55 protein-coding genes, 1 tRNA gene and 3 pseudogenes (1 of these 59 only partly in view) are annotated in these 55,554 nt (G+C 64.8%); 33 read left to right on the forward strand and 26 right to left on the reverse strand.

Features of this window, described 5'->3' with window-relative positions:
• Positions 1 to 256, forward strand: a 256-nt coding sequence (locus AC07XB_RS29515; RefSeq protein ID WP_494752810.1) for a hypothetical protein, incomplete at its 5' end; no start/stop codon positions are given.
• A 458-nt stretch (positions 257 to 714) separates the two neighbouring features.
• On the opposite strand, the gene AC07XB_RS29520 is transcribed toward AC07XB_RS29515, so the two are convergent.
• The gene (locus AC07XB_RS29520) at positions 715 to 909 is read right to left on the reverse strand and encodes a hypothetical protein (protein WP_493688125.1); all 195 of its coding nucleotides are present in this window, start codon (positions 907 to 909) and stop codon (positions 715 to 717) included.
• Positions 910 to 1,177: 268 nt separating this feature from the next.
• On the opposite strand from AC07XB_RS29520, the gene AC07XB_RS29525 reads away from it, so the two are divergent.
• Positions 1,178 to 1,720, forward strand: coding sequence for a DUF6882 domain-containing protein (locus AC07XB_RS29525; protein ID WP_492812432.1), 543 nt, complete (start codon positions 1,178 to 1,180; stop codon positions 1,718 to 1,720).
• Between the two features lie 615 nt (positions 1,721 to 2,335).
• Here the strand turns inward: AC07XB_RS29525 and AC07XB_RS29530 are convergent.
• On the reverse strand, positions 2,336 to 3,115 hold the full coding sequence (locus AC07XB_RS29530) for a tetratricopeptide repeat protein (RefSeq protein WP_492830990.1): 780 nt from the start codon (positions 3,113 to 3,115) through the stop codon (positions 2,336 to 2,338).
• A 584-nt stretch (positions 3,116 to 3,699) separates the two neighbouring features.
• Positions 3,700 to 4,626 (reverse strand): LysR family transcriptional regulator, encoded by a 927-nt coding sequence (locus AC07XB_RS29535; protein WP_492812426.1) that lies wholly within the window; start codon positions 4,624 to 4,626, stop codon positions 3,700 to 3,702.
• 71 nt (positions 4,627 to 4,697) lie between these two features.
• Between AC07XB_RS29535 and AC07XB_RS29540 the strand changes: the two genes are divergently transcribed.
• From AC07XB_RS29540 to AC07XB_RS29560, 5 genes and pseudogenes are all read left to right on the forward strand, one after another.
• Positions 4,698 to 6,290, forward strand: coding sequence for a CoA-acylating methylmalonate-semialdehyde dehydrogenase (locus AC07XB_RS29540; RefSeq protein WP_492812424.1), 1,593 nt, complete (start codon positions 4,698 to 4,700; stop codon positions 6,288 to 6,290).
• 105 nt (positions 6,291 to 6,395) lie between these two features.
• Positions 6,396 to 7,250, forward strand: coding sequence for a fumarylacetoacetate hydrolase family protein (locus AC07XB_RS29545; protein ID WP_492812422.1), 855 nt, complete (start codon positions 6,396 to 6,398; stop codon positions 7,248 to 7,250).
• A gap of 49 nt (positions 7,251 to 7,299) precedes the next feature.
• Positions 7,300 to 8,247, forward strand: coding sequence for a VOC family protein (locus AC07XB_RS29550; RefSeq protein ID WP_492830989.1), 948 nt, complete (start codon positions 7,300 to 7,302; stop codon positions 8,245 to 8,247).
• Positions 8,248 to 8,357: 110 nt separating this feature from the next.
• A pseudogene (locus AC07XB_RS29555) lies at positions 8,358 to 8,996 on the forward strand (enoyl-CoA hydratase/isomerase family protein); the annotation flags it as partial.
• Between the two features lie 23 nt (positions 8,997 to 9,019).
• Positions 9,020 to 9,154: pseudogene (locus AC07XB_RS29560) on the forward strand (IS110 family transposase); the annotation flags it as partial.
• 444 nt (positions 9,155 to 9,598) lie between these two features.
• Here the strand turns inward: AC07XB_RS29560 and AC07XB_RS29565 are convergent.
• Positions 9,599 to 9,889, reverse strand: coding sequence for a flavin reductase family protein (locus AC07XB_RS29565; protein WP_492830988.1), 291 nt, complete (start codon positions 9,887 to 9,889; stop codon positions 9,599 to 9,601).
• Positions 9,886 to 10,569, reverse strand: coding sequence for a TetR/AcrR family transcriptional regulator (locus AC07XB_RS29570; RefSeq protein WP_492830987.1), 684 nt, complete (start codon positions 10,567 to 10,569; stop codon positions 9,886 to 9,888). Before AC07XB_RS29570 ends, AC07XB_RS29565 begins: the two co-directional genes overlap by 4 nt.
• Positions 10,570 to 10,975: 406 nt before the next feature.
• Here AC07XB_RS29570 and AC07XB_RS29575 point away from each other — a divergent pair, with 406 nt between their 5' ends.
• The 6 genes and pseudogenes from AC07XB_RS29575 to AC07XB_RS29600 all read left to right on the forward strand — a co-directional run.
• Positions 10,976 to 12,154 (forward strand): thiolase family protein, encoded by a 1,179-nt coding sequence (locus tag AC07XB_RS29575; RefSeq protein ID WP_492830986.1) that lies wholly within the window; start codon positions 10,976 to 10,978, stop codon positions 12,152 to 12,154.
• 42 nt (positions 12,155 to 12,196) lie between these two features.
• On the forward strand, positions 12,197 to 12,964 hold the full coding sequence (locus AC07XB_RS29580) for an SDR family NAD(P)-dependent oxidoreductase (protein ID WP_477133749.1): 768 nt from the start codon (positions 12,197 to 12,199) through the stop codon (positions 12,962 to 12,964).
• Between the two features lie 45 nt (positions 12,965 to 13,009).
• A complete protein-coding gene (locus AC07XB_RS29585; RefSeq protein WP_492830985.1) occupies positions 13,010 to 13,774 on the forward strand; it encodes a crotonase/enoyl-CoA hydratase family protein in 765 nt (254 codons plus the stop codon).
• Between the two features lie 141 nt (positions 13,775 to 13,915).
• Complete coding sequence (locus AC07XB_RS29590; RefSeq protein ID WP_492830984.1) at positions 13,916 to 15,664, forward strand: long-chain fatty acid--CoA ligase; 1,749 nt, start codon at positions 13,916 to 13,918, stop codon at positions 15,662 to 15,664.
• Positions 15,665 to 15,697: 33 nt separating this feature from the next.
• Positions 15,698 to 16,684, forward strand: coding sequence for a tripartite tricarboxylate transporter substrate binding protein (locus tag AC07XB_RS29595; RefSeq protein WP_492812406.1), 987 nt, complete (start codon positions 15,698 to 15,700; stop codon positions 16,682 to 16,684).
• Between the two features lie 112 nt (positions 16,685 to 16,796).
• Positions 16,797 to 16,904, forward strand: a pseudogene (locus AC07XB_RS29600) (IS6 family transposase); the annotation flags it as partial.
• A gap of 108 nt (positions 16,905 to 17,012) precedes the next feature.
• Here the strand turns inward: AC07XB_RS29600 and AC07XB_RS29605 are convergent.
• From AC07XB_RS29605 to AC07XB_RS29615, 3 genes are all read right to left on the reverse strand, one after another.
• On the reverse strand, positions 17,013 to 17,723 hold the full coding sequence (locus AC07XB_RS29605) for a TetR/AcrR family transcriptional regulator (protein ID WP_492830983.1): 711 nt from the start codon (positions 17,721 to 17,723) through the stop codon (positions 17,013 to 17,015).
• Positions 17,724 to 17,868: 145 nt separating this feature from the next.
• Positions 17,869 to 19,185, reverse strand: a complete 1,317-nt coding sequence (locus AC07XB_RS29610; RefSeq protein WP_492812402.1) for an MFS transporter — start codon at positions 19,183 to 19,185, stop codon at positions 17,869 to 17,871.
• A gap of 202 nt (positions 19,186 to 19,387) precedes the next feature.
• Positions 19,388 to 20,545, reverse strand: coding sequence for a porin (locus tag AC07XB_RS29615; RefSeq protein ID WP_492812400.1), 1,158 nt, complete (start codon positions 20,543 to 20,545; stop codon positions 19,388 to 19,390).
• Positions 20,546 to 20,900: 355 nt separating this feature from the next.
• Between AC07XB_RS29615 and AC07XB_RS29620 the strand changes: the two genes are divergently transcribed.
• The 3 genes from AC07XB_RS29620 to AC07XB_RS29630 all read left to right on the forward strand — a co-directional run bounded on the left by AC07XB_RS29620 (position 20,901) and on the right by AC07XB_RS29630 (position 25,607).
• Positions 20,901 to 23,246, forward strand: a complete 2,346-nt coding sequence (locus AC07XB_RS29620) for an arylsulfatase (RefSeq protein ID WP_492830982.1) — start codon at positions 20,901 to 20,903, stop codon at positions 23,244 to 23,246.
• 11 nt (positions 23,247 to 23,257) lie between these two features.
• A complete protein-coding gene (locus AC07XB_RS29625) occupies positions 23,258 to 24,511 on the forward strand; it encodes an alkyl sulfatase dimerization domain-containing protein (RefSeq protein WP_492830981.1) in 1,254 nt (417 codons plus the stop codon).
• 112 nt (positions 24,512 to 24,623) lie between these two features.
• Positions 24,624 to 25,607, forward strand: a complete 984-nt coding sequence (locus tag AC07XB_RS29630; protein WP_492812440.1) for a Bug family tripartite tricarboxylate transporter substrate binding protein — start codon at positions 24,624 to 24,626, stop codon at positions 25,605 to 25,607.
• Between the two features lie 305 nt (positions 25,608 to 25,912).
• On the opposite strand, the gene AC07XB_RS29635 is transcribed toward AC07XB_RS29630, so the two are convergent.
• The 9 genes from AC07XB_RS29635 to AC07XB_RS29675 form a co-directional block, all read right to left on the reverse strand.
• The gene (locus AC07XB_RS29635; protein WP_492830980.1) at positions 25,913 to 26,224 is read right to left on the reverse strand and encodes an SDR family NAD(P)-dependent oxidoreductase; all 312 of its coding nucleotides are present in this window, start codon (positions 26,222 to 26,224) and stop codon (positions 25,913 to 25,915) included.
• Between the two features lie 333 nt (positions 26,225 to 26,557).
• The gene (locus tag AC07XB_RS29640; RefSeq protein ID WP_492812392.1) at positions 26,558 to 27,124 is read right to left on the reverse strand and encodes a tripartite tricarboxylate transporter substrate binding protein; all 567 of its coding nucleotides are present in this window, start codon (positions 27,122 to 27,124) and stop codon (positions 26,558 to 26,560) included.
• A gap of 149 nt (positions 27,125 to 27,273) precedes the next feature.
• Positions 27,274 to 27,549 carry a muconolactone Delta-isomerase gene (catC, locus tag AC07XB_RS29645; protein ID WP_416051852.1) on the reverse strand — a complete coding sequence of 92 codons (276 nt, stop codon included), beginning with the start codon at positions 27,547 to 27,549 and terminating at the stop codon, positions 27,274 to 27,276.
• Positions 27,550 to 27,644: 95 nt separating this feature from the next.
• Positions 27,645 to 27,980 carry a 4-carboxymethyl-4-methylbutenolide mutase MmlI gene (gene mmlI / locus AC07XB_RS29650; RefSeq protein WP_492812390.1) on the reverse strand — a complete coding sequence of 112 codons (336 nt, stop codon included), beginning with the start codon at positions 27,978 to 27,980 and terminating at the stop codon, positions 27,645 to 27,647.
• A 58-nt stretch (positions 27,981 to 28,038) separates the two neighbouring features.
• A complete protein-coding gene (locus tag AC07XB_RS29655; RefSeq protein ID WP_492830979.1) occupies positions 28,039 to 29,337 on the reverse strand; it encodes an MFS transporter in 1,299 nt (432 codons plus the stop codon).
• Positions 29,338 to 29,410: 73 nt separating this feature from the next.
• Positions 29,411 to 30,073, reverse strand: a complete 663-nt coding sequence (locus AC07XB_RS29660) for a 3-oxoacid CoA-transferase subunit B (protein WP_492830978.1) — start codon at positions 30,071 to 30,073, stop codon at positions 29,411 to 29,413.
• A 5-nt stretch (positions 30,074 to 30,078) separates the two neighbouring features.
• Positions 30,079 to 30,825, reverse strand: coding sequence for a 3-oxoacid CoA-transferase subunit A (locus tag AC07XB_RS29665; protein WP_416051848.1), 747 nt, complete (start codon positions 30,823 to 30,825; stop codon positions 30,079 to 30,081).
• Between the two features lie 293 nt (positions 30,826 to 31,118).
• Positions 31,119 to 32,033, reverse strand: coding sequence for a LysR family transcriptional regulator (locus AC07XB_RS29670; RefSeq protein ID WP_492830977.1), 915 nt, complete (start codon positions 32,031 to 32,033; stop codon positions 31,119 to 31,121).
• A 106-nt stretch (positions 32,034 to 32,139) separates the two neighbouring features.
• Entirely contained in the window at positions 32,140 to 33,030 is an 891-nt protein-coding gene (locus AC07XB_RS29675; RefSeq protein WP_492830976.1) for an MBL fold metallo-hydrolase, read from the reverse strand.
• A gap of 340 nt (positions 33,031 to 33,370) precedes the next feature.
• Here AC07XB_RS29675 and AC07XB_RS29680 point away from each other — a divergent pair, with 340 nt between their 5' ends.
• From AC07XB_RS29680 to AC07XB_RS29740, 13 genes are all read left to right on the forward strand, one after another.
• Entirely contained in the window at positions 33,371 to 33,910 is a 540-nt protein-coding gene (locus tag AC07XB_RS29680; RefSeq protein ID WP_492830975.1) for an ATP-binding cassette domain-containing protein, read from the forward strand.
• Positions 33,856 to 34,410 (forward strand): ATP-binding cassette domain-containing protein, encoded by a 555-nt coding sequence (locus AC07XB_RS29685; RefSeq protein ID WP_494752811.1) that lies wholly within the window; start codon positions 33,856 to 33,858, stop codon positions 34,408 to 34,410. Before AC07XB_RS29680 ends, AC07XB_RS29685 begins: the two co-directional genes overlap by 55 nt.
• Before the next feature lie 169 nt (positions 34,411 to 34,579).
• Positions 34,580 to 35,197 (forward strand): GbsR/MarR family transcriptional regulator, encoded by a 618-nt coding sequence (locus AC07XB_RS29690; protein ID WP_492376826.1) that lies wholly within the window; start codon positions 34,580 to 34,582, stop codon positions 35,195 to 35,197.
• A 4-nt stretch (positions 35,198 to 35,201) separates the two neighbouring features.
• Positions 35,202 to 36,581, forward strand: a complete 1,380-nt coding sequence (locus AC07XB_RS29695) for a cytochrome ubiquinol oxidase subunit I (RefSeq protein WP_492830974.1) — start codon at positions 35,202 to 35,204, stop codon at positions 36,579 to 36,581.
• A complete protein-coding gene (locus AC07XB_RS29700) occupies positions 36,578 to 37,600 on the forward strand; it encodes a cytochrome d ubiquinol oxidase subunit II (RefSeq protein WP_150986716.1) in 1,023 nt (340 codons plus the stop codon). The genes AC07XB_RS29695 and AC07XB_RS29700 overlap by 4 nt, the downstream gene beginning before the upstream one ends.
• A gap of 67 nt (positions 37,601 to 37,667) precedes the next feature.
• The gene (locus AC07XB_RS29705) at positions 37,668 to 38,642 is read left to right on the forward strand and encodes an oxygenase MpaB family protein (RefSeq protein ID WP_492387154.1); all 975 of its coding nucleotides are present in this window, start codon (positions 37,668 to 37,670) and stop codon (positions 38,640 to 38,642) included.
• A gap of 55 nt (positions 38,643 to 38,697) precedes the next feature.
• Complete coding sequence (locus AC07XB_RS29710) at positions 38,698 to 39,318, forward strand: 3'-5' exonuclease (protein ID WP_492830973.1); 621 nt, start codon at positions 38,698 to 38,700, stop codon at positions 39,316 to 39,318.
• Between the two features lie 157 nt (positions 39,319 to 39,475).
• Positions 39,476 to 39,970, forward strand: coding sequence for a hypothetical protein (locus AC07XB_RS29715; protein WP_492830972.1), 495 nt, complete (start codon positions 39,476 to 39,478; stop codon positions 39,968 to 39,970).
• An 85-nt stretch (positions 39,971 to 40,055) separates the two neighbouring features.
• Positions 40,056 to 40,853 carry a YdcF family protein gene (locus AC07XB_RS29720; protein WP_492830971.1) on the forward strand — a complete coding sequence of 266 codons (798 nt, stop codon included), beginning with the start codon at positions 40,056 to 40,058 and terminating at the stop codon, positions 40,851 to 40,853.
• 162 nt (positions 40,854 to 41,015) lie between these two features.
• Positions 41,016 to 41,261 (forward strand): helix-turn-helix domain-containing protein, encoded by a 246-nt coding sequence (locus AC07XB_RS29725; protein ID WP_416051812.1) that lies wholly within the window; start codon positions 41,016 to 41,018, stop codon positions 41,259 to 41,261.
• A gap of 484 nt (positions 41,262 to 41,745) precedes the next feature.
• Positions 41,746 to 42,876, forward strand: a complete 1,131-nt coding sequence (locus AC07XB_RS29730; RefSeq protein WP_492376292.1) for an FAD-dependent monooxygenase — start codon at positions 41,746 to 41,748, stop codon at positions 42,874 to 42,876.
• 52 nt (positions 42,877 to 42,928) lie between these two features.
• Complete coding sequence (locus AC07XB_RS29735) at positions 42,929 to 43,792, forward strand: IclR family transcriptional regulator (RefSeq protein WP_492376291.1); 864 nt, start codon at positions 42,929 to 42,931, stop codon at positions 43,790 to 43,792.
• 25 nt (positions 43,793 to 43,817) lie between these two features.
• Positions 43,818 to 44,639, forward strand: a complete 822-nt coding sequence (locus tag AC07XB_RS29740) for a DODA-type extradiol aromatic ring-opening family dioxygenase (protein WP_492376290.1) — start codon at positions 43,818 to 43,820, stop codon at positions 44,637 to 44,639.
• Between the two features lie 132 nt (positions 44,640 to 44,771).
• Here the strand turns inward: AC07XB_RS29740 and AC07XB_RS29745 are convergent.
• Positions 44,772 to 44,846, reverse strand: a tRNA-Thr gene (locus AC07XB_RS29745).
• Positions 44,847 to 45,145: 299 nt separating this feature from the next.
• Between AC07XB_RS29745 and AC07XB_RS29750 the strand changes: the two genes are divergently transcribed.
• Genes AC07XB_RS29750 through AC07XB_RS29765 form a run of 4 tightly spaced genes read left to right on the forward strand, consistent with a single transcriptional unit; the run spans position 45,146 to position 50,245 of the window.
• The gene (locus AC07XB_RS29750; protein ID WP_492830970.1) at positions 45,146 to 45,889 is read left to right on the forward strand and encodes a DUF3348 domain-containing protein; all 744 of its coding nucleotides are present in this window, start codon (positions 45,146 to 45,148) and stop codon (positions 45,887 to 45,889) included.
• A gap of 9 nt (positions 45,890 to 45,898) precedes the next feature.
• Positions 45,899 to 48,886: a DUF802 domain-containing protein gene (locus AC07XB_RS29755; protein WP_492830969.1), complete on the forward strand. Its 2,988-nt coding sequence runs from the start codon at positions 45,899 to 45,901 to the stop codon at positions 48,884 to 48,886.
• The gene (locus AC07XB_RS29760; RefSeq protein WP_492830968.1) at positions 48,883 to 49,530 is read left to right on the forward strand and encodes an OmpA family protein; all 648 of its coding nucleotides are present in this window, start codon (positions 48,883 to 48,885) and stop codon (positions 49,528 to 49,530) included. Before AC07XB_RS29755 ends, AC07XB_RS29760 begins: the two co-directional genes overlap by 4 nt.
• Positions 49,523 to 50,245, forward strand: coding sequence for a DUF2894 domain-containing protein (locus AC07XB_RS29765; RefSeq protein WP_492830967.1), 723 nt, complete (start codon positions 49,523 to 49,525; stop codon positions 50,243 to 50,245). Before AC07XB_RS29760 ends, AC07XB_RS29765 begins: the two co-directional genes overlap by 8 nt.
• 21 nt (positions 50,246 to 50,266) lie before the next feature.
• Here the strand turns inward: AC07XB_RS29765 and AC07XB_RS29770 are convergent, their stop codons facing one another.
• The 8 genes from AC07XB_RS29770 to AC07XB_RS29805 all read right to left on the reverse strand — a co-directional run.
• Positions 50,267 to 50,662: a hypothetical protein gene (locus tag AC07XB_RS29770; RefSeq protein WP_492376287.1), complete on the reverse strand. Its 396-nt coding sequence runs from the start codon at positions 50,660 to 50,662 to the stop codon at positions 50,267 to 50,269.
• 28 nt (positions 50,663 to 50,690) lie between these two features.
• Positions 50,691 to 52,007: a hypothetical protein gene (locus tag AC07XB_RS29775; RefSeq protein ID WP_492830966.1), complete on the reverse strand. Its 1,317-nt coding sequence runs from the start codon at positions 52,005 to 52,007 to the stop codon at positions 50,691 to 50,693.
• Positions 51,988 to 52,701, reverse strand: coding sequence for a hypothetical protein (locus AC07XB_RS29780; protein ID WP_493688124.1), 714 nt, complete (start codon positions 52,699 to 52,701; stop codon positions 51,988 to 51,990). Before AC07XB_RS29780 ends, AC07XB_RS29775 begins: the two co-directional genes overlap by 20 nt.
• 95 nt (positions 52,702 to 52,796) lie before the next feature.
• Positions 52,797 to 52,997 carry a hypothetical protein gene (locus tag AC07XB_RS29785; protein ID WP_492830964.1) on the reverse strand — a complete coding sequence of 67 codons (201 nt, stop codon included), beginning with the start codon at positions 52,995 to 52,997 and terminating at the stop codon, positions 52,797 to 52,799.
• 220 nt (positions 52,998 to 53,217) lie between these two features.
• A complete protein-coding gene (locus tag AC07XB_RS29790; protein WP_492830963.1) occupies positions 53,218 to 54,105 on the reverse strand; it encodes a DUF4261 domain-containing protein in 888 nt (295 codons plus the stop codon).
• A gap of 138 nt (positions 54,106 to 54,243) precedes the next feature.
• Positions 54,244 to 54,855: an ATP-dependent Clp protease proteolytic subunit gene (locus AC07XB_RS29795; protein WP_492830962.1), complete on the reverse strand. Its 612-nt coding sequence runs from the start codon at positions 54,853 to 54,855 to the stop codon at positions 54,244 to 54,246.
• A gap of 45 nt (positions 54,856 to 54,900) precedes the next feature.
• Positions 54,901 to 55,260: an SRPBCC family protein gene (locus AC07XB_RS29800; protein WP_492830961.1), complete on the reverse strand. Its 360-nt coding sequence runs from the start codon at positions 55,258 to 55,260 to the stop codon at positions 54,901 to 54,903.
• Positions 55,257 to 55,554: the 3' portion of an ArsR/SmtB family transcription factor gene (locus tag AC07XB_RS29805; protein WP_492830960.1), read on the reverse strand. It continues 17 nt past the right edge of the window; 298 of the gene's 315 nt are visible here — the last part of the coding sequence; the start codon falls outside the window, past its right edge; the stop codon is at positions 55,257 to 55,259. Before AC07XB_RS29805 ends, AC07XB_RS29800 begins: the two co-directional genes overlap by 4 nt.

The following is a 55,554-nucleotide window of genomic DNA, read 5'->3' on the forward strand; positions in this document are numbered from 1 at the left end:
GGGAAAAGACCTGGCGCAGGCGCTGCAGCGCCTTGCCATATCGGGTGATCGAGCGTTCTGGCATCAAATGGGTATCGCAGCGCAGCGAAGAATCGACATCGATAGCAGGCTAGTCGATGTCGGCGAACTCGACAAGCAGCACCACTCTAGTCACGTGCTCACCGCGTGGAACCGGGAGGGCGTCCCTCGCGCGCCGCAGCCAGCCTGGGGCCATGGGGCAGTCCACATTGACCTGCCCCATGGCTTGCCCAACTAGCCTGCCCCAGCTTGTAGGGCATCCAGTCGACCGCGTCGCGTAGGACGATCTCGCCACCGCCGTGACCGTCATGAGGGAGGCGGCAAGCCGTAGCATCTCCTGGTGCAAGGCAATGGCGCCGCGGTTGGAGCCCGTCAGCCGCTCGAACATGCTTAACACTCACTTGATAGTAGCGCCGCCACGGCGGCAAGTTCCTCGTCGGAAAGATGGTCCGTTGACTTGAGGGTGGAATACTTTGATAATTGCAAGTGAAAAATTGGGATCAGCGTCGGCAGCTATCTTCGGGTGGGCGGACCCCCAACTTCCTGCTTTGGGGGCGCTCTGCGGAGCGCCCTTTTCTATTTCGGCCTGGCAACGCCACGCCCGGATTGCCGGCGATCGCCTTCGCCACGCCACCGGCCATGCACCGTCACCGAAATCTGCAGATGCGAGGTCTGCATCCCGACTGGCCGACGAAATTAGAGCGGATCGAGGCTGGCTATCTGCAGCGTCATTTCGAGAATCATGATGTGCGCGAGGACGCGCAGTATCGCGCACATCATGGGGTCGGCACGCTTGGCCGGCGCCGCCTCCAGCGTCTGGCCTTCCTTGCCGACTGGCGGGATTGGAGATTGCGCTTCAGCGAGCGTTCCCAGCGCGCCCGTCGGATCCACTTCGGCCGCCTGTTGGTTGGCGTTGATCTGTCGCGCCTTCGCTAATGCTTCATCCCGCGAGAAGCCTTGTTGGACAAAAAAAAAGACGCATCATAGGCAATCGACTTGTCTACGCTTTCCCGGTACTGCTGTTCCTGATCGTCGAGGTGCAGGTCTTTAGTCATTTCGATGTTTCGCTTATGCCGGCGCGGCCGGCGTTAGAATCGGTCGCTCGAAAAATCGACAGTGCGTGTTCGCAAAGAACGCGTTTGGAAAATGGAGGATGCGGATGGCTAGTTTCCTGAAGAAGCTGTTTGGCGGTGGTGATAAAGACGCTGAGAGGGACGGTCATGGTGACCACCGCGACGCTGCGACTCTTCCCGAACCAGACCTCACCATTGCGCGCGCGAATAACGAAATGCGGATGCGCACGCAAGCCGCGATCGACATGTGGGGCCTCGACACCGCCTCGTGGAACGCCGATCTCGACGCTGGGACGATCATCTTCACCAATGCCGAGAATGGGCTGGTGGTGACCTCGCCGGTGCAGGTGGTTGGCACCTACGATACCGAAGACGGCACCTGGCTATGGGGCTGGGACCACCCTTCGGTACCTGAGGCGCTCGGCGAGCACGCCCGACGCGTGCGAGACTTCGGTCAGCAATATGGGCTGGAGAGGCTAACCACCCGCAAGATCGCCGCGTCGATAGACGATGCCTGGGAATTCACCGCGCTCGCCTGCCACCTCGGCGGTGGGCAGGGCGGCTATAGCGGCCCGTCTGGCTCGGCGCGGGTGTTCATGACTTATGGCACCGTGACGATCAACAAGTGAGGCTAAGTGTTCACGAAAACTGACCAGGAACTTAGCGCCATCACTGGCAGATAACTTGTCACGCTTGTAGCAATAACCTCAATCAAATCCGTACACGTTACGTAAATGCGATCACATCAACTCCAGCTGCGGCCCCGCCTTCGAGGCCGTGCCGGCGCCCCGTGCTGCTGGACGCGCCGGGCTAGCCCCATGCCCGGCACCAGTTGAGCGAAAGCGCCGCCTCCTAGACGCGCCAAAGGCCCCATGCGATAGTGCGCTCTCTACTTCACACGGTTCGCAGCGCCGCCGCCAAGGCGTTGGGCATGGACTGCAGCCGTAAAGACCGTCGCTTGCCATTGCCAAGCCTGGCCGAGCACCTTGCCGCAAATGAAACCGGGCCAAAACGTGCCCGGTTTTTTCATGCCGACAGCCGCGAACAACCTTAGACAGCACCCGCGTTATGTTTAGCGGTGCCTGTTCGCCGGGGTGACCGGGCGCGCTGCGCACGCCTGGTGGCCGTCCCTCGGCAGGCAGTTTATTGTGTTATTGAACTGGCACCCACTCTGACGCCCTCTGGCGCGGATCCACGTCACCCCTTGGACCAGCCGCCTCTCCGCAGGCGACCTGCGCAATAAGTTAAGTCTGCAGCCGGCGGTAGGCATTGAAATGTCGGATTGCCCGCACCCCATTACCAAGCGTTTCGTAAATTCTGGCTGCGTTGAAGTGGGTATCAGCAAAGCCCGGCGCAAGCGTGATGCATCGCTCGTAACTTGAGAGCGCCTCCCCTGTTTGGCTCATGTCCTCCAGGGCGACACCAAGATTGAAGTGCAGCAGGGGTTCGTTCGGCAGATATGAGATTCCGGAACGGTAGAGTGCCACCGCGTCGACGAACCGGCCTGCGTCGCACAGCATGCAGCCCAGGTTGAGGTATGGATCAAGAAATGTCGGTTCGGCCTCCAGTGCGCGACGGTACGCTGCCTCGGCTTCGATCGGCTTCTCCGTTTCCAGCTCGGCACCGATGAGAAACCAATCCTGCGCGTCGGCCGCCGGCGCCCGTGCATCGTGCAGAGACGCCACGACCGCCGCGCCAAGTTCACCTGGCTCGAAGTCCATCAGCATCTGGCCTGACACGGCCTGCCATCCCCTACCCTCGTCCTTTGTCGCCACCTCGTTGCCCATCGCACGGATCCGCACACCGGTCAGCGGCTGGCCGGTGCCGCGAGACGCCTTCACCCTCGCCAGCGCGCGGACAATCAGCCGCGTAGGGATCTTGGCGCCGTGCAGGGAATTTGCGGTACGAAGAAGCACCATGTCCTGAAACGTGAAGAGGAGCTTTCGCCGCGGCCCGAGGGCGGGCGTGATGATCCCCTCGGTGACCAGCCTGGTGGCCACCGATCGCGGGATGCCCAGCATCATCTCGGCGTCCTCCAGGGACCGCGGAGCGCGAAGCTTTTACCAATGCCTGTCGTCGACACGGGTTCATCGCCGCCGACTTTAGCGTCTGCGACATGACCGGGAAACTGGATCGCCTGGTCAGCGTGCTGAGACCAGAGACAGGCACTCTGATGCACTATGCAGCAGGGTCTCGTGATTCTTGGTCGACCAAATTCGAGCACGACTTGGCCGTCCGGGTCTTCGGAGACGCCCCCGAGTAAAACCTCGACGCTGCCCCCTCGGCGAAGTGCTCGTTATCGTGCCCTACCACCCGGCTGCACACCGCCTCTTACCGACCCTTCTGCGACGTCCAACGCGATAGTTCGAAGGGCTGTTCAGGCCGAGATCCTGTCATCCGAACCCGGCTTAGTGGAGGTCCGGAGAGCGATCCAGAGCGGTCATCCACGCTGTGCCCTTCAGGCTGATCGCGGCTGGGACGGTCGTCCGCCTTTTAGGTCCCGGCGACTATGCCGAAGTGCGCTTGATCGCCGCTGACGCCTTGATGCCGCTGCCGGATGGCCGTCCGGCTGTGCCTTCGCCAAGAAGTCCCCGTCCGAGTTTATCGCTCAGCCGGCCAGCCATTCAATCTTTCCGGACTTGCCCATCAGGAAATCCGCGTTAGCGTCGGCGACCCGGCGCAAGTAATCCCAGAGTGCCTTGATTCGGGCAAGCTCCCGCCGTTCCTGCGGCGCGACGAGCCAGAAAGTCCGGGTGATATCGATCCGCGCGGGAAGGATGGGAACGAGCTCTTTCGAAGCGGCGCCCAGGAAACAAGGCAAGACCGCCACCCCGAGCCCGGAACGGACGGCCTGGAACTGCGCGATAACGCTTGTGCTACGCATGAACGGCTTGGCCCCGGGCAGCCACGTTTGGAGACTGAACTGTTGCTTCGCGAAAACCAGATCGTCCACATAGTCGATCCATCTGTGACCAGGAAGGTCTGTCACACCATGGATAGGAGGGTGACGGCGCAAATACTCGCGTGTGGCGTAGGGCAAGAGCCGGTACTCCGCCAGCTTGCTGGTGACAAAGCTGTCGATGGTAGGCCGGTCGACGGTGACGGATGCATCGGCTTCGCGCTTCGACAGATTGATGTTTCTGGGCATCGGCAACAGGTCGACCGTGATGCCTGGATGGCGTGTGCAGAAATGCGCGACGTGCGGGGCCAGAAAGTAGCTGCCGAACCCTTCAGTAGCGCCCAGCCTTATCTCGCCTGTCAGCGCAAGGCTGTCGCCAAAGACGTCGGATTCCACCATTGCAAGCGTGCTCTCCAGCTTCTCGACGTGCTCCAGCAAGCGGTGACCAGCGCTCGTGAGGCGATGCCCTTGCGAACTGCGATCAAACAGTTTCGACCCGATGTCCTCCTCCAGCCGCTGCAAGCGTCGCGAAATGGTGGACTGGTTCATGTCCAGCGCATGCGAGGCCTCCAGCGCAGATTGCGCCCTCGCCACGCCAAGAAATACCCGCAAGTTGTCCCAATTGAACTGGTTCAAGGCGCTCTCCTACAAATGCAAAAACGCATAGTTGCCTTGCATATTTTGCCACACCAATTGCATAAACGCAGGTGTACGATCTGCCGTACGGTGTCACTGCACGCAATGCAGAACCAATTCACGAAGTTCGGGCGATCGCTCAGGGAGGTACACAAAGCATGACCAATCACATCGGGCACTTCATCGCGGGCAAGCATGAAGCCGGCACGGGCCATCGTACCGGCCCGGTCTACAACCCCTCGCTTGGCGAAGAGATTGCGCGCTGCGCCTATGCGGATCGGGCCACGCTCGATCATGCGGTCGTGGCCGCCACCGAAGCGGGAAAGCGCTGGGGGCGCGCCTCGCATGCGACGCGCCAGGCTGTCATCTTCAAAATGCGTGAGCTGATGACCGCCAATATCGACCTGCTGGCCGAGACCATCGGCCGCGAGCATGGCAAGACGATCGCCGACGCAAAGGGCGAGATCGCCCGCGCCATCGAGGCCATTGAGTTTGCGACCAATGCGCCGCACGTGACCAAGGGCGAGTATGCGACGAATGTTGGCGGCGATATCGACGTATTTTCGATGCGTGTGCCGATCGGCGTGGTCGGCTGCATCACGCCATTCAACTTTCCCATCATGGTGCCTGCCGTGATGATTGCCATGGCCGTGGCCGTCGGCAACGGAGTGGTCTGGAAGCCATCGGAAAAGGTGCCGAGTGCCGCACTCGAGTTTGCGCGCTTGTGGAAGGAAGCCGGGTTGCCCGATGGCGTATTTAATGTCGTCCAGGGCGACAAGGAGATGGTCGACGCGATCCTCGAACATCCTGGCATCGCGGGTGTCAGCTTCGTTGGCTCCACGGCCGTGGGTGAATACATCTACCAAAAGGGCTCCTCCCACAACAAGCGTGTAGCCGCATTTACCGGTGGCAAGAATCACATGGTGGTGATGCCAGATGCCGATCTGGAGGCCGCAGCCAATGCATTCGTTTCCGCTGGCTACGGTTCGGCGAGCCAGCGCTGCATGGCCGTGTCGTTACTGCTGCCCGTTGGCGCCGGAACGGCCGAGCGCCTGCGCGAGCTGCTCGTGCCAAAGATTCAGGCGCTCCGCGTGGGCCCCTACAACAACCCCGCCGCCGACTTCGGTGCCGTGATTTCAGCGCAGTCCAAGCTGGCGGTGGAGCGAGCGATTCGCGATTGCGTGGAGGCTGGTGGGGACCTTGTGCTCGACGGACGGGATCTGAGTGTGCCGGGCCATGCAAGCGGTTACTACCTTGGCCCCACGCTGATCGACCGGGTCACGTCCGATATGGAATTTTACAAGGAGGAGGTCTTCGGGCCGGCGCGCGGCATCATGCGTGCCGAGACCTTCGATGAGGCCGTCAACGTGACCAACAGGCACGCCTACGGCAATGGCTCGGTCATCTTCACCCGCGACGGCAAGACGGCACATCGTTTCATGACCGAGATCGAGTCCGGCATGATCGGGGTCAACGTCCCGGTGCCTTTGCCCGTGGGTTACTTCAATTTCGGCGGACTGCGCCGCTCGAAGTTCGGTGAATCCCATCTCTACGGACCCGACGCCGCGCGCTTCTACACCAAGCTCAAGACCGTTTCGCAGCGATGGCCCGAGCCGGACCAGAAGGCGTCCCCCGTGTCGCTGGCCTTCAGCGGCAGCGCCTGAGGCGCGATGGCCATCGTGCCATCGCATGGTCGACGCCTCGCCCCTACGGTGAACCACCCCTGCTGGCTCGCAGCAGTCCCAAGCAAATGACTTTGGAGCATTCCCATGCGCCTGATCGCTTATCGCCCCTCCAACACCGGTGTCCAGTCCGACGCCAACATCGGTGTCCTGATAGATGGCCTCATCGAACCACTGACATCCCTAGGCAACTTCTACAGGGATACCGACGCCTGGCTGGAGCAAGCGCGGACGCTGCACAAAGGCTCCCTGCCGCTCGCCGACGTCAGCCTGGCAGTACCTGTCCCGTTGACCGCGAAGATCATCTGCGTGGCAATCAACTATGTCGAGCATGGCAAGGAAGGTGGACTCCCGACGCCGCCTTTCCCCAATCTGTTTGCGCGCTGGGCTTCGACGCTGGTGACGTCTGGCACCCCAGTGCCGGTGCCATCGACGGAGCCGGACGGCATCGACTGGGAGGTCGAGCTTGCCGCGATCATTGGGAAGCCGCTGCTGGAAGCGAATCCGGAGCAAGCATTGGAAGGTGTACTGGGCTACACGGTCTTCAATGATCTAAGCGGACGGGCGTCCCAACTCCAGAGCATGACGCTCAGCACTGGCCAGTGGGCGCTGGGCAAGAATCTCGATGGCAGCGGTCCAGTGGGTTCGATCATCGCTACTGCGGACTCGATCGATCCCGCCAACACGCGGCTGACGACCAGGGTGGACGGTGAGATCATGCAGGACGGCACCACTGCAGACATGGTGTTCTCCGTCGGACAGATCATTGAATTCATTACGCGCACGATCAGTTTGCAGCCCGGCGACCTGATCGCTACTGGTACGCCATCAGGTGTTGGATTTGGCCGGAACCCACGCATCTACGCGAAGCCTGGATCCGTCGTCGAGGTGGCTGTGCAGGGCATCGTAGCGGTGACGAATCCCATCGTTGCAAGAGGCTGAAGCCGGCCCCGCCCACCGCGCCTACCAACAGCATGCAGAAGGAGACGACGTGATCAAAATTCGTGGTGGAAAGTATGTGGTCTATGGGGTCAGTGACCTCGGAAAGACCCGAAGTTTCATGGCCGACTTTGGCCTGGTGCCTGTAGATTGGCCTGGAAACGCCGCCTATTTCCGCGGGGCCCTTTCCAGTCCCTACATTTACGTGGCCGAACCATCCGCTGAACCATCTCTCAAGGCAATTGGCCTCGAAGTGGACAGTGCGGACGACCTTGCGCTTGCCGCCCGCATCGAGGGCGCCTCGCGTATACGTGAGCTTAGCCGTCCCGGTGGAGGCCTTTGCGTGAACGTCGCGTTTCCGGGCGGGATAAGTCTGGAGCTTGTCCACGGCGTCGAGGATGCCCCTGAATTACCGGTGCGTCCGCCATCGGTGCTTAACGAGGGAATTCGGAAGGCGCGCTTCAATGTACCGCAGCGCCCGGAACACGGACCCTGCCAGGTGCTCCGCCTGGGGCATGTCGCCCTCGGCGTGCCAGATCCGGTGGCAACAAAGGACTGGGCTGTTCGCAACCTGGGCATGATCGTTTCAGACGCGATGCTGCAACCCGGCTCACAGGACGAATTCCTCGGCTTCTTCATGCGTTGTGACCGGGGAGCGACACCCACCGATCACCATACCCTGCTGTTCTCGAAGGCCGGGACATCACACGTCCATCATGTTTCCTTCGAGGTTCAGGATATCGACGCGGTTCATATGGGCCATGAGTGGTTGAAGTCCAGGCGGCACAAGGCCCACTGGGGCATCGGTCGGCATGTCCTGGGTAGTCAGGTGTTCGACTACTGGTGGGATCCGGATGGCTTGCGCGTCGAGCACTATGCCGACGGCGACCTCTATGACAACACCGTTCCGGCAACGACAGTCGAAGGCACGGACGATCAGTTGTGGACCTGGGGCCCGGAAGTGCCTTCCGCATTCTTCCAGCAGATCCGAGAGGTCTAGCCAGCGCCGCGTCGCAGCCGATGCCTTGCCTCCGAATAACAGGGAATAAGGATCATCGGGCCGGCGCGCCGACGGCGAGTACATGACAACGACCGGAGATACGTCGCCCTATGGATGAGCACACGCCTCAACTTCACGTGGATGAATCGGTAGCCACGATCTCATTACGCCGCCCGGAAGTAGCCAACCGGTTGAGTCCCGCTGACCTACGCGTACTCAAGGCCCACGTCGACGCGGTCAACGACATGGAGCGGGTCCTTGTGCTGCGCTTTACCGCTACGGGGAAGTACTTCTGCAGTGGCTACAACATTGCATTCCTGACTGGAAAGGCCGATGAAGGCGCTTTCAACTTTGGGGAAGTGATGGATGCCATCGAGGCGGCCCGCCCCGTGACCATCGCCGCCATCAACGGCGGCGTGTACGGCGGGGCAACGGATTTCTGTCTGGCCTGTGACTTCCGTATTGGCGTCCCCCACTGTGACATGTTCATGTCCGCAGCTCGCCTGGGCCTGCATTTCTACCGCGGCGGCATGGAACGCTATGTCTCGCGCCTGGGGATTAACGCCGCCAAGCGGCTGTTTCTTAGCGCCGAAAAGATCGACGCCGAAACGATGTTGCGGCTGGGATTCCTGACGGAGATCGTACCGGCGGCGGATCTGGCTGCTCGCATGGAACAACTGACCAGCCAGCTTGCCGGCATGGCCCCGATAGCACTCCTCGGCATGAAGAAACACCTGAATGCCATTTCCCGAGGAGTACTGGAAGCTGCCACGCTGCCAAAATCACCCAAACCAGTAACCGCATTCACGGCCTGCTCACCCAGATCCATCCTGCACTGGAACGGGTTCTGAGGCCGCCCCTAAACCATCCGGCCGTGCCCGATCTGCTCAAGCGCTACCCGTCGCCCTTGGTGAGGGACAGGAGGATCTTTCCGGTCAGACCATTTCCTTCGTTTTTCTGCGTCGTAAGCTAAGCCGATCATCGATTGATGCGCAGCGTGGGCCAAGGCCAAGGCTGCGCATCCGTTGGCGGCCAAGGTCGTGACGGATTGAGGGTCGGCCGTTCGATCAGCCGTGCCTGCCGGGTGTTGAGCGTGAGCTGTGCAGGCTATTGCGCTCACCGGCAGAGGGGGTCAGGTGACACGGCGCGTGCCAGGCAAGAGGTCCATGTGCGAGCTGCCTTCGAGGGCAGTGGGCACAGCCACGGCAGCCGTCAAGATATACAGGCCGATCTGAAAGAGCCGGCTGACACTGACCACCAGCTGGCTTAACAAGCCCTGACTCAGGTTGCTGAGGGCATCAGTCGTTCGGGACAAAACTGTACGGCAAGTGCACGGATGGCCGCAATAAGGTCAGGCGAATGGGCTGCACCCCGCGCCAACAAGGGACTTGGGGCTGATTAATAACCGTATCCATCTACGGGAAAATGACGATGACCCCAGATAGGCGGCCGCGCCCGGCAGGACTGGCGAACCACACAGCCCATCGTCGTAGTCGATGGCCTGGAACTCGTCCTTGCCGGCGCGGGAAAAGTGATCGGAGACGGCGCCCCGGTCGTCGGCGAGAATGTTAACAACAAAATGATCGTTCTCGCGGAATGCGGGATAGCTGCGCGACGTGAGCGACTGGCTCCAGAGAATCAACGGCGGATCGAGCGAGACCGAACTGAACGCGTTGGCAGTGACGCCAGCCCGCGCTCGAGAATACTCACGATCGACTCGCGCACGCCCTCGGCGTTGACGTGGCTCGCTCCAAACAAGAACTGCGCGGAGATGCCTCGGATCGTCCCGACGATCGCCATTGCCTCCTCGGCCGGATCCAGGTCGGATCGAATCTCGCCTTCCTCAATGCCGATTCGAAGCTCGGCTTCGATATGTGCCGCTGACTCGCGCGTCATACGCTCTAGCGCCAATGCGACTGGTCCACCCGGGCTGCGCCCCTCGGAAAGAATCACGTTGAACGCTTGCAGCACCTTGAGGTGCGCCGGATCCCGCCCGAGGGTGAAGCGAACGATTTCCAGAACGGTTTCCAGGCCAGGCTTCGCGTGACTGTTGGCCAGTCGCGCCTTGCGGATGTTCACGCCAATCTGGTCAACCAGGGCGACGAGAAGGCCCTCCTTGTCTCCATAGTGATGCGCGGTCAACGCGCGGCTGTAACCGGAGCGCGCGCCAATTTCGCGCATGGTGACGCCGGCCATGCCCTTCTCGCAGATTAGCTCGATCGCGCTTTCGAGAATGCGCCGCGTTGCCTCTTCCCTTCTTTCATGCTGCGTGCGGCGGGACTTTACCGGCTTCTGGCTTGGGGCTTGAGGTTGATTTTCCATACGTGAAGAAAGGGATACCTGATTGTCGCCGCTATCTTACCAACCCGCCTTGCGGCCACCTGCTATGACGCGACGGCGAAGGCATCCTAACACCTACACTTGCCAGACAGATGGCAAGTATCTATGATTCAGGAAATCGTAGGGAGCCGCTCCGCCGGTATTGCATCCCTGCGCGACATGGCTGTGACGCGCCCATCCTCGAACCAGCGTCCAGCTCAAATAATCACGAGGAGACATTCATGAATCGAGCAAAGAACACGCCTGGCCATCTCTTCGTGGCGCTGACAGCGCGTGCGACAGCGAACACGAGCTTCACACCGTCAGTCATCCCACTGCCCTTGCCATAGAGGGCATCGGCGCGCGGCCTCTATCCCCTCCCAAACGCGAATACAAAAGGAGTATCAACATGCAACAGGCATATATTGTCGATGCCATCCGCTCGCCCCTGGGCCGCTCCAAGCCCGGCTCCGCCTTCACCGAGCTGCACGCCACGGAGTTGCTGGCGCAAGTGCTCGCCGGGCTGGTTCAGCGCAACAACCTCGACCCTGGGCTGGTGGACGACATCATCACCGGTTGCGTCACGCAGGCCGGCGAGCAATCCGCCGGCCCTGGCCGCGTGGCCTGGCTGGCCGCAGGCTTCCCGGAGCACGTGCCGGCCACCACCATCGACCGTAAGTGCGGTTCAAGCCAGCAGGCCGTGCACTTTGCCGCCCAGGGCATCATGGCCGGCGCCTATGACGTGGTCATCGCCTGCGGCATCGAATCGATGAGCCGCGTGCCGATGGGCTCGGCCCGCATTGGCCAGAACCCGTATGGCCCCTCGATGGAGGCGCGCTACGCGCCGGGCCTGGTGTCGCAAGGCGTGGCCGCCGAGCTGGTCGCGGCGAAGTGGGAGATCTCGCGGGAGCAGATGGACAGCTACTCGGCACGCTCCCACCATCGCGCCGCCGCGACACGGGAAGCCGGCGGCTTCGCACGCGAAATCCTGCCCATTCGCACGCCCGGCGGGCTGGTGGCGCAGGATGAAACCATCCGGGCCAACACCACGGTCGAGCGCCTTGCTACGCTGGCGTCGCCCTTCCGCAACGAGGAACTCAGCGCGCGCTTCCCGCAACTCGGCTGGGGCGTGACTGCCGGCAACGCCTCGCAGATCAGCGACGGTGCCGCCGCCATGTTGATCGTCAGCGAGCGCATGGCAATCAAGCTGGGGCTCAAGCCGCGTGCCCGTTTCGTCGGCTTCGACGTGATCGGCGCCGATCCCGTGGAGATGCTGACCGCCCCCATCCCCGCGAGCCAGCGCGTGCTGGCCAAGAGCGGCATGACGCTCGACCAGATCGCCCACTACGAGATCAACGAGGCCTTTGCCAGCGTGCCGCTGGCCTGGCAGAAAACCATGAAGGCCGACGGCGCGCGCCTGAATCCACGCGGCGGCGCCATCGCGCTGGGCCCCCCCCTGGGTGCCTCGGGCGTGCGCCTGATGACCACCATGCTGCATGCGCTGGAAGCCAGCGGCGAGCGCTTCGGCCTGCAGTCGATGTGCGAAGCCGGTGGCATGGCCAACGCCACCATCATCGAGCGCGTCTGAACCGCGCCTCCCCGAATACGTAGAAGACACAGGAGATACTGCATGAAACTCGACAACACCATGTCTGCCGTCGTTACCGGCGGCGCTTCGGGCCTGGGCCTCGCCAGCGCACGCCGCCTTGTGGAAAAAGGCGTGAAGGTCGTGATCGCGGACGTGTCCGAAGAGCGCGGTGCTGCCGCCCTTGACGCGTTGGGCGGCCAGGCTACCTTCGTGCAGGCCGACGTGACCGACACCGGGCAGATGACGCGCGTCTTCGACGCTGCCGTCGCGCTGGCCCCGCTGCGCGCCCTGGTGCATTGCGCTGGCCTTGGCGCGCCGGTCCGCGTGGTGGAGAAGGACGGCTCGCCCGGATCGCTGGAGAAATATGAGCACGTGGTGCGCATCAACATGATCGGCACCTTCAATGCACTACGCCTGGCCGCCGCGCGCATGGCAACCAACGAACCGGTGGACGGCGAACGCGGCACCTGTGTGCTGACCGCCTCGGTGGCCGCCTTCGAAGGCCAGATCGGCCAGATCCCGTACGCCTCGGCCAAGGCCGGCATCGTCGGCATGACCCTCGTCGCCGCGCGCGACCTGGCGCAGCGCATGATCCGCGTCTGCACGATTGCCCCTGGCCTGTTCGACACCCCGCTGCTGGCCCGCTTGCCCGAGCACGTAAAGACCGCACTGGGCGCCTCGGTGCCACACCCGGCCCGCCTGGGCGCGCCGGACGAGTATGCCTCCACCGCCATGCACATCCTCGAGAACGCCATGCTGAACGGCGAGACCATTCGTCTGGACGGCGCCATCCGCATGGCAGCACGCTAAAGCGCGCCGCTCCACATCCAACCCATCGAGGAAAGGAGACACCCTGTGAGTGACACGCTTCTGCTGGAAACCCGCGGCAACGTGATGGTGATGACCATCAACCGTCCGCAGGCCCGCAACGCAATGGACTTCGAGACGGCCACCGCCAACGCCGCCGCGCTAGACGAACTTGACGCCCGCGACGACCTGAGCCTTGCCGTGCTGACCGGCGCCGGCGGCACCTTCTGCTCCGGCATGGACCTGAAGGGCTTTCTCGCCGGCAAACGTCCGAGCATTCCGGGCCGCGGATTTGGCGGCGTGACCGAGCGAGCGCCGCGCAAGGTACTGATTGCCGCCGTGGAAGGCTACGCACTGGCCGGCGGCTTCGAGCTGGTGCTGGCTTGCGATATGGTGGTGGCATCGCGCGAGGCGAAGTTCGGCCTGCCCGAAGTGAAGCGAGGCCTCGCAGCGGCAGCCGGCGGCCTGATCCGCCTGCCGCGCCGCGTGCCGTACCACATTGCCATGGAATACGCGCTGACCGGCGACGTGCTCCCGGCCGAACGCGCCTACGAACTGGGCCTCGTCAACCGCTTGACCGATGCCGGCGGCGCGCTCGACGGCGCACTGCAACTCGCCGCCGCGGTGGGCGCCAACGGTCCGCTCGCCATTGCCGCCAGCAAGCACGTGGTGGCGGAGTCCGGCGACTGGTCGCGAGAGGAAATGTTCTCGCGGCAGAAACCGCTGCTCGACCCTGTCTTCGCTTCCGCCGACGCCCGCGAAGGAGCAACGGCATTCGCCGAGAAGCGCAAGCCCGTCTGGGCCGGGAAATAAGCCACATGGCTGCAACATGGCTGCGATCGCTGCGTCAAGCGGCCATCCGCGGCCAAGGTCGTTCGCACTTGCAAGATCTGTCTCGATGGAACTGTGTGTCCGGCCGCTCACCGTTTTCATCTTTACAGACACCGGTACAACATGACACAACCATTCCCCCCCGACGCCGCGCAACCGAGGGCTGCCCAAGCCTCAGGCTTGTCCCCCTTCTGGCCCCCCGGCTTGCCCGCAGCAGTGCATGTGCCTCGCACCAGCCTGTTCTACAACGTAGCAGTGGCCGCGCGCCGCTACCCGGACAAGACCGCCATCCAGTACTTCGGCCGCGCGATCAGCTATGCCACGCTGCACGAACAGATCGAGCGCATGGCCGGCTACCTGCAGCGCGCCTGCGGCGTCGTGCCGGGCGACCACGTGCTGCTGTACACCCAGAACTGCCCGCAATTCATCATTGCCTACTACGCCATCCTGCGCGCCGGAGCCGTGGTGGTGCCGGCCAACCCGATGTGGCTGACCGCGGAGCTGGAGCACGTGGCAGGCGACAGCGGAGCGCGCGTGGCCTTCGCCGCCTCCGAGCTGTACGAGCGCCTGGCGCCGCTGCACGGTGCCGCGCTCCCGCACGTGATCGTCCACGACTACGCAGACATGGTGCCGGCCGCTGCGGACGACGGCCCGGCAGTTCCCGCCTGGCTGCGCGATTGCGCGCTGCCGGCGCAGCAGGCCCCGGCAGGCGGCACGCTGGTGCGCTGGCAGGACGCGGATGTGGCCGGTCTGGCACCGGCGCCGCACACCGCCAGCCATGACACGATGTGCATGCTGGCCTACACCTCTGGCACGACCGGCCACCCCAAGGGCTGCATCCACACCCATGGCACGCTGATGAGCGCGGCGGTGGGCTCGCAGATCTGGCGCAGCAATACGCCCGAGACAGTCTTCCTGTCCGTAGCGCCGCTGTACCACATGCTGGGCATGCAGAACGGCATCCATGCGCCACTTTACCTGGGGGCCACCATCGTGCTGCTGCCGCGCTGGGACCGCGCGCTGGCCGCGGAGCTGATCGAGCGCTACCGTGTCTCGAACTGGGCCACGACCCCGGCCATGCTGGTGGACTTCTTCTCCCAGCCGGGCATCCTTGAGCGCAATCTTTCCAGCCTGGCCTTCCTGGGCGGCGGCGGGGCGGCCATGCCCGATGCCGTGGCAGACATGCTGCAGGAGCGCTTCGGCCTGCGCTATATCGAGGCGTATGGCATGACCGAGACCGCCGCTTTCCTGCTGTCCAATCCGCGTCACCGCCCAAAGCGGGAATGCCTGGGCATCGCCACCTTCGGGGTCGATGCGCGCGTGATCGATACGCAGACCGGCGCCGAGCTGCCGCAAGGCGAGCTGGGAGAGATCGTCGCCAGCGGCGCGCAGGTGATGCGAGGCTACTGGCGTAATCCGGAGGCCGATGCGGAGAGCTTTATCGAAATTGACGGCAAGCGCTTCCTACGTACGGGCGACCTCGGCTTCATCGACGACGACGGCTATTTCTTCATGCGCGACCGGCTCAAACGCATGATCAATGCGTCCGGCTTCAAGGTCTGGCCGGCCGAGGTGGAGAACCTGCTCTACGGGCACCCGGCCATCCATGAGGTTTGCGTGATCGCCGTCCAGGACGAGCGCCGCGGCGAGACGGTCAAGGCCGTGATTGCGCTCAAGCCTGACATGCAGGGGCGCGAAGAGGCCAGTGCCGAACAGATCATCCAGTGGTGCCGTGAGCGGCTGGCAGCCTACAAGGTGCCCCGCCTCATTGGCTTTGTGGATGCGCTGCCGAAGTCGGCAACCGGCAAGATCTTGTGGAGAACGCTGCAGGAAGCCGAGCAAGCGTCGGCGTTGCAGGGCCGCGCAGACTGAGAAATACCGGAATATAAAGCAGAGGAGATAGCCATGCAGATGGAAAGAAGACACTGGCTGGCGCAAGCGGCCGCATTGGTTGGCGCGGCGGCGCTGGGAAACGGGAGCGTACGCGCGCAAAGCACCTATCCCTCGCGCCCGCTGCGGCTGGTGGTGCCCTATCCGGCCGGTGGCGGCACCGATACGGTGGCCCGGCTGATAGGGCAGCGGCTGTCCCAGTCCTTGGGCCAGCCGGTGGTGGTGGACAACAAGCCCGGCGCCAGCGGCATGCTGGGCAACGACATCGTGGCTAAGGCGGCACCGGATGGCTATACGATGTTGTTTGCCATCACCGCGATGATCCAGTCTCCCGGTTTGTACAAGAAGGTTCCGTACAACGTGGAGCGTGACTTCGCACCGGTTTCGCTGGTGGCACGCTCGTCGGACCTGTTCGTGGTACCCAATCGGGTGCCGGCCCGCACGCTGGCCGAGTTCGTGGCCCTGGCCAAGGCCAGCCCGGGCAAGCTCAGCTACGGCTCCTACGGCAACGGCACGTCATCTCACCTGCACGGCGAGCAGTTCAAGATGCAGGCCGGCATCGACCTGGTCCACATCCCCTACAAGGGGGCGGCGCCACTTGTGAGCGACTTGCTGGGCGCGCAGGTGGACTCGGCGTTTATTGACGTGTCGTCGGCCTATCCTTACCTGAACTCGGGAAAATTCCGTGTCCTCGGCATCACTGGCGCGCAGCGGCACAAGGCGCTGTCGTCAGTGCCGACCTTCGCCGAGGCCGGCTTTGCCGGTTTCGAGGCCAGCGGCTGGCTCGCCTTTTTCCTCCCGGCAGGCGCGCCGCGCGATATCACGGCCCGGCTGTCGGCCGAGGTCGCCCGCATCACGAAGGTGCCCGAGGTGTGGCAGCGGCTGGCGACCATGGGGCTCCAGCCGGTAGGCTCCACGCCTGAGGAACTGGCGGCGCTGGTAAGCACGGATACGCCTAAGTGGGCCCGCATCGTGCGCGACGCCCATATTCAGCTCGACTGAGCGCCCGGCCGCGCCCCCGCTGAGCACAGGTGAGACCGTCTGTGTAACGTCCCACCTGTGCTGGCCCGTGCCCGTGGCGTCGTCACGTTGCCGAAGCGGTTGCGCCAGATAGTGCGATGAATTTGGTGAGGGCTTCGCGCACCGCGTCAAGGCCGCCCGCCGCTAGCCCAGCAGTACATGGCATTTGGACGAAGTGCTTGTTACGCTGCGCGGTGAGCCTTAACTGCTATGGCGGGCAGTCGATCAGTACGGTACCGAACATGATGTCCTACTGCTCCGGTGACCGTGATAGCGCAATTTCGTATCCCCCGTGCAATCATGCCCCGCGTCAAGCGGGCCGGGTCCTGCTGCGCGGCACCGCCCGCAGCTTGCCGATGGGCGCCATCAGCGCGGCGGTGCAGTAATCCACCAGGTCCGCGACGGGAGGCTGGCCGCGCTTTGCAGGGCCCTGGGTCTGGCGGCACCACTGCGCCAGCGAATAGACCACGCTGTTGTTGAACCACATCTGGCGGTTATGCAAGACCTTGCGCGGGATGCCGGGCAACGCAGCGGCAATCATCTTCCTGGACCGCAGCACGCCGGACATCGCGTCGAAATCGATCATGTCCGCGTTGACCAGGCTCGGGCTGAAGGTGGCCTGCGCCAGCACCTGCACATAGAGCGCGCCCCAGGGCGTGTCGCAGATGGTATCGGCAAGCGCGCTGATCGATGCCTCCACGATGGCCCGCACATCGCCACCCAGGCCGGCCGCCTCGACTTCGTCCAGGTAGTGGTTGCGCACCTTGTTGATATGGGTCAGGCGGAAATTAAGCAGCTGGCTGACCAGCGCCTCGCGCGAGCCAAAGTGATAGTGCAGCGCCGAGCGGTTGCGCTGGCCCGCTTCGACCACGATCTGGCGCAGCGGCACCAGTTCGACGCCATGCTCGGCAAACAGACGCTCGGCGATCTCAAGCATGCGCCGGGCCGTCTCGCTTTCCAGCGGATTGCCGCTGGCCTGCCCGGCCTCGGCTGAAGCCTTTCGCGCCGGCGGCTTTTCCATTAGCGCGCTATCGGCAAGGACCGTAGCAAGAGAACGCTGGCGTCCATGGCTCATAAACTGTTGTTCCCATATTTTAATATTTGGAATTATGGGTGCAATGCCATCAAGCGGGCAAGCATGCCGCCCGCGTCTGAGACAAGTATGACTAGCCGCGCAAGCGCCGCAGCGACCGCGCGGGATTCTGGCCCAGCACGCCGATGATGGCGCCAACCAGCATGACCGCGCCGCACACCGTGAAGCCGAGCTCGAAACCATGCGCGCCGGCATGGCCCTGCACCTGCACGAGGCGCCCCATCACCACCGGCGCGATCGCGCCGGCGCTGGTCGCCACCGCCGTGCTCAGCGCGATGATGGCGCTGCGCTGCGCATCGGGAACGATCTCTGCAAGAATGGCCGGCCCTACCGCGAACGCAACCGGCGGCAGCGTCGCCGCCAGCGCCAGCAACGCCACCTTCCCCCCCGGCGCAAGCGAAAGCAGCGGCAGCGCCAGGAACAGCAAGCCGCCGGCGCCGACGCAAGCGCTGCCGAACACCGCCCGCGCCACGCGCGAGGAAGCGCCCCGCCGCAGCAACTGCTGCGAGCACCAGCTCAGCGTCAGGCTGACCGGCACGCCAACGGCCACGATGACCGCGAACATCCTGCCGGCGGTCACATCGTCATATCCTAGCCCCTGCTCCAGGTAGGACGGCATCCAGGTCAGCACCAAGGCGAGCCCCCAATAAGCCGCGAAGCCGGCCACGAAGCCCGACAACACGGTCGCATCCGTGAGCAGCCGGCGGTAAGGCACACGCCGGCCCGCTGCAAGCCGCACCGGCTCGGCTTGCAGCGTGCCTTCGCGGCCGAAGCACAGCCAGCCAAGCGCCCACAGTGCCGACGCGGCAGACAGTAGGAGGAAATTGGCGCGCCAGCCCCAGTGCTGCGTGATGAAGGGCACGGCCAGCCCTGCCAGCAGCAAGCCGAATACCGCGCCCTGGTTGATCAGGGCCACCGGCAGGTTGCGCTTCTCGTGTGGGAACCACTTGTACAGCGCGTGCACCGATACCGGAAAACCCGGTCCCTCGCCCGCGCCGAGAATCACGCGCGACGCCAGCAGCGCCGCGGCGCCGGAGGCGAACGCCACCGGAAGCTGCACCAGCGACCACAGGATCGCCATGGTCAGCAGCAGCCAGCGCGCCGCCACTCGGTTGCCGATAAAGCCCACGACGGCCGCCGACACAGAGAACAGCCAGAAGAAGCTGCCCGCGATCAGGCCGAACTGCGTCGGGCTGAGGTGAAGCTCGCGCATGACCGGCACGGCCACCATGCCCAGCACGACTTTGTCCAGGAAGTTGATGGAGGAGAACACCGTCAGCCAGGTGGCCATCGCCCATGCCTTGCGGGGCTGGTACGCGTTGGCGCGCACGGCGGCACCCTGGTCGCGCATGGCGTCCTGCGGCGGGGAAGTTGTCAGCGAATCCGGCATGGTTCAGTACTCCATGGCGCATGCGGCGGGCACGCCGAGAACCACCTCGGGTGCCGCACCGACCACCTTGAATTAATCCCCAGGATTACCTAGGGCATCGAGCTTAGTTGTAATCGAACGCAGCGCACACTGGGGTTTTCCCCGTACGCGGCGGATCGGCCTTGCGTGCGGCGCACGCAGCGCTGTACGCGGGACAGCGCCCTCAGAAGATCGTGCGGATGCCCAGCGAAACCCCGAGCTGCCCGCTGGCGCCCGGCGTCTTGTAGTACGTCTGCGAGGTGGCCGGCAAATAGCCGACCGACTGCCCGTTGGGCAGGTAAGCGATGTTGTCCCAGTTCAGCGAAGCATTGCGCGCATACATCGCCGCGGCGAAGAAATCGGTCCGCTTGGAAATGCTGTAATCCGCCAGCGCCAGATACTGCTGCGGATTCGGTGGATTGACCTTGCTGCCGGCGATGGTGGCCTGCTTGATGTCGTCGTAGTAATAGGCCAATGTCAGGCGCAGCGCCGACGTCGCTTCCCAGTTCAGGCCCAGCCAGTACATATCGTCGCGATGCGGCAGCAGCGTAGGCGTGCCGGTGGCGGGCGCCACCGAATTGCCCCAGCGGTAGCCGCCCATCAACTTGACCTTGCCAAGCGTATAGCTCGCGCCGATGGCGGCGCGCATGTCGCGGCCATAATCGTTCGAGCCGGAAGCGCCAGTGGCCTGGGCAGTGTTAAGCGTCTTCACCTCGTCATAGGCCACACCAAGGCCAAAGCCATCGGAAAAGTAGGAGGCGCCGATGCCATAAGCCGACCCCGCGGCCAGGCTGCCACTGCGCTCGCCAAGGGACCAATGCGTGTTCAGCGAGACCCCACCGAACTGGCCCTGGTACTGGACCATGTTGTTCTCGCGGAAGTTCGGACCGGCAAAGCCCACTACCGGTTCGAACTCGGGCGCGTAGGCAGCGGGCATGAAGTTGCCCATGGTCAGGAAGGAAGACGTGTACTGGCGCCCGAAGGTCACCCGCCCGTAGCCGCCCTTCAGGCCCACAAAGGCTTGCCGGCCGAACAACAGGCCACCGCCAAGCTGGCCGTTGTCGGTGTTGAACTGACTTTCGAGCACGAACAGGCCCTGCAGCCCGCCCCCGAGATCCTCCACGCCGCGCAGGCCGAAGCGCGACTGGGCGATGCCCGACGAGTTCATCAGGTATTGGGAGCCGCTGCCGGGCGCCAGCACGCCGTTGGCTACGTTTTGCGCGTGGTTCACGTACTGCATGCTTGCGGTCACGACGCCGTACAGCGTCACCGACGATTGCGCATAAGCCCCCTGCCCCAATACGCTGGCAGCGGCCACGGCGAACAGCACTTTCTTCTTCATCAGTCTTCCTCCGTTGTGTTCGTTGAAGGGATCGCACATGGACACGCGTGCCGCGCTCGACCGCGCCATGCCCTTGTTTAATCCGATGTCTTAATTTGTAATGCGAGAGATTAAGCGCACGAATTCGTTCGGGCATCTGGGGATTTCCCGATCGCGTTGCGTCCTGTTCTCGGCTCATCAATGATGGCGTGTATCTTGCAGCACAATTTCGACACAGTTGCGGCCAGGACGCCACATGACTGGCGGTCCGCGCATCAGCTCGCTAGGGATAATGCTAAGTATTAATGCAGGAGATTATTGCTATCCTGACCCGTCCAGTACACGTATGCAGCGCCAAAACATGGAGAGAGACGACATGGAGAAGCCCGAAAAGACCGAGGCCGGGTCCGGTATCGGCACCTACAACACCACCCCCGGTGCGGGCAGCCACCTGCCCTTTCCAGCGCCGCCCAGTGCCAGCGTGGCAGGACGCAAGCTGTCCGAGTCCACCCACCAGCGCCGCAAAGCGGAGCCGCTGCTGCGGGACGCGCCCAACGTGATGATCGTGATGCTGGACGACGCGGGTTTTGCGCACCCGGACACCTTCGGCGGTGAAATCCATACGCCCACGCTCACGCGGCTAGCCGACAGCGGCATCCGCTACAACGCCTTTCATAACTGCGGCGTGTGCTCGCCCACGCGCGCCTCGCTGCTCACCGGGCGTAACGCGCACCGCGTCGGCTACGGGCATATTTCCGAATACGCCACGGACTGGGACGGCTACGTTGGGGTAATTCCCCAAAGCGCCGGCACCCTGGCCGAAGTGCTTCGGGCCTGGGGCTACAACACCGCCGCCTTTGGAAAATGGCATAACACACCCGCCAACCTGACCACGCAGATGGGCCCGTTCGACCGCTGGCCCACAGGTCACGGTTTTGACCACTTCTACGGCTTCCTGGGCGGCGAAAGCTCCCAGTACGAGCCGCGCCTGGTCGAGAACACCACGCTGATCGAGCCACCGCATGACGAGAGCTACCACCTGACCGAGGACATGGCCGAGAAAGCCGCGCGCTGGCTGCGCCGCCATACCGCCATCACGCCGGACAAGCCATTCATGATGTACTGGGCGCCTGGCGCGGTGCATGGGCCACATCAGGTCTTCAAGGAATGGACCGACAAGTACAAGGGCAAGTTCGACGACGGATGGGATGCCTACCGGGAACGCGCTTTCGCGCGCCAGAAAGAGATGGGCTGGATCCCGGAATCCGCAGAGCTCACGCCGCGCCCTGACACCCTGCCAGGCTGGGACAGCATCCCCGAAGCCGAACGCCCTTTCCAGAGGCGGCTGATGGAAGTCTATGCGGGCTTCCTGGAACATACCGACGCGCAGCTTGGCAAGATCATTGATGAACTGGAACGCCTGGGCTTGCGCGAGAACACGCTGGTGTTCTTTGTGTTCAGCGACAACGGCGGCAGTGCGGAAGGACAGAACGGCACCGTTGTCGAATTGCTTGCGCAGAACCGCATCCCCAGCACGATCGAGCAGCATCTTGACGTTCTGGACGGCCTGGGCGGGCTCGACGCGCTGGGCGGCCGCAAGACCAACAATATGTACCACGCCGGCTGGGCCTGGGCCGGATCCACGCCATTTCAGAGCACCAAGCTGATTGCCGCCCACTTCGGCGGCACGCGCACGCCCCTGGTGGTCTCGTGGCCACGCGGCATCAAGCCGGATAGCGTGCCGCGCACGCAGTTCCATCATGTAAACGACATCGCGCCCACCATCTACGACATCCTGGGCATCACTGCGCCGCTTGAACTCAACGGCGTGGCGCAGGATTCGCTGGACGGCATATCGATGGCCTACACCTTCGCCGAGCCGGCCGCGGCCGGCCGCAAGGGCGTGCAGTACTTCGAGGTCGCCGGCAGCCGCATGGTGCATCACGATGGCTGGACGGCAGGTGTGTTCGGGCCGCGCATTCCCTGGGTGACCACGACGCCTGGGCTGGATACCTGGGATCCGGACAACGATGTCTGGGAGCTTTACCACATCCGCACGGACTATTCGCAGGCACGGGACCTGGCCCAGGAACAGCCCGGGAAGCTGGCGCAGATGAAGGATATGTTCGCCGCGCAGGCGGGGATCAACAAGGTCTACCCGTTGGGCGCGGTCTATCGGGTGGTGATCCATCCGACAGACCGCGTCGCCCCCAAGCAGGCTGCCTGGCGCTTTAGTGGGGACATCACGCGCATTCCCGAGAACGCCGCGCCGAACATCCGCTCCCGCGACCACATCGCCACCGTGGATGCCGAGTTCGGCGAGCGCGCCAGCGGCGTGCTCTATGCCATGGGCGGCTTCAACGGCGGCGTCAGCCTCTTCATGGACGACGGCTACCTCGCCTACGAATACAACATGCTGGGGATGTGCCGCTACAAAGTGCGCTCGCCCGATCGCCTCTCTGCAGGCAGGCACGCCCTGGAGATCGAGTTCACGATGTCCGAAGGCCGGGCACCCAGGCGCGCCGCCAGCTATGTGCTACGCGTGAACGGCGAGCAGATTGCCGCGGCGGAGGTGGGCATCACGGTGCCTGGTGCCTTCAGTGCATGTGAAACCTTCGACATCGGGTGCGACCTCGGCTCGCCCGTCGCGCATGAGTATTTCGACCGCGCACCGTTCCGGTTCAGCGGCACCGTCCATGAAGTCTGGCTGCGCTACAAATAAGGAGACAGAACATGCAAGACATCGAAGACCGTCCTTCGGCACTCGTGACAGGCACTGGCTGCGAGGCCGTGGCAGAAGGCGTATGGCTGCTGCACGGCCAAGGCCAGTCTTTCGTGGCCGACGTTGGCGGCGGCTTGCTGGTAGTGGATGCTGGCCCCGGCGGCAAGGTCACGCGCGGCATGATTGCCGCCCTGCGCGCCAGTACGGACCTGCCGGTCATCGCCATCTGCTTCAGCCACGGCCACATCGGCTACAACGCCGGCCTGCCCGAATGGTTGGCACATGCGAGCGGGCGCGGCGAGCCGGCGCCGCGCGTGCTCGCCCACGCCAATGTGATCGGCCGCCGGGCCCGTTACCAGGCCACCATGGGCCTGCAGGAACGCATGGCCGAAATCCAGTTCCGGCACCGCGCCGGCAAGCTCGCCGGACGCCTGGTTTGCCCCGCGCCGACCGAGACCTTCACCGATGGGATGACCCTCGGACAGGGCGCGCGGCGCGTCGAGATCATCTGGGCCCCGTCGGAAACCGACGACGCCATCGCCGTCTGGCTGCCCGGCCTGCGGCTGCTGTATGGCGGCCCGGCCGTCATCGATTCGATCCCGAATATCGGCACACCTTTCCGCACCCTGCGCGACACCGTGCGCTGGGCCGAGACGCTGGAGCGGCTTGCCGCGCTCCAGCCAGGCACGGTGGTACGCGAGTTTGGCGCAACCCTTGAAGGCAGCGAATCGTGCCAGCACGTCTTGACGCAGACGGCGCGCGCGCTGCGCTGGCTGCGCGCCGAGGTTGTCAGGCTGATGAATGCGGGCTGCGGCGAGCGCGAGGTACTGGCGTCGCTAGAACTGCCGCCCGAGCTGTTCGACCAGCCCTGGATGCGGCCGACCTATGGCGATCCGAGTTACATCGCACGCGACATCTACCGCTCGGAGAATGGGTGGTGGGACCGCAACCCGACCTCCCTGCATCCGGCGCCGCCCGAGCGGGCGGCCGCGGAGATCGTCGCGGCCATCGCCGACCATGACGCCGTGATCCGCCATGCGCAGGCGCTGGCGGAACGCGGTGAGACTCAGCTCGCCCTGCATGTGATCGACGTGCTGGCTACCGCGCGCGACGATACGCCCACGCTCGCCAAGGCAAGGTCGCTCAAGGCCCGCTGGCTGCGGGAGCGCGCTGGCCAGGTCCGAAGCTATGTGTCGCGCAGCCTCTATACGGCAACCGCGGACATGATCGAGCAAGGCAACGGGCACGCCTTTGGCATTCGCTGACGCTGGCACAGGCCCCTCACGGGCTCCAAGAGAGACAAACATGTCCAACATCGCAAAGCAATGCCCATCGCCCAACCCTGTGCGGAGCGGCGTCATCTCACGGCGGCATGCCATGCGCAGCCTCGGCGGGATCGCCATGGCGGCATTGGCAAGCGCCGGCAACCTGGCGGCGGCTGGCGCGGCCCATGCCGAACCCGCTTGGCCGGCGCGGCCTATCCGCCTGGTTGTGCCGTCTTCGGCCGGTAGCGGCACCGACCTCTTTGCCCGCCTGCTAGCCGAGCGCCTGGGCAAAGCGCTCAAGCAAAGCATCGTGATCGACAACAGGACCGGTGCTACCGGCATGATCGGCAACGACGCCGTCGCCAAGGCCAAGCCGGACGGTTACACGCTGTTGTTTACCTATGCGGCGTCCGTGGTGATCAACCAGACCCTGCAACCGAAGCTGCCCTACGATGCCTTGCGCGACCTGATCCCGGTGGCCCAGGTTGGCTCAGGGGGCAATTTCTTGGTGGTTTCGCCGGATTTCCCCGCGCGCAACCTGAAAGAGTTCGTCGCCTACATCAAAGCCAATCCCGATGCCTACGACTACGCCTCCTGGGGCGTGGGCTCCGGCGGCCACCTGACTATGGAGTCGCTCAAGATGCAGGCCGGCATCAAGCTGCGGCACGTGCCATACAAGACGGTGCCGCAGATCCTGAACGACCTGCAGGGCGGCATCGTCAAGGTGGCCTTCGTCGATTCTTCCTCGCCCTTGCAGTTGATCCGCGCCGGCAAGATCCGGGTCATCGCGCTGAGCGGCACGCGCCGCGGTCCGGCCCTGCCCGACCTTGCCACCATGACCGAGCAGGGCTTTCCCTTCCATACCGATAGCTGGTATGGCATGTTCGCGCCGGCCGGCACACCAGCGCCGATCGTGCAACGCCTTAACGCGGAGGTGAACCGCGTGCTGGCCGACCCGGAGATGCGGGAGCGCTTCATCCAGTTGAACATGTCCGAGATGCCGCCCAAAAGCAGCGAGCAGTTCGCGCAGACCGTGCGCAGCGATATCCGGATGTGGAGCGAAGTCATCCGAGCAAACCAAATCAGCGCCGAGTAGGACGCTCTCCATCTCCGGATTGCCAGTCACCAACCCTCTAGTGCCTTGCGGTCTTGGTGGCTGGGGCGTTGATCTGAGTGAGCTCGGCGACATTGCCTTCACCATCGACGACAGACCTCCGAACTTCTCCGACACCGCCACCATACCGCGGCATGGTGTTCACGGGCGCGCCCAATCTGGTCTGGGTCTTCGGGTATTTACGTGCGAGCCGGATCATGCCGCAGCGGCCAGTCTTATCAATGCCTTCCGCCGCTGGCATGGGCAGACGCCGCATCCGTTCCGGCCGGCTAGCGGGGCCAGTCCCGCTAGCCGGCGCGCCGCATCAGGCTGAAGCTCTGGGCAGTCGGCCCGGCATCACCCAGTCCTACCAGGAACAATGCCAGCGGCACCACGTCTTCCGGATTCTTCATCCATTCCCCGGCTAGCGCGAGTGTCTCGCCGAAGCCGGTCATCTCGGCGCGAACAGGCCCGGGGATCAGTTCATTGACGCTGATGTTGGCGTCCTGCAATTCCACGGCCAGTGTCTGCATGAGCATCCACATGCCTAGCTTGGCGCTGGCGTAGGATGACATCCCCGGATTTGGCCGGTAGCGCGAGCCGGAACCGGTAAAGATCATCTTGCCGCCGCCACGCCGCCACGCCGGCGCAGATGCGCGATGGCGGCGCGCGCCGTATGGAAGGCGCCAATCAGATTGACCTCAATTCAGGGATTTGCCGCGAATCGTGCCTGTGTCCGCCCTTCGCGTATCCGCACCACGCTGTCGGAGCCCTTTGCATATTCGATCGACGCATCCACGATGCCGAACAAGTGCATAGTCCCCGCGCAAACATCGCCTGCCAGCAACGCGAGTCCCCAACACCGTCCATACCTTGTTCTTCGCCTGCTCTGTCTCCCGTTCTCGCTAGTTGTTTAATCTCTTTTGATCTGGCGTCGCACCGCTACTCCGCCTTCAGCCCGGCGATCTTGACGGCTTCGCCCCGGGCGGCAAGGTCGTCGCGCACCAGCCGGCCAAGGTCTTCGGGCTTGGACGGCGCGCCGGGCCGTAGGTAGATGGCCTCGAAGCGCGCTCGGTGGGCGACGCGATTATCTTGCTGATCTCCGCGTTGAGCCGCGAGACGATCGACGCCCGCAGGTTCCGGGGCCCGAACACGGCCAGCCAGCTGGCGTAGTCGAACTTCACCCCCTGCTCCGACATGGTTGGCACGTCGGGCAGCGGTAGCAGCCGCTCCGGCCCGGAGACCGCCACGGCGCGAATGCGGCCGGACTTCAGGTGCGGCAACGCGGATACCGAATCAGCGAAGCCTATCTGCACGTGCCCGGCCGCCAGGTCGTTGCTGCATTGGGTGGCCGTCTTGTAGGGCACATGTCGCAGCTTGATGCCCGTCCTGGCCTTCAGGACCTCCATGGCGAGATGGCCGCCGGAGCCAACGCCCCAGGAGCAATAGGCCAGCTCGGTCGGGCTGGCCTTGACGTAGTCGAAGGCGAACCTGCCGTACGACCCGGTCAAGGACTTCACGCCCAGGCCCAGCGAGAGCGTGCTCTTCGTGGCGCCGATCGGCTCGCCCAGGCTATCGGCTGGGATCTCATGGTTGTCTCACGCAAGGCCGGCCGGCTTTGTCATTGAAGCGGTCCGCGGCGGTATGGCCAGAGCCTGCCCCGCCGCCATCAGATCGCCGACGGATGCTGCGCCAGCGGCGTGACCTGGACGGTCATATAGGGAAACAGCGGCAGCGACGACAGCAGCGCGTGCAGTTCATCGTTACTCTCCACATCGAAGATGCTGACGTTGGCGTAGCGGCCCACGACGCGCCACAGATGAGGCCACTTCCCGGATTTCTGGATCTCGATGGCCCGCGCCTTCTCGGCGGCCTTGATGGCGTCGGCCTGTTCGGCCGGCAGGGAGTCGGGGATCTTCACTTCCATCTGCACGTGGTAAAGCATGGTGTGTCCTTGAAGGATGGTTGCTTGGCGGGGCACGGTCGCGCGATGCGCCGGCCGGGGCCCGCCCGGTAGTGGACAGCGGGGGCTGGTCCGGCTCAGCCCGCGCCGTCGCCGACCGTCTCGGTGCGCAAGGGCTTGAGCCGGCCGATGAAAGTCTTGCCGTGCTCGAACCAAGTCTTGCGGATGTCGGAAGCCATATAGGTGGCGTAGGCCGCTTCGTTCTCGAACCAGCATTCGCCGATGGCATCGACGTGGCCGATGCTAAAGAAGGGCACGTGGGTGTCGGTGGGCTGCTCGGCGACGAGTCGGACCTCGTATTTGTGAAGGCCCGGCACGTCGTGCGACATGTCGTAGTGCCGCCGGCATTCGGCGCGGAAGGTGGCATCGGACATGCCTTCTGGCTTCACCAGCAGGTACAGCATGCGGATCATCGTGTCTCCTCTTGGTATGGATCAGTTCTGTGTGGCGCGCGCCTGCCGGCGCCGCGCATCAAGTATGCGCCCGCGCGGGCTCGGCGAGCGCTGTCACGGCGCGGGTATCGGCGTTGGCGCCTTCCGCCGCGCCGATGTGCTCGATGACGATGCCTCGTGTCTCGGGCAACAGCAGGATGCCGAACACGGCGACGGCATAGGCCACCAGGCAGAAGGCGCCCATGGCGTTGGCGAGGCCGATGTGGGTGGATAGCACGCCGACGCCGACGACGGAGCCCGCGCCCACAGACTTGCCGACGTTGTAGGCGAAACCCATGCAGGTGGTGCGCACCTGGGTGGGGAACATCTCGCTCAGGAAAGGCCCCAGCGCGGCGAACATACCGATCGCGGAGAAGCCGACCAGGAAGCCGAGCACGGCGGCCAGCACCGGGTTTAGCGGCAGCAGCATATAGCAGGCGGTGACGATCCACGCGCACACGGCCAGGCCTATCAGCGTGGGGCGCCGGCCGATGCGGTCGGCCAGGTCTGCGGCCACGGCGAAGCCGCAGAACGAGCCGAAGGACATGATGAATACGGTGACGATCATCGAGGACGCGGCCACCTGGCGCTGGGCGAGCAGCGAGGGCAGCCAGATCAGGATGGCGTAGCAGCCGGCCTGCAGGCCGATCACCAGTACGCTGGAGAGGATCAGCGAGCGCGCGTACTGGCGGCTGAACACCGAGGCCAGCGAGGCGCGCGCCGTGCGGCTCTGCCTGGCGCGCTCGAACATGGCCGAGTCCTTGATGTGGCGGCGGATGAAGAGCACGATCGAGGCCGGGATCACGCCGCTCCAGAAGGCCACGCGCCAGGCCAGCTCATGCGGCAACCAGGCCAGCAGCGCCGTGGCCACCACCACCGCCAGCGCCCAGCCCAGGGCGAAGCCGGATTGCACGAAGCCCATGGCCTTGCCACGGTGCTTGGGGTCGATCACCTCGGCCATCAGCGCGGCGCCGACGGCCCATTCGCCGCCGAAGCCCAGCCCTTGCAGCGTGCGCGCGACCAGCAGTTGGTTGTACGACTGCGCGAAGCCGGCAAGCACACCGAAGAACGTGAACCAGACGATGGCGAACACCAGGATGCGCGCGCGGCCGTAGCGGTCGCTGAGGATGCCGGCGCCCCAGCCGCCGATGGCAGTGACGACCAGCGCCACGGTGCCCAGGACGCCCACTTCGGCCTTGCTCAGGCCCCACGCCGCGGTTAGCGCGGGCAGCAGGAAGCTGAACATCTGCATGTCGAAGGAATCCAGCGCCCAGCCGGAATAGCAGGCCCAGAACGTCTTCTTCTGCTGGGCATTCCCAGCCTTGTACCAACCTGTCATTGTCGTCTCCTGTCTGTTCTGACTCTTCTGTCTTTTCTTGGTCCTGCTGCCGTGCGCGGCTCCCGCCCCGTGCTCAGGCGTACTCGGCCATGACCATCGTCGTGAAGTCGAGCGCCACGTCGGTGACCGACTGCAGCGCCTGCGGCGACATGTCGCCGACGATCTCGATGACCGACACCCCTTGCGGGCCGATGGCGAAGGTGCCGAGTTCGGTGTACACGCGGCCTACGCATGCCATCCCGGTGAGCGGGTAGCTGCACTGGTGGCGCAGCTTGCTCGCGCCATCCTTGGTCAGATGGTCCATCATCACGAACACCTGCTTGGCGCCGATAGCCAGGTCCATGGCGCCGCCCACCGCGGGGATGGCGTCGGGCGCGCCGGTGTGCCAGTTGGCGAGGTCGCCGCGTTCCGAGACCTGGAAGGCGCCAAGCACGCAGATGTCGAGATGGCCGCCGCGCATCATGCCGAAGGCGTCGGCGTGGTGGAAAAAGGCCGCGCCGCGTTCCAGCCGGATCGCTTCCTTGCCGGCGTTGATCAGCTCCCAGTCTTCCTGGCCGGGTTCGGCGGCCGACCATTGCCCCAGCACGCCGTTCTCGCTGTGCAGGATGACTTCGCGGTGGCGCGGCAGATGGTTGGCCACCAGCGTGGGCAGGCCGATGCCGAGGTTGACGTAAGCGCCGTTGGGGATGTCGCGCGCGACGCGCGCGGCCAGCAGGTTTCTTGCCACTTGGTCCATTTGCCTCACCTTGCCTGTACGTTTGCGTTTGCGCTTGCCTGCAGGTTTGCCGCCGCGCCTTCCAGCCCGCGCATCGGCAGCGCACGGGCACCGTCGCGCAGCACCACGCGCTTGACGAAGATGCCGGGCGTGACGACGGCCTCTGGGTCCAGTTCTCCCAGTTCGCACACACGCGTCACCGCGGCGATGGTGGTGGTGGCGGCCATCGCCATCACAGGTGCGAAGTTGCGCGCGGTCTTGTTATAGACGAGGTTGCCCCAGCGGTCGGCTGCCGCGGCGTTGATCAGGGCCACGTCAACGTGGATGGGATACTCGAGCACGTAGTCGCGCGCGCCGATGCGGCGCGCCTCCTTGCCTGCCGCCAGCAGCGTGCCGTGGCCGGTCGGCGTATAGAAGCCACCGATGCCGCAGCCGGCCGCGCGCAGGCGCTCTGCCAGCGTGCCCTGGGGAATCACTTCGAGCTCGATCTCGCCGGCGCGGTACAGTGCCTCGAAGACATAGGCATCGCGCTGGCGCGGGAAGGAGCACATCAGCCTGCGTACGCGGCGCGCCTTGAGCAGCGCGGCGAGGCCGGTGTCGCCGTTGCCGGCGTTGTTGCTCACCACGGTGAGATCCTTGGCCCCCTGTTCGACCAGGGCATCGATCAATTCGTCGGGCATGCCGGCGCCGCCGAATCCGCCGATGGCGATGGTGGCGCCATCGGCCACGTCGGCCACCGCCTCGCGCGCTGTTGCGTAGAGCTTGTCGATCATGTCTCGCGTCGTTGTTATCGGGTACGGCAAGATTGCCATGCACCTGCCAGCCAAACAATTTCGCGATTTGCAAGCACCCTTAGCACTGCGTTAAAGACTGGGTCAGGGCCGTCGTGAAGGGCCGGCGGGAAGCCTTCGGCAAGGTGCGCTTATGCCATGCGCGACGAACGGCGAAGGGCCTCGCGCGCTGTGCCGAGGGCAACTGCGAACGGTGAAAGGAAGGCGAAGAGAAGGGAAAGAGAAGGCGCCCCGGGTGGGCGGGAAGAGTGACAGGTGGCCCGCCGCCCCCGCAGCTAGGCCGCGCCGCCGGCGGGCGCGTAGTGGCCGATAAGGCGGTTGGCGAACTCGCGCGCAAAGCTGGACAAGCCTTCCAGGTCCCGCGCGCAGACCTGGAAGGTGCGCACGGCCCAGTCGTCGAGCAGGTCGCTGCAGCCGATGCGCTGCTCGGCCTTGAGGCGCGCGAAGGCGGCCTTGGGCATGATGGCAATGCCGGCGCCGGCGGCCACCATGCGGCAGGTGGCGTCGTAGCTGGCCACGTGCACCCGGATTGTCATGCGCTTGTGCAGCGCGCCCGCAGCGCGCGTCAGGAACATCTGGTAGGCGCTGCCCTCGAGCAAGGCGACGAAGGCATGCTCAAGCGACTGCTCGAACCACACGGCCGGCTCCGCGAGCAGCGGATGGCCGAGCGGCGCGACCAGGATCAGCGCGCTCTTGACGAAGGGCACTGCCTGCAGGCCCGCGGTAGGCACATTGCCGGAGATGATGCCGAGATCGGCGCCGCCCTCGCGGACCACGCGCACCACGTCATCGCTCAGGCGCTCGCGCACGTCGATGCGCACATCCGGATGGGTGGCGAGGTACTCCCCGATGACCGGCGGCAGGTATTCGGTTATGGCGGTGGTGTTGGCCACCAGCTTGACCTGTCCGCTCAGGCCCGCGGTGAAGGGCTGCAGGTTGCCGGTGAGCCGCTCCAACTCGGCCAGCACCACGCGCGCGTGGTGCAGGTAGACCTCGCCGGCAGCCGTCAGCGCCACGCCCTGCGGCGAGCGCTCCAGCAGGCGTACGCCGAGCGTGTCCTCGAGATTCTTGATGCGGTTGCTGACCGCCGGCACCGAAAGAAACGAACGCTCGGCGCCGCGGGTCAGGCTGCGCGTTTCCGCCACGTTGACGAAAAGGCGGAAGTCGGTGATGTCGAAGGGAACAGCCATGCAGCAGGTCTCGCGGCTCAATCATGTAGCAGGGAATGATAACCCCGATGCGGGAGAAACCTGGCGCCATGGCGCGGGCGCCGGCGCGCAGCCCGGCCGCCTTGTGCTACCAGCCCGCCGGCTCGAAGCGGAAGCCATGGCCCTGGCGCCGCACGTAGCCACAGTACGGCTCGCCGAAATGCACTGGCAGCACCAGCGCGCCGGTGTCTGCGGCCTGGTTGAGGAAGGTCAGGCGCGTGCTGCGGGCAAGGTCCGGGCGGATACAGTAGCCGGAGTTCACGTCCGGGCGCACGATCTGCAGCGGACTGTGCAGGATGTCGCCACAGAAGATTGCCTCCTCGCCGCGCGAACGGACCCGAAACGCGACCTGTCCCGGGCTGTGGCCGGCGGCGGACTCTACCTGCAGGCAATCGGCGATCTCGCGCCCCGACTCGATCATCTCGGCCAGCCCCGCGTCGACCACCGGCATCACGCTGTCGAAGAACGATTCGCCGAACACGTCCACCACGCCCGGCGCCTTGTTGCGGCCCTGCTCGCAAAAGACGAAGTCGTCCTTGGGGAGGTAGTAGCGCGCGTTGGGGAAGGTGGGGACCCAGCGGTTGTCCTGCCAAGTGGTGTTCCAGCCGACGTGGTCGGCATGCAGGTGCGTCATGACCACGTGGGTGACCTTCTCCGGCGGCGCCCCGGCCGCGATCATCCATTCGCGCACCAGGGTATTGAGCATGTTCATGCGTGCGATGCCCGCGCGCGGCTTGAAGTTGCCCACGCCGGTATCGACGACGATGATATGGCTCCCCGCGTGCACCACCCAGAACTGGATCGTCACGATCAGCTTGTTCATGTGAGGGATCCAATGGTGCGGCGCCATCAGGCCGGCATTCGCATCCAGGACCGAGCGGTCGATGTCGGGGAACAGGAAGGCCGGATCGTGCGTGGGACCGGCATATTCGAGGATACGGGTGACCTTCAGGTCGCCGACGGTGCGCGTTTGCATCATGATACGGTGTCTCCTTCTTTGTTCTATGCGGACCGGGACCGGTGCGCCCGGCGGCTCCGCTTGGCAGGCTCCAAGCATCGACGATTTCGCCGCAGGTGCCAATTTCGCTTTCCGAAAGTGGGGTTTCGGACGGCGTTACCCGCCGCAGCCAGCGGCATCCGGCGACGTCCGCCCCTGCCCTCCGCCTCGCCTGACTGCCACCCTCCCCCTGCGCCGCCTGAGAGGCTGCGACGGCAGTTCCCCGACTTGCTCCCTGTGCTCGGCACAAAACCGTGTCGTATTTCCAAATTGTGAGGTGTGGGAAGCGTATCAGCAGGGTGAAGGCCATCCGTGGGGCAACATGCTGTCTTCCGGCCGCCCCTATATCGAATCCGCTGCCTGGCTGGGCATTGCCCCGAGCGTATGCATAGCGCTGACGCTGCTCAGCGCGGCCGGCGCCCAGATCCTCAACGGCATCTCGTTCGACATCGTGCCGGGCGAAGTGCTGACGCTGGTCGGCGAATCCGGCAGCGGCAAGACCATGGCCGGCCGCGCAGTGATGCGCCCCTTGCCGGCGCAGGTGCACCAGACCGGCGGCACCATCGCGCTTGCGGGCAGCGACATCGCTATCCCTTCGGAGCGCGGCATGCGCGGGTTGCGCGGTCAGGTGGCGGGCATGGTCTTCCAGGAGCCCATGGTCTCGATCAACCCGGCGATGACGGTAGGCGCTCAACTGCGCGAAGGCTTGATGTTGCACGAGAAGCTGACGGCGCAGGCCGCGCGCGAGCGTGCCGTGGCCATGCTGCGGCGCGTTCAGATCGCGGACCCGGAAAACTGCATGGCGTCATACCCCACGCGTTCTCGGGCGGCATGCGCCAACACATCATGCTGGCCTCGGTGATACTGCTCAAGCCCCGCCTGCTGATCGCCGACGAACCGACCACAGCGCTGGACGCGCTGAGCCAGCGGGAAGTCATGCAAATCATGGCCGACCTCACGCGCACCAGTGGCACCGCCGTGCTATTGGTGACGCATGATCTGCAACTGGTCGCCCACTACGCCGACTCGGTGCTGGTGCTAAGGCGCGGCAGCCAGGTCGAATCGGGCCCGGCCGAAGATGTGTTGCGCAACCCGCGCGAGGCGTATGCGCGCAGCCTGATCGACGCCCTGCCAAAGCGCGACGACAATCGCCCGCCCGTGCCGGGCCCGTCGAAGTGGTTGCGGTGGTGGGCGGCTCTGGCTCCGGCAAGACCACGCTGGGCAGCGCTTCCCTGCCAACGCAGCAATACGAAAATGCCGACATCTGCACTTCTGGTTATGTGTCGTTCGGGACAAAACTCAACAACTTTGAGACGTGACACTTGGCATGGCGCCCCGCCGGCCGTTCCTTTTACCCACTAACTTTGAGAATTCAACCCACCAACTGCGAAACAAAACCCACTAACTTTGAGACGTGACACGTGACAGTGACGCCAGACAGCAGCGACCCGTTGTCGCACCCCGCACCGCAGCATAGATCGCCTTTTCGTACTAAACTTTCACAACTTCCTAAAAATTCAAAACAAACAAGATGCATCTGTCGCCCCTGATCCAGCGCTTCGTGCTTCACTTCGGTGAAATGGGCAGCCGCTGGGGCATCAACCGCACGGTTGGGCAAATCTATGCCTTGCTGTTTACCGCCTCCCGCCCGCTCAACGCCGACGAAATCGCCGAGGCGCTGGGCTTCTCGCGCTCCAATGTCAGCATCGGGCTGAAGGAGCTGGAGTCGTGGAACCTGGTCAAGCTATCTCACCAGCCGGGCGACCGCCGCGAGTATTTCTCGGCACCTGACGATGTCTGGGCGATTTTCCGCACCCTGGCGGAGGAACGCCGCCGGCGCGAGATCGACCCCACGTTGTCCATGCTGCGCGAAGTCCAGCTGGAGACCGTGAGCGATCCGGACGATCGCCATGCGCAGGAGCGGATGAAGGAGATGTACGGGCTGATCCTACTGGTGACGAGCTGGTTCGGCGAGATCCAGAAGCTGGATGTGGCCACGCTGGAGAAGCTGATGAAGCTCGGCTCCAAGGTCAACAAGCTGCTGGACGTGAAGGACAAGCTCAGCCTTGCCATCGGCGGAAAAGCCCGCGCCGGCACGCCCCCTGCCAGTGCCGTGAAAGCCAAGACGACCCGCACCCGGAAGGAGTAGTTGCATGTTCTCGTCGCTCGACCCGGTGGTGCTTGCGCGCGTGCAGTTTGCCGCCAACATCACGTTCCACATCTTGTTTCCCACCATCAGCATCTCGCTGGGCTGGGTGTTGCTGTTTTTCAAGCTGCGCTTCAATAAAACCGGCGATGAACGCTGGATGGCGGCGTACCGTTTCTGGGTGAAGATCTTTGCGCTGACCTTTGCGCTGGGCGTGGTCAGCGGCATCACCATGAGTTTCCAGTTTGGCACCAACTGGCCGGGCTATATGGAGACCGTGGGCAACGTGGCCGGTCCGCTGCTGGCCTATGAGGTGCTGACGGCGTTCTTCCTGGAGGCGACCTTCCTCGGCATCATGCTGTTCGGCATGCGCCGGGTGAGCAACCGCACGCATACCATCGCCACCTTGCTGGTGGCGGGCGGCACCACGTTGTCGGCGTTCTGGATCCTGGCGCTGAATTCGTGGATGCAAACCCCGGCGGGCTTCGAGATGATCGATGGCCGCGCGCACGTGACGAGCTGGCTGGCGGTGATCCTCAACCCGTCGTTCCCGTACCGCTTCGTGCATATGCTGCTGGCGTCGGGGCTGACCGTGGCGTTCCTGCTGGCAGGCATTTCGGCCTATCGCTGGCTGCGTGGCGACCGCGCGCCGGAGGTGCTGTCGTCGCTGCGCACCGGTGTGACCATTGCCGCGGTGCTGATCCCGCTGCAGATCGTGGCGGGCGACCTGCATGGCCTGAATACGCTGCACCACCAGCCGGCCAAGATCGCCGCGATGGAGGGGATCTGGAAGACGGAGAAGGGCGCGCCCGCCGTGTTGTTCGGCGTGCCCAACGCAAGCACGCAAAGCAATGATTTCGAGATCGCCATTCCCAAGCTGGCCTCGCTCTACCTGACGCATCACATGGATGGCGAGATCAAGGGCATCGATGCCTTTGGCGACAAGCACCCGCCGGTGGCGCCGCTGTTCTTCGCCTTTCGGATCATGGTGGGCGTGGGCCTGCTGATGCTGGCGGCATCGTGGGTGGCGGCGTGGCAGTTGCGCCGTGGCGGCCAGCCCGCGCCGTGGATGGCGCGCGTGCTGATTGCCATGACCTTCTCCGGCTGGGTGGCCTTGGTGGCTGGCTGGTACGTGACCGAGATTGGCCGCCAGCCTTACCTGGTGTACGGCGTGCTGACCACAGCGCAGGCCGCGTCCAAGGTGCCGGCGGCGATGATCGCCTCCACGCTGGCGATGTACCTGGCACTCTACCTGGCGCTGATCGCGGCCTATGTCTCGGTGGTGTTCCACCTGGCGCGCAAGGCCGGGACCGACCCGAAGGCGGATAACCCGCGGACCGAACCCCCTCAAGCCGTGTTGCCTGGCGAACTGCGGAGCGCAGAATGACCGACCTGACCCAACCCGCCGGCTGGATGCCGCTGGTGTTCCTGGCCCTGATGGGCATCTCCATGCTGGTCTACGTGATCCTGGACGGCTACGACTTGGGCGTGGGCGTGCTGCTGCGCCGCGCGGACGATGCCGACAAGGACACCATGATCGCCTCAATCGGCCCGTTCTGGGATGCCAACGAGACCTGGCTGGTGCTGGGCGTGGGCCTGCTGCTGGTGGCCTTTCCCATTGCGCACGGCGTGATCCTGACCCAGCTCTACCTGCCGGTGGCGCTGATGCTGGCGGGGCTGATCCTGCGCGGCGTGGCGTTCGACTTCCGCGTGAAGGCACGCGCGCACCACAAGCCGTGGTGGAACCGCGCGTTCTACGCCGGCTCGCTGCTGGCCGCGTTCTCGCAGGGCCTGATGCTCGGCCTGTATATCACGGGATTCCAGCACGGCTGGCTCGACCTGGCCTTTGCGGTAGTGGTGGGCTTGTGCCTGGTGGCGGGCTACTGCCTGCTGGGCGCGGGCTGGCTGATCATGAAGACCAGCGGCAGCCTGCAGCGGCGCGCCATGTACTGGGCGCGCCGCAGCCTGTGGCTGACGGGCATTGGCGTGGCGGCGATCTCGCTGGTCACGCCGATGGTGAGCCAGCGCATCTTCGACAAATGGTTCTCGCTGCCCAACATCATCCTGCTGGCGCCGATCCCACTGGTCACGGTGGCGCTGTTCATCCTCATCGACCGCCTGCTGCGGCGCCTGCCGGCCATGCACGACCGCGGCAACGACCGCTGGTGCTGGGTGCCCTTCGCCGGCACGGCGGTGATTTTCCTGATGGCGTTCAACGGCTTGGCCTACAGCATCTTCCCCTACCTGGTGGTGGACAAGATCGATATCTGGCAAGCTGCGAGCGCGCCGGAGTCGCTGGGGGTGATCCTGGTGGGCGCGGCAGTGGTGCTGCCGACCATCCTGGGTTACACGGTGTATGCCTACCGTGTATTCTGGGGGAAGGCGACCGACCTGCATTACTACTGAGCATTACTACTGAGCATTGACTGAGCGGCGCTCGATCAACCTCGCATATCTCGCACCCCAGGCACCTATGAGCGGCTCACAAGGCCAACAACCCGGCACCCCACCCTCCACGCCCCAGGCCGTCCCCCTCCCCCGGCGGCTGCTCGACCGCCTGCGCGCCCGTGCCGGCGCGCAGGTGCGGGGCCTGACCCGCAGCAACTCCGGCCTCAGCCTCGACTACGACAACCCGCCCGGGGATTCCGGCCTGTTCGGGCCGGACGCAGTCTGCTGGCGCGTGCACGCGGATTTCCCCGCGATGCTGGCCGGCGGCGTCAGCGCCCTGCTGATGCAGACCATGCATCCGCTGGCGCTGGCCGGAGTATGGGATCATTCCACCTTTCGTACCGATATGCAGGGCCGCCTGGGCCGCACCGCGCAGTTCATCGCCGGCACCACCTACGGCAACCGCGCCGATGCGCTGGCGCTGATTGACCGGGTCAGGCGCATCCACGCGGCGATCAAGGGCACGGCGCCAGATGGCCGCCCCTACGCGGCCGACGATCCGGCGTTGCTGACCTGGGTGCATGTGGCGGAGGTGTCGAGCTTTCTCACCGCCTACCTGCGCTATGTCGGCCCGCTCTCGGTCACCGAGCAGGACCGCTACTACGCGGAAGTGGCACAGATCGCCGAGCGCCTGGGCGCCACCGGCGTGCCACGCAGCGCCGACGCCATCGCCGGCTACCTGGAGCGCATGCGCCCTCAACTGGTAGTGAGCGAGCGCACCCGCGAAGTGGTGCGGTTGGTCATGGCCATGCCGGTGGCCAGCCCGCTGCTGGTGCCGGCGGTGCGGGTCATGGGAGACGCTGGCATTGCGCTATTGCCGCGCTGGGCGCAGCGCGAGCTCGGGCTGCATGGCAGCACCGCGATCCGCCGTCCGGTCTCGCTGGCCGGAATGCGCGTGCTGGCGCCCACGTTGCGCTGGGCATTGGGCAGCGGCCTGGCGGCGCGCGCGCGGCGGCGGGCGATGCAGCCCGCACCGGCAGCGCAGACGCAGTCGTCCTGACCCGCCACCCCGGGGCGGGCGATTCACTAACCATAGGAAACAGGAAAAGAACACCATGCAGACCGTTGCGGTTCTGGATTTTGAAACGACAGGACTGTCACCGCGTCAAGGCGACCGTGCCACGGAAATCGCAGTCATGCTGCTGCGCGACGGGGAAGTCGTCGACCAGTATCAAAGCCTGATGAACGCGGGCAGACGCATTCCCTCGGACGTCGTGCACCTTACCGGCATCACCAACGACATGATTGCATCGGCACCCACGGCGTCGAAGGTGATGCGGGAGGTGGCCCAGTTCGTCGGCAAGCATCCCGTGGTGGCCCACAACGCGGGGTTCGACCGCAGGTTCTGGCAAGCCGAGCTCTCGCTGCTGGGCATGCCGGCCGATCAGACCTTTGCCTGTACGATGCTCGTTTCGCGGCGCGTCTACCCGCATGCGCAGAACCACAGGTTGTCGACGCTGGTGGATATGCTGCGCCTGCCGAAGGCCGGGCGCGCCCACCGGGCCATGGCCGACGCGCAGATGACCTGCCACCTCTGGCACCGCCTGCAGCACGATATCGCCGAGACTTACGGCATGCGCCGGGTGGATTACGATCTCATCACCCGCGTGCAGGCCACCAGCAGCGCCAAGGTGCCGGCCCTCCTGCGTTCGCTGGGCGAGAGCCAGGCTCGATGATGCGTGGGCCGAACGCCGGCAATGCACCCGTGACGCAATGACGCATCCTGTGCCCAAGCGGTGGTTATGGCTGGACACCGCGCTGAGCTGGATTGCCCTTCTGGGCATCCTGACGTGTCTTGGCCTGATCGACTTCCATGGGATGCGGCCACTGGACGTGGGCGGCACCCTGTTCGGCGGTAGTTTCAATCAAATGATGTATGCCGGCGCCTGGATCGCGGCGATGGCGGGCTTGCTCCTGGCAACGGCATTTCGTCTGGACGGGCACCGCGCAGCCTGGTGCATGGCCGGGATCGTGCAGACAGGCGCGGGGGCCTGGTGGCTGGTGCACTATCCCGCGACGCACGATGGCAACCTGTTGCTATCGCCAGAGCGGGAAGAGATTGCCGCGGCGATGCTGGTCGGCGTGGCGCTACTGATTGGCGGGGTATTCCTGCATGTCAGAGCGGCCCGCGCACAGCGCCATCGCCCGATATCAAGCACAAGGACGCTCGTGCGGTCCGTGGTTGCCGGCTCATTGATCCTGATCTTCGTCGCCATCCCCCTCGCCAACGCGCTGCGCGCGCCGCTACCGCATTGCGCCTTCAGCAAAGCAGGCTCGCAACTGACCGTTTGCCTGGATGCAGGTGACACGCCCGTCATTGTCGATTGATCTGAAGGCCGCATGGCCAGGCAGCCAGCGCCTGGCCTTGCATCACGCTTAAACATACTGACTAACGATATGGGTCCAAACAACAATGCATGACTTGAAGACTGGCGCATTCTGGCGGCGCGCCTGCCTTGCCCTGCTTGGCGCACTGCTGGTGGCCGATGCCATCGCCCTGATGCTGATGGGGCTGTTCAACTTCGGGGTCGTCCTCCCTCTGGCGATCGGCGCGGCCTTTCTCGCGCTCTCATGGCGCTGGGAGCGGGTAGCGCGATGGCGCGCGGCCAGCCCACGGCATCGATGGATCTGGGCGCTGGGCCGCACAGCATTTGCCGTGTGGCTGGTGACGCTCGGGATGTTCTTCTATTTCATCAGCGCCAGCAACGCGAACTTCCCGGCAACGGGACCGACGGCAAACACCATCCTCATACTGGGCTCCGGCACGCCACGTTGCGCCGCGTCGCCCACCCTGGCTGCACGGCTGGACAAAGGGCTGGCGCTGGCGCGGCAATGGCCGGCAGCGCGAGTCGTGGTGAGCGGCGGCCAGGATTTCGGGCTGCTGTGCAGTGAGGCGGACATCATGGCGGACTACCTGATCGCGCACGGCCTGGCACCGCAGCGCCTGATCCGGGAGGACCGGAGCACCAGCACGGAGGAAAACCTGCTCTTCAGCCACCGGTTGCTTGCGCAACAGGGCGTGAGCGCCGCAGACCCGCTGGTGCTGGTGACCAGTGATTTTCATCTGGTGCGCGCAAAGCGGATCGCGCGTAAGGCTGGGTTCCAGGCAGTGTCTGGCGCAGGAGCGCCAACGCCGCTTTACTTGCGTTACAACGCCTGGCTGCGCGAGTATTTTGCGTTTATCAGTGGCTGGGTATTGCGTGAATTCTGACCGGAAAGAGGCAAGGAAAACGATGGAAGACCGGGGTGACGAAGTGCGTGAGTGATCGGCGCTCGGCAGTAAGCTGCCGGCTTCCGTTTCCGATCGGCCGAGGGGGCAGCGATTGCCTCGCTCTCCAGATACTCAACAGCCAGTTGCCCGCCAAGCTGCTAAATGCCAATAGCTTCCCCAAGGCACGGTGGTGCCGCCCCTCTTGTCCAGTTGGGATCCGCGATCAGAGAGGTCCGCCTTCGGCGTGACCTTTCCCAGGAAGAGCTTGCCCATCTGGCCGGCATCGACCGCTCCTATATGAGTTCGGTGGAGCGGGGAGGCCAGAATTTGGGGGTGATGCATCTTTTGAGAATCGCGACTGCGCTTGAGGTTACGGTCGCGGAGTTGATGGCTGTTGCCAAGCTCTAAGCGTCAACACTAGCCAGCTCGGGAGGTCCAACTGCACAAACAAGCCGGGCACCGGCCCGCGCTTGTACCCTGACCGGCTGCGAACAACGGCAAACCCGGCTCGACGCCCTGGGGCCTCAGACATGGCATGCCGCTGCGTGCCAAGCCATTGCCAACGACGACACTCCAGGGACGGAGTCCACAGCTGGCCCATGGCAGCGGATGTCGTAGTGATCAGCGCTCAGCAGTAAGCTGCCGCTTCCGGCCGGCCAGCCCCCCCCCCAACGCATCGCCCTTCCTCCCACTCCACTTCCCCCTGAGGCCCCAATGCGGCCTCTTTTTTCGTCCTCCCCGCGTAAACCCTCGGATTGACATCCCCATCTCGTCTTTATATTCTTTTATGAACACTACGTTCATATTTGAACACACGCCGGCAAGCGCAACCGCTGAGCAGCGAGGCGCACACCCGGGCCCACACCAAGGCGACCCCAGAGGAACAAGCACCATGGCATCACAAAAGATTGGCATCAACGGCGCCGGCATCGGCGGACTCGCCGCGGCGATTGCGCTGCGCAAGCTCGGGAAGGACGTGGTGGTGTTCGAGCAAGCCTCGCGCTTCGCGCGGGTCGGCGCGGACATCAATCTCACGCCCAATGCCGTGCGCGCGCTGGATGGCCTGGGCGTGGGCGAGGCATTGCGCGAGACCGCCGCGCGGCCCAGCCACCGCATCAGCCGGGTGTGGAACACCGGCGAGGAGACCTCGCGGCTGGCCATGTCCGACGAGGCGCAGATCCGCTACGGCGCGCCGCAGCTCACCATGCACCGCGGCGACCTGATGACCGCGCTGGAAGCCGCGCTGCCGGCAGCCTGTGTCAAGCTGGGCAAGAAGGCGACGCAGATCGAGCGGCATGCGGCCGGCGCCACGCTGCATTTCGCCGATGGCACACAGGAAGACGTGGATGTGCTGATCGGTGCCGACGGCATCCACTCGGCCGTGCGCACCGCGCTGTTCGGGCCCGAGCATCCGGTCTTCACCGGCGTGGTGGCCTACCGCGCGGTGGTGCCCGCCGAGCGCCTTGCCGGCGTGCCGAACCTGCAGGCCTTCACCAAGTGGTGGGGCCCGGAGGCGACGTCGCAGATCGTCACCTTCCCCCTCAACCGCGGGCGCGAGATCTTTATCTTCGCCACCGTGGCGCAGGAAGCCTGGCGCAACGAATCCTGGACCACGCCGGGTCGTGTGGAAGACGTGCGCGCAGCCTACGCTGGCTTCCATGCCGAAGCGCGCGCGCTGCTTGATGCCTGCGACGACGTGCTGATCTCCGCCCTCTACGTGCGCGACCCGCTGCCCGCCTGGTCGGCCGGCAACGTCGCGCTGATGGGCGACGCCTGCCACCCGATGATGCCTTTCATGGCGCAAGGTGCCGGCATGGCCATCGAGGATGGCGTGGTACTGGCGCGCTGCCTGGCCGAAGCCAATGGCGACGACATCCCCAGCGCGCTCGCACGCTACCGGGCCGCGCGCTTTGAGCGCACCAGCCGCATCCAGATCGGCTCGCGCAGCAATGCCTGGCTCAAGGAAGGCGGCAACGCGGACTGGGTGTACGATTACAACGCCTGGCAGGTAGCCCTCGGCTAAGCACCAAGTCCGCAGGCTGACCTCGCCGCCCCCCCCCCTTTCCACGGAACCGATGAGCAAGAACCCCAAGCTGAACCAGCCCGTGCCCGACGCTAGCGATGCCGCCGATCTCGCCGACGGCGGCGACGAAGACAAGACGCAACTGGTCAGCCCGGTGATCCGCGCCATGCGGCTGCTGCGCTTTATCGCGGAAGGTGGGTCCACCACCAACCTGAGCGAAGTCGGCCGGCGCATCGACGTGAACCGCGTCACCGTGATGCGCCTGCTCGCCACGCTGGAACACGAAGGCATGGTGGAGCGGCTGCCGCAGGGCGGCCACCAGGCGGGCTTCGCTCTGCTCAAGCTGGGCGCAAAGGTGCTGGCAGGCAAGGATCTCACGGTCTTTGCGCGGCGCGTGCTGGCCACCCTGAGCGAATCGCTGCGGCTCTCCGCCTATCTCGGCGTGCTGGATGGCGGCGACGTGCTCTACCTGCTGCGCGATATGCCTCAGACCTCGCTGGTCAGCAATATCCAGGTTGGCAGCCGGGTGCCGGCGCACCTCACCACGCCCGGCCGCATGCTGATTGCCGGCCTGCCGGAAGACACGCTGCGCGGGCGTCTCGGCGAGGAACCGCTCGCGACCGTCACCGGGCAAAGCCCGGCCACGTATGCCCGCCTGGGCGACATCCTCGCCGCCGACCGCGAGCGCGGCTGCGCCTGGAGCTTCTCTGCGTTCGAGCCCGGCATCGACTCTTGCGCGGCACCCGTATTCGACGCCAGTGGCGCCACGGTGGCTGCCATCAGCGTGGCCGGCCCGGACATTCGTTTCGAGCGCGACCCCGATCTTCGCGAACGCGTGGAGCGCGAGGTCAAGCGCGCCGCACGCGATTTGTCCGGCCTGCTCGGCTACGCCGCCGGGCAGCGCCACCCACACTGACACCACGTCAACAGGAGACGCCCGGATGACAACGCCTGCACTCCCTACATTCTTCATCTCGCATGGCGGCGGGCCCTGGCCCTGGATGGAGGACCAGATGGGCAACCGCTACGACAAGCTCAAGGCCGCGCTGCAGCAGATGCCACAACTGGTACAACGCACGGGCAGTGCGCCCAAGGCCGTCCTGATGATTTCGGCGCACTGGGAAGAGCCGGAATTCACGGTCATGGCCAACCCGAAGCCGCCCATGATCTATGACTACTACGGCTTCCCGGATTACACCTACCAGATTCAGTACGCGGCACCGGGCGCACCGCAGCTCGCCGCGCGCGTGCAAGGTTTGCTCGAGGACGCCGGCCTGGCCGCGCGGCTCGATCCGCTGCGCGGCTTCGACCATGGCATGTTTGCGCCGATGGCCGCCATCTATCCCGACGCCGATATGCCGACCGTGCAGCTCTCGCTCAAGCGCGGGCTCGATCCGCAAACGCATCTCGCACTCGGGCGAGCGTTGGTGCCGCTGCGCCACGAAGGCATCCTCATCGTGGGCAGCGGGCTGAGCTACCACAACCTGCGCGCATTCGGCCCCGCTGGGAAAGCACCATCGGCTGCATTCGATGCCTGGCTCCAGCAAGCCTTGACGACAACCACCCCAGCGCAGCGCACTGCCGCGCTAACAGGCTGGGAAAGCGCACCCGCCGCCCGGCAGGCCCATCCGCGAGAAGAGCACTTGTTGCCATTGATGGTTGCCGTGGGTGCGGCCGAAGACGACATTGCCACGCGCGTCTACCACGAAGACGACTTCGCCGGCGGCATCACCGTGTCGAGCTTTATGTTTGGGGGAAGCTGAAACTTGAAGGCAGCCGGTGCGGGATTCCGCATTGGCGAGAGTAGCGTGGGCCGGGAGGAACAGCTTGTCGGCGCCAGCTAGCTTGATGAGCCCGCGCGAAGAACGCGAACCTGGGGACCTGGGGAAAAGACATGGTGCCCATGGGCAGGATCGAACTGCCGACCTCTCCCTTACCAAGGGAGTGCTCTACCACTGAGCCACATGGGCAACGATTACGCGTTGCTTTACTACCTTACTGCTTTATCCTTACCACCAAAAATCACTCTAACCCATTGATTTTTAAGGAATTTTTTGAGTTCCCGCCGAATCAATGGACTGCATTATGGACTAATCGACCCTGCTCGGCAACCCCTTAATCGCGAAAGTTTCCATCTCTGTTCCGGCAGAAATATCTCGCGGCATGTGATTCCGATGTGACTCTGCGTGGGTATTCGCAATTCAAAGCGAAATGCGGTAGGTCCACCCCTCGCTGGCGTGTAAACTGCAGGGTTTTTGATTCAGCCGGTATGGTGCAAGCTCCACAGCACACAGGTTGCAGCGGCCCGACGCTCATTCGCTTGCTTGCGCGCCTTGCGGACGTCGATGTTCCCGAACCCAGACAATCGCTCTCGGACCGACTGAGCCAGTGGCTCGGCTGGGCCGATGCCATCGAACTGTCCACGGCCCTGAACGGCAACCCGCCGTCGGTAGGCCCGGGCGCGCGCGCCTTCGGCAGCGCCGAGGCGCTTGCGTGCGACCGTGTGCGAGCCGCGCTGGCAAATGCCATCGCAGGCGATAGCGCCGTTGCTTCCGCCAAGCGGCGCGGGCAACCGCAAGCGCCTGCCCAGGGAGATTCCATGGATGCAGCGGTCGATTACGCGACTTATCGTCAGCGTTATCTCTCAATGCAGCAGGCGATGGAGACCGGTATCGGCAGCTTGCGCGGCCGCCTGCGGGCGATGCTGGCCGCCAGGACGCCCGCCCTGTCGCAGCTCGCAGCGGTGGATGCTGTCATGGAGGGGGCACTGGGTGCGCGCGAGCGCAGCCTGCTTGGTGGCGTGCCCGCTTTGCTGGAAGCTCACTTCGCGCGCTTGCGCCAGGCCGAGCAGGCAATGCTGGCCGACGCCCAGGCCTCGGGCGAGCCCGCGGCGGTCACGTCCGGCGCATGGCTGGACGTGTTCCGCAGGGATATGCGCAGCGTACTGCTTGCCGAACTGGATATTCGTTTTCAACCGGTCGAAGGGCTGCTTGCCGCCCTTCGCTCCAGCTAACAGGACGCCATGTCCAGATATCTTAATTTCGCTGTTTTTCTGGTCGGTCTGGCCGCGGTGTGCTGGATCGGTGTGGGCTACGCCGGCTCGAACTCCCTGGCGCTGGCTGTCACCATGCTGATCGGCGCCTGCTATGTGGCAGGCGCACTCGAGCTGCGGCGCTATCACCAGGCCACGTCCACCTTGGCGCGGGCCATAGCTGGCCTGTCCGAGCCGCCGGCCAGCCTGGATGCCTGGCTGGCGCTATTGCCTGCGAGCCTGCGCAATGCGACGCGCCTGCGCATCGAAGGTGAGCGCGTGGGCTTGCCGGGTCCGTCGCTCACGCCGTATCTGGTGGGCTTGCTGGTGTTGCTGGGCATGCTGGGTACGTTCCTGGGCATGGTGGCCACCCTGAAAGGCACCGGCATGGCGCTGGAAAGCGCGACGGACTTGCAGGCCATCCGCGCCTCGCTGGCCGCGCCGGTCAAGGGCCTGGGATTTGCATTCGGCACTTCGGTCGCGGGCGTGGCCACCTCCGCGATGCTGGGGCTGCTTTCGACGTTGTGCCGCCGCGAGCGGACACAAGCGGCGCAGATGCTCGACACCAGGATCGCGACGACATTGCGCATCTACTCGCTGTCCCACCAGCGCGAGGAGACCTTCAAGCTCCTGCAGCGGCAGGCCGAGGTGATGCCCACCTTGGTCGATCGGCTGCAGGCCATGATGGCGGCCATGGAACAGCAGAGCCTGGCCTTGCACGAGCGCCAGCTCGCCAGCCAGGACGCTTTCCACGGCAAGGCCGAGGCCGCGTACACCCGCCTGGCTTCCTCGGTGGAGCAATCCTTGAAGGAGAGCGTCGCCGATAGCGCCCGCGCCGCCGGTGCGGCGCTCCAGCCGGCGGTGGAGGCCACCATGGCAAGCCTCGCGCGCGGGACAGCCGCGCTGCAAGACACCGTCACGCAGGCCGTGCAGCGGCAGCTGGACGGCCTGTCGACCGGTTTCGAGGCGACCACCACCACCGTGGCCGGCATCTGGAACGATGCGCTGGCGGGGCACCAGCGATCGAGCGAAGCGCTTACCCAGGACCTGCGCACCTCGCTCTCCCGGTTCACCGACACCTTCGAGCAACGCTCCGCAGGCCTGCTGGAGGGCGTCTCCACCCGCCTGGAAGCCACGACCGGCAGCCTGTCGGCGGCCTGGAACCACGCGCTCTCCCAGCACGAGCGCGTCAGCCAGAAAATGGCGGGCGACAATCAAAACGCTTTGGCGGCTGCCGCGGCGAGCCTGGAGCAGCAATCGACGGCACTCGTTCGCACGGTAGGCCAGTCGCATGCGGACCTGCAAGCGGAACTGGCTGGGCGAGACCAGCAGCGGCTGGCGGCCTGGGCCGATACGCTCGGCACGCTGGCTGCGACGCTGCGCAAGGAGTGGGAACTGACGGGCGCGCACACCGCGAGCCGGCAGCAGGAAATCTGCGACACGCTGGCGCAGAGCGTGCGCGACATTTCCGCCCAGACGCAAGCACACGCCAGCAACACCCTCGTCGAGATCGACCGGCTCGTGCAAGCCGCTTCGGCGGCCCCCAAGCTGCTGGAAAGCGTCTCCGCCCGCCTCGAGACCGCGACAAGTGGCATGTCGGAAGCGTGGAACAACGCGCTCTCCCAGCACGAGCGCGTCAGCGAAAAACTGGCGGGCGACAACCAACACGCCCTGGCGGCGGCCGCGGCAACGTTCGAGCAGCACTCGGCGTCGCTGGTGCGCACCGTGGGCCAGTCGCATGCGGACCTGCAAGCGGAACTGGCTGCGCGTGACCAGCTGCGGCTGGCGGCCTGGACCGATACGCTCGGCACGATGGCGGCATCGCTGCGCCAGGAGTGGGAGCAGGCAGGCACGCACAACGTCAGCCGGCAGCAGGAAATCTGCGACACGCTGGCGCAGAGTGTGCGCGACATCTCGGCCCAGACGCAGGCGCACGCCAGCAACACCGTCGCCGAGATCGACCGGCTCGTGCAAGCCGCTTCGGCGGCCCCCAAGCTGCTGGAAAGCGTCTCCGCCCGCCTGGAAACCGCAACAAGCGGCATGTCGGAAGCATGGAACAACGCGCTCTCCCAGCACGAACGCGTCAGCGAAAAACTGTCGGGCGACAACCAACACGCCCTGGCGGCGGCCGCGGCGACGTTCGAGCAGCACTCGGCGTCGCTGGTGCGCACCGTGGGCCAATCGCATGCGGACCTGAAAGCGGAACTGGCCGCGCGGGACCAGCAGCGGCTGGCGGCCTGGACCGATACGCTCGGCACGATGGCGGCGACGCTGCGCCAGGAATGGGAGCAGGCAGGCACGCACAACGCCAGCCGGCAGCAGGAAGTCTGCGACACGCTGGCGCAAACCGCGCGCGACATCTCGGCCCAGACGCAGGCGCATGCCAGCAACACCATCGCCGAGATCGCCCGGCTCGTGCAAGCCGCTTCGGAAGCCCCCAAGGCAGCCGCCGATGTCATTGGCGAATTGCGCCAGAAGCTCTCGGACAGCATGGTCCGCGACAACGCGATGCTGGAGGAACGTGGCCGCTTGCTGGAAACGCTCGAAACCCTGCTCGATGCCGTGAACCACGCCTCCACCGAGCAGCGCACGGCCGTCGACGCGCTGGTGGGCACGACGGCGGATCTGCTGGATCGTGTTGGCACCCGGTTCACCGACAAGGTCGAGGCTGAAGCCGGGAAGCTGGAAGCCGTCGCCGCGCAGGTCACGGGCAGCGCCGTCGAGGTGGCAAGCCTGGGCGAAGCCTTCGGCATGGCGGTGCAGCTGTTCGGCGAGTCGAACGACAAGCTGGTGGCCCACCTGCAGCGCATCGAAGCCGCGCTGGACAAGTCCGCCGCGCGTAGCGACGAACAGCTTGCCTATTACGTCGCACAGGCCAGGGAAGTCATCGACCTGAGCATGCTGTCGCAGAAGCAGATCGTCGAAAACCTGCAACATCTCGCAGGACAGCGGGCGCCCGCCAGCGCTGAAGCGGCATGAGCGAGGAGATCGACGCCGGCGTGGAGCCGACCGTGCCGATCTGGGCCGTCTTTGGTGACCTGATGTCGGTACTGCTGGGCGCCTTTGTGCTGATCCTGGTGAGCGTCATCGGCGTGCAGCTTGAACTCTCGACCAGGCTGGAGGAGGAGGTCAAGCAGCGGCAGGTGGAGAAGCATCGCCGCGAGGCCCTTGAGCAAGCGCTGGCTGGCCCGCTGGCGGCGGGCCGGGTGACGCTGGTCAACGGGCGCATCGGCATCAAGGGCAGCGTGTTGTTTGCCCTCAACTCCGATCAATTGCAGCCCGAAGGCCGGGAGGTGTTGAAGAGCCTGGCCGCGCCGCTGTCCGCTTACCTCCAGGCCCGCGAGGAGATCCTGATGGTGAGCGGATTTACCGACGACCGCCAGGTGCGCGAGGCCAACCGCCGCTTTGCCGACAACTGGGAGCTGTCGGCCCAGCGCGCGCTGACGGTAACCCGCGCGTTGATCGATGAAGGCGTCCCGCCCTCCTCGGTGTTTGCGGCCGCCTTCGGCGCCGAGCAGCCCGTGACCTCAAATGCCAACGACGAGGGACGGGCCAAGAACCGGCGCGTGGAAATCGCACCGATTCCGAGGCCGTCCAACGAAACGGGGAAGCCGCATGATTAGTGGCGAAATAGGTGGCGAAATAGGTGGCGAGATTGGTGGCGAGATTGGTGGCAACATCCGCGACGCCCTTGCCACGCTCGACGCTTGGCGCGCACGTGGTGCCGATCGCCTGAATCCTGTCCGCTTTCGATTCATCGAGGCGCTGGCCCGACGCGCGGCCGCCCACAGCGGCAATGCGCGACACATCCTGGACGCCAGGCTGGCCAAATTACTCGAAGCCTATGCCGGAGATCTTGAAAGCGCCGATTGCAGAGACAGCAAGAACAGCAATGTCGGCAATGTCGGCGGCACAGCATCGCCAGGCGCTCCCCCTCGCGGGCCGCTGGCCGGACTGGTCAACTACATCGCCATCCGGGCGCCGTCGGATCGCGGCGCCCCCGCGGCGATTGCTGGCGTGCCCCGTCGCGCGTCCTTACCGGACATGGAGGTGCTCGACTACTTCCGGGAAACCTGGTCCAGGGTCAGCACCGATCGACGGTTGCGGCAGTCGCTGGAGCAAGTGCCGGATAATGCCGGCCCGCTCAATTCGAGCCGCCTCGTGCATCGCTCGCTCTCCCTGATGCGCGATCTGTCGCCTGAATATCTCCACCAGTTCTTGTCGTACGTCGATGCCTTGTCGTGGATGGAGCAGATGAACGGCGGCGGTGTCATAGCGGGTAAAGACGCGCCGCGCGCAGGGAGCATCAAGCCGAGCGCTCGCAGCAGGCCACGCTAGCGCAGCTTGGAGGACGGCGGGTCAATATCGGCTTAGTTCGTCCCGGCGAGCCGTACGATGCCACGCCACAGGTGCGAGGAGCAGCACCGCCAGAAGGAACCCCACCTGCGAAAGATAGAACGGCTCGAGCCATTGCCGATTCAATGCGACGTAAAACGTGTTGTGAACGACGTCGACAATAATGATTGCCGCGGTGAGAGCAATGCCCACCCTTGGTTTGATGAAAAGAAGCAGTGCTGCCAAGGGATCGACAATCGTCAGCGCGCCCCAGAACACCCGGCTGGCCAAGTACGCGCCATTCCCATAGCCGTAGTCCCAGAGAAAGCCATGTTGAAAATCTGCCCGCACGTGATTGGCTGTCGCGACCAGAAGACAGCAGGCAAAGAGAAAACGAATGGAAAATGAAACGCTTGGCATGGCTTGATCTGTCTGCTTGGTCGTCTATCTAGCGTTTGCCTGTGGCGATCGGCGGCACTTCGCAAGCCTGCGCCGTGAGCTCCGATGTATCCGCGCACTGCCGCCACAACGCCTCCGGCATTGCCGCCACCAGCACCAGGTCCTGCCCCGGCGCATAGTTCCAGAACACCCGGCCCGGACGCGCGCGCGCGGTTTCCCAGATCTTGCGCTTCTGTTGCGCGGTGAGGCGGATGTCGCTGCCCCGCCCGCTGTTGCCAGCGGCGAGCACCTCGCGCTGCCCGGCGCTGAACGCCATCATGTCGCCCGCGGCCTCGTCGCCGGGCAGCAGCAGGATCTTCCATGGGTAATGCCAGGACTCCACCGACGGAACACGCCAGTCCGGGCCGTTCAGTACCATGGTGTATTGCGCGGGATTGCTCGCGGCATAGCTTGAGCCCCGCCCCTCCTGGGCGCCCAGGCTTTCGGGCAAGCGATAGGGCAGGCCTGCGTTTATCGACGAGTAGCCCTCGCTCGGGCTTTCCTTGACGTACAGGTGCTGTGGCTTGCCTTGCGCGTCGAAGGTGCGCACCTGCACACGCCGCCCATGGGCATCGCGCTGGATCATGCGCAGCAGGTGGCCATCGGCATCATGCACATAGCGCAGCGCGGCCGTCTCGCCGGAGCCGGACTCGCATGCCCCTTCGCCCGACGAGGCAAGCCAGCCTGCCTTGTCGTAGCGTAGGCAATGCTGGCTGGACAGCTTTGGCGGCGCGTCGTCATCGCTGTCATACGTGTCGAACCCAGCCAAGCGTGCCGCGCCGTCGTAGCGCAGGACGAGCGTGCGCTCCCGCTTGTAGTCTTCAGGCCCGGCCGCACGCGCATCGTCGGCACGATTGCCCGGCTGGCCGTGCCGCCGCTCCGATGCGTAACGAAGGCTCTGCGCCGGACTCAGCAGCGCCTCGCGCCTTTGTTCAAACGCTTCGGTGAAGCGGTACTGCTCCACGCGGCACAGGTGGCGCGTGCTGTCGCCCGCATCATCGAAGTACAGCACGGTTGGGCCCACGCGCTGGTCCGTGGGCAGGCCGTAGACCGACCAGTCGACCTGCTCAGCCCATAGCAAAGCCCGCGCGCGGCCGGCAATGGAGATGCGCAGCGGCATGTCCAGGTTGTCCGACTTGACGCGCGCGCCATCCAGGCCCAGCAGCGTGCCCGCTTCGTCCAGCGGAAAGTCCACCACAACCCGCGTCATCGCAGCCGAGGCGCTGGCCGCCGGATCGCACACGGCGTGAGCGACCGGCGAGACGGAAAGCGCGAGCAGCAGTGCCAGCGTTTGCGCTGGACTAGGCCTATTGAAATTGCGTGGCATGGAGGTAGGACACCAGGTTCCAGAACTCGGCGCTGACGCCGCCCAGGCGCAATGCGCCGCTCTTGTCATCCATCAACAGGAAGGGATAGGCACGCCGCTCAAACCTGCCCGCCGGTGGCAGGCGATAGGGCTCGAAGCGCTTGGGGTCGCTGAAGTAGCGCTCCGTGGTGTCGCCACCGCCGCCGTTGATGTGCATATACCAGACGCTAAGGTTGTGCGCGCCGATCGTCGCTTCGTTCTCCGGATAGATGCCGCCGTCACCCGCCGGCACCGCGTCGCGCAGCAGGTCGAAGAAGATGCGCCCCGCACCCACCACCGCGAAGCCGCTGCCCGCGCTAATGTCGCTCTGTTCCGCCAGAGCCTTCAATAGCGGCACGGCACGCGATTCCGGCACGACTGACTTTGCGAAAACCTGCTCGATCTGCGCCTCAGTGATCTGCGCGCCCGCCTTGCGCCGCTGCTGCAGCGTGGCGAAGTCGGTTTCGAATTGCTGCTGCCATGCGCGATAACGCTGCGCTTGTGCCGCGCGGTCGAACTGCTGAGCAAATGCGGACGTCGTGAACAGAAGAGCGAGCATCCAGAAGGCCAGCGCCCGGATGCCTGCGCTCTTGCCAGGTCGTGTTCTCATGATGTCGACGGCGAAGTGGTTCTTCTGTTGCGCGGCGCGGCGCAGGGTGGTCAGGCGTCTTTGCAAGGCGGTGGGCATTCAGGTGGAATTCGGTGTAAGCGTTTCAAAGTTGACGAGGCAATTGGATCGGCGACAGCCTGGCGCATTGGTTCATCCGCGCGTCAACCTGTCCTTCGATGGATGGCGCGCCGCGTGAAAAGCGCTGCCAGCATGCCGATCAGATAGCCACTGCCGGTGGCCACGCTGATGAACAAAACCAGAAGGCCCGAGTACGGTCGCCCCCAGATTGTCGCTGCGGCAAATGCTGCGATTGCCATGCTGGCCGGCAAAACCACGCGCCATATTACCGAGCGCAGCCGCATGCTCCCAACGGCTGCGGAAATGCCCCCCAAAAGCAGGCCGAGGCCAAACGCGATGTCTTCGATGTCTACTCTCCGTTGAGTGCGTGGATGATGCGTTCGCGGCAGCGCCACTGTCGCGCGGCCAGGCTGCCTCGCACCTGCGCGCGCGAAGGCACATGAGAAGGAGCATGCTGGCCCCGGGTCACTAATATGTTTGTCAAGCGGCAACCGTTACGCAGTGCTACAGATTGATCTGCGCCTCCGTAATCACCTCTGCAACCAGCACCTTTCCGGGGCCATCCAGAAAATACTCCACCTCGGCCGGCTCGCGCAATTTCAAATAGGTGGATTCGCCGATCTGCATGGTATGCCCGGCCGCCAGCTCCGCGCCGCTTTCCATCATATAGCCCATGATGTTGTTGACGATGTCGGCATACCGCTGGCCCTCTTCGTGCCCACTGGCAAGCACAGCAAAGTCGGGGAGTCCGAACAGGTCGCCGCCATAGGTGCGCATCCACACGCCCTGTACATCCTGCACTTCATACTTGACGAACCCGCAGTAGAGGGCATTGAGCGGCAGGCTGCGCAGCAATTCCAGGCTCTCGCTGCCAAGACTGTCTGGCGCCAGGATACCGGCGGGCAGTGAGGTGCGCGCATGCTCGTTCAACACCGCCAGGGCACCGAAGCCCGCCAGGGCGCCGGCTACGGCGGCGAGCGCTACGTACTGCTCCAGCGGATTGTCGTCAAAACCAGCGTAGTACAGGATGATGTGGCTGGTGTGCGCGCGTACCTCGTCCTTGACCTGCGCCGGGTAGGCTGCGGGCGCCACGCAGGCTTCGAGCGAGTCCTGCGGATAGGGGGCGTTGAAACCAATCAGCCGCACCACGTGCTTGCCCCAGCCGATGAGCCCGAACAACTCCTGCATGTCTGGCGCAATCTCGGCGCGGGCCTTGCTCATCGCGGGATGAAAGGCGCGCAAGGCGGTCGTCAACGCAGCCGCCTGCATCGTGAGCGGTCCGCAGAACAGCACCTGCAGGCTAAGCGGATTCTCGATAGCGGCGTTGGCGGTCAGGGCGGTGGCATCGGCAGATTCGTCGGCGCGTCCGAAGTAGCGGGAGAAGATGTTCATCTGTTGTACGGGCGGAGTAAGGTAAGCGCGATATCCACGCATCGCGCCGCCAGTTTACAGGCCGCAATCACAGCTGTCGCCTTCCCGCATCAAGATCCGAGTTCTACTGGCCGGCGCCAGGAGGCTCGGCTCGCTCGCTCACCGCAACGGTGTCGGCTCCCGTTGCGTGAGGACGCGGTCGATCAGCCCCCATTCCAGCGCTTGCTCCGATGTCATGTAGCGGTCTCTGTCAAGGGTGCGCTCGACCTCCTCGTAGGTGCGCCCGCAATGTTCGGCATAGAGCCGGGTGACACGATGCTTGGTCCGCTGCATCTCCTCGGCATGAATCAGGAAATCCGACGCCTGCCCTTGAAAACCGCCCAGCGGTTGATGGACGTGCAGACTCGCATTGGGGAGCGCCGCCCTTTCGCCTGGCTCACCCGCCATCAGCAGAAACGAGCCCATGGAGCGCGCGGTTCCCATGCACAGCGTATGCACCGGCGCTTTGATGTATTGCATGGTGTCGTACATGGCGAGACCGCTTGTAATGACCCCGCCGGGCGAGTTGATGTAGAGATGGATAGGCTTCGCCGGATTCTCGGCTTCCAGGAACAGGAGCTGCGCACAGACCAATGCGGATACCGCATCGTTGACCTCACCGTTCAGGAAGACGATCCGCTCGCGCAGAAGCCGCGAATAGATGTCGAAAGACCGTTCTCCCCGGCTGGATTGCTCGACGACCGTAGGGACGAGTTGCATCATTTCGCGCATTGGCGAACTCCTGTCTTCCAGATTTGCGGTTGCCGGCGCGAGGCGTCAGGCGGCGCGCATGAGGTAGGGCCAGCTGTCGTTCGCGGCCGTCTGCGCGTGGCGCTCTAGCTGAGCGTCTTCCAGCACGTGGATGATTCTGAGCACGGTGCCGCCAACGGCATTGGGCCTGAGCCGAAACGTCACTGTGCTTTCGAGGAAAGGCGGCTCTTCGTCCCGCATCCTGTAGCGAATTTCCTCGTCTGGCGTCGAAGAAACCGGCTCGGCATCGGCCAATGCTCCCTGGGGCAGCCATTTCTCGCGAAACGCGGGGATGCTGATTGCCCGCCAGACCTTCTCGGGCGGCGCGTCGAGTTCGTATTCGAGCACCAGATCCTTCATCTGCCCTTCGGTTTGCATGTCGTTCATTGGTCCATGTCCTTCAGCAAAGCCTTCAACGTGTCGACGCGCGCCGGCCAGTAGGCGCGATACTTCGCCAGCCAGCCCGCGATGAGCGCCAGTCCCTCTGGGTTGACCTCGTAATTCACGAAACGGCCTTGCCGCTCTTCGCACACCAGCCTGGCGTTGCGCAGCACCGAAAGGTGCTGGGACATGGCCGACTGGCTGATCTCCATGCCTTGCCGCAAGGCACTGGCGTTCATGCTGCCAGCCGCCAGCTTCTCGAAGATCATGCGGCGGGTCGGATCGGCCAGCGCCTTGAAG

Source organism: Cupriavidus sp. GW821-FHT02F09, from assembly GCF_059421605.1.

What these genes read in the sequence shown, in the direction of transcription:
- AC07XB_RS29525 (WP_492812432.1), top strand. Translation starts at nt 1,178, where the DNA reads ATGGCTAGTTTCCTGAAGAAGCTGTTTGGCGGTGGTGATAAAGACGCT.
- AC07XB_RS29530 (WP_492830990.1), bottom strand. Translation starts at nt 3,115, where the DNA reads ATGATGCTGGGCATCCCGCGATCGGTGGCCACCAGGCTGGTCACCGAG.
- AC07XB_RS29545 (WP_492812422.1), top strand. Translation starts at nt 6,396, where the DNA reads ATGCGCCTGATCGCTTATCGCCCCTCCAACACCGGTGTCCAGTCCGAC.
- AC07XB_RS29570 (WP_492830987.1), bottom strand. Translation starts at nt 10,569, where the DNA reads ATGGAAAATCAACCTCAAGCCCCAAGCCAGAAGCCGGTAAAGTCCCGC.
- AC07XB_RS29575 (WP_492830986.1), top strand. Translation starts at nt 10,976, where the DNA reads ATGCAACAGGCATATATTGTCGATGCCATCCGCTCGCCCCTGGGCCGC.
- AC07XB_RS29580 (WP_477133749.1), top strand. Translation starts at nt 12,197, where the DNA reads ATGAAACTCGACAACACCATGTCTGCCGTCGTTACCGGCGGCGCTTCG.
- AC07XB_RS29590 (WP_492830984.1), top strand. Translation starts at nt 13,916, where the DNA reads ATGACACAACCATTCCCCCCCGACGCCGCGCAACCGAGGGCTGCCCAA.
- AC07XB_RS29595 (WP_492812406.1), top strand. Translation starts at nt 15,698, where the DNA reads ATGCAGATGGAAAGAAGACACTGGCTGGCGCAAGCGGCCGCATTGGTT.
- AC07XB_RS29605 (WP_492830983.1), bottom strand. Translation starts at nt 17,723, where the DNA reads ATGGAAAAGCCGCCGGCGCGAAAGGCTTCAGCCGAGGCCGGGCAGGCC.
- AC07XB_RS29610 (WP_492812402.1), bottom strand. Translation starts at nt 19,185, where the DNA reads ATGCCGGATTCGCTGACAACTTCCCCGCCGCAGGACGCCATGCGCGAC.
- AC07XB_RS29615 (WP_492812400.1), bottom strand. Translation starts at nt 20,545, where the DNA reads ATGAAGAAGAAAGTGCTGTTCGCCGTGGCCGCTGCCAGCGTATTGGGG.
- AC07XB_RS29620 (WP_492830982.1), top strand. Translation starts at nt 20,901, where the DNA reads ATGGAGAAGCCCGAAAAGACCGAGGCCGGGTCCGGTATCGGCACCTAC.
- AC07XB_RS29625 (WP_492830981.1), top strand. Translation starts at nt 23,258, where the DNA reads ATGCAAGACATCGAAGACCGTCCTTCGGCACTCGTGACAGGCACTGGC.
- AC07XB_RS29630 (WP_492812440.1), top strand. Translation starts at nt 24,624, where the DNA reads ATGCGCAGCCTCGGCGGGATCGCCATGGCGGCATTGGCAAGCGCCGGC.
- AC07XB_RS29635 (WP_492830980.1), bottom strand. Translation starts at nt 26,224, where the DNA reads ATGATCTTTACCGGTTCCGGCTCGCGCTACCGGCCAAATCCGGGGATG.
- catC (WP_416051852.1), bottom strand. Translation starts at nt 27,549, where the DNA reads ATGCTTTACCACGTGCAGATGGAAGTGAAGATCCCCGACTCCCTGCCG.
- mmlI (WP_492812390.1), bottom strand. Translation starts at nt 27,980, where the DNA reads ATGATCCGCATGCTGTACCTGCTGGTGAAGCCAGAAGGCATGTCCGAT.
- AC07XB_RS29655 (WP_492830979.1), bottom strand. Translation starts at nt 29,337, where the DNA reads ATGACAGGTTGGTACAAGGCTGGGAATGCCCAGCAGAAGAAGACGTTC.
- AC07XB_RS29660 (WP_492830978.1), bottom strand. Translation starts at nt 30,073, where the DNA reads ATGGACCAAGTGGCAAGAAACCTGCTGGCCGCGCGCGTCGCGCGCGAC.
- AC07XB_RS29665 (WP_416051848.1), bottom strand. Translation starts at nt 30,825, where the DNA reads ATGATCGACAAGCTCTACGCAACAGCGCGCGAGGCGGTGGCCGACGTG.
- AC07XB_RS29670 (WP_492830977.1), bottom strand. Translation starts at nt 32,033, where the DNA reads ATGGCTGTTCCCTTCGACATCACCGACTTCCGCCTTTTCGTCAACGTG.
- AC07XB_RS29675 (WP_492830976.1), bottom strand. Translation starts at nt 33,030, where the DNA reads ATGATGCAAACGCGCACCGTCGGCGACCTGAAGGTCACCCGTATCCTC.
- AC07XB_RS29680 (WP_492830975.1), top strand. Translation starts at nt 33,371, where the DNA reads ATGCTGTCTTCCGGCCGCCCCTATATCGAATCCGCTGCCTGGCTGGGC.
- AC07XB_RS29690 (WP_492376826.1), top strand. Translation starts at nt 34,580, where the DNA reads ATGCATCTGTCGCCCCTGATCCAGCGCTTCGTGCTTCACTTCGGTGAA.
- AC07XB_RS29695 (WP_492830974.1), top strand. Translation starts at nt 35,202, where the DNA reads ATGTTCTCGTCGCTCGACCCGGTGGTGCTTGCGCGCGTGCAGTTTGCC.
- AC07XB_RS29700 (WP_150986716.1), top strand. Translation starts at nt 36,578, where the DNA reads ATGACCGACCTGACCCAACCCGCCGGCTGGATGCCGCTGGTGTTCCTG.
- AC07XB_RS29705 (WP_492387154.1), top strand. Translation starts at nt 37,668, where the DNA reads ATGAGCGGCTCACAAGGCCAACAACCCGGCACCCCACCCTCCACGCCC.
- AC07XB_RS29710 (WP_492830973.1), top strand. Translation starts at nt 38,698, where the DNA reads ATGCAGACCGTTGCGGTTCTGGATTTTGAAACGACAGGACTGTCACCG.
- AC07XB_RS29720 (WP_492830971.1), top strand. Translation starts at nt 40,056, where the DNA reads ATGCATGACTTGAAGACTGGCGCATTCTGGCGGCGCGCCTGCCTTGCC.
- AC07XB_RS29725 (WP_416051812.1), top strand. Translation starts at nt 41,016, where the DNA reads ATGCCAATAGCTTCCCCAAGGCACGGTGGTGCCGCCCCTCTTGTCCAG.
- AC07XB_RS29730 (WP_492376292.1), top strand. Translation starts at nt 41,746, where the DNA reads ATGGCATCACAAAAGATTGGCATCAACGGCGCCGGCATCGGCGGACTC.
- AC07XB_RS29735 (WP_492376291.1), top strand. Translation starts at nt 42,929, where the DNA reads ATGAGCAAGAACCCCAAGCTGAACCAGCCCGTGCCCGACGCTAGCGAT.
- AC07XB_RS29740 (WP_492376290.1), top strand. Translation starts at nt 43,818, where the DNA reads ATGACAACGCCTGCACTCCCTACATTCTTCATCTCGCATGGCGGCGGG.
- AC07XB_RS29750 (WP_492830970.1), top strand. Translation starts at nt 45,146, where the DNA reads ATGGTGCAAGCTCCACAGCACACAGGTTGCAGCGGCCCGACGCTCATT.
- AC07XB_RS29755 (WP_492830969.1), top strand. Translation starts at nt 45,899, where the DNA reads ATGTCCAGATATCTTAATTTCGCTGTTTTTCTGGTCGGTCTGGCCGCG.
- AC07XB_RS29760 (WP_492830968.1), top strand. Translation starts at nt 48,883, where the DNA reads ATGAGCGAGGAGATCGACGCCGGCGTGGAGCCGACCGTGCCGATCTGG.
- AC07XB_RS29765 (WP_492830967.1), top strand. Translation starts at nt 49,523, where the DNA reads ATGATTAGTGGCGAAATAGGTGGCGAAATAGGTGGCGAGATTGGTGGC.
- AC07XB_RS29770 (WP_492376287.1), bottom strand. Translation starts at nt 50,662, where the DNA reads ATGCCAAGCGTTTCATTTTCCATTCGTTTTCTCTTTGCCTGCTGTCTT.
- AC07XB_RS29775 (WP_492830966.1), bottom strand. Translation starts at nt 52,007, where the DNA reads ATGCCACGCAATTTCAATAGGCCTAGTCCAGCGCAAACGCTGGCACTG.
- AC07XB_RS29785 (WP_492830964.1), bottom strand. Translation starts at nt 52,997, where the DNA reads ATGCGGCTGCGCTCGGTAATATGGCGCGTGGTTTTGCCGGCCAGCATG.
- AC07XB_RS29790 (WP_492830963.1), bottom strand. Translation starts at nt 54,105, where the DNA reads ATGAACATCTTCTCCCGCTACTTCGGACGCGCCGACGAATCTGCCGAT.
- AC07XB_RS29795 (WP_492830962.1), bottom strand. Translation starts at nt 54,855, where the DNA reads ATGCGCGAAATGATGCAACTCGTCCCTACGGTCGTCGAGCAATCCAGC.
- AC07XB_RS29800 (WP_492830961.1), bottom strand. Translation starts at nt 55,260, where the DNA reads ATGAACGACATGCAAACCGAAGGGCAGATGAAGGATCTGGTGCTCGAA.